Genomic DNA, 49,098 nt, shown 5'->3' with positions numbered 1-49,098 from the left:
GTTTTTCAAAAAAGCAAAAAATATTTTTTTATTTTCTCCTCTCTCCCCGGCCCAAGGTCCCGAAGGACCGCCGTACTCCCTCGCGGAGTGGTGCAAAGGTAGAGATTCCGGGCATAAAACGCAAGCCCAAACACCCTTTTTTCGCCCCGAAGGACCCAAAACCCTGGAAAACTGCACGATAGTTTTTGAAAATCCCCCTCCCAGGACCGCACAGGGACGGAACGAAGGCAGCCCGGCGCGCATCAGCTATGCTTAACATTCGGCAAAAACCAAGTCACTATACCGATCAGCGGAAGATAAGCGCAAATCCGAAATACATATTCAATACTAGTATGATCCGCCAACCAGCCCAGAAAAGCAGACCCCAGTCCCGCAATCCCGAAAGCAAATCCGAAAAATAACCCCGCAATCATACCCACTTTGCCAGGAACCAAATCCGTAGCATACACTAGAATGGCAGAAAAAGCAGAAGAGATTATCACCCCAATAGTGATTGCTAATATAACGGTAAGCGTCAAATCAACATGTGGCAACACCAAGGTGAAAGGAGCCGCGCCCAAAATGGAAATCCATATAATCAATTTACGTCCAAACCGATCACCCAGCGGACCACCTAATATAGTACCCACCGCTACTGCCGCAAGAAATGCGAATAAATAAAACTGTGAATCCTGAACACTTAAACCAAATTTACCTATCAAATAAAAGGTAAAGTAGCTAGTCATGGAGGTCATATAAATATACTTAGAGAAGATCAGCACAAGTAAAATGATGATAGAGCACACAACCTTTCCATGACTCAATACATACCTTCGACTGTCAGGCTTACGTCCACTTACATTCGGACCACTCGTTCGCATTTCCTGTTGCTCTATACTCCCTTTATACCATTTCCCCACTACGGACAACAGTAAAATCCCAACAAAAGCAATCAAACAAAACCATCGAATATGATCCTGTCCATGAGGTATAATAATTAATGCTGCCATAAGCGGGCCAACGGCACTACCTGCATTCCCACCTACTTGAAAAATAGATTGTGCAAGTCCCTTTTTGCCTCCCGATGCAAGTTGCGCGACACGAGAGGCTTCCGGATGGAAAATGGACGAACCTATTCCCACTAAACAAACGGAAAGGAGAACCAACAAATAGTTCGAAGCTAGTGATAATGACATCAACCCGATTAATGTAATCCCCATACCAATAGCAAGTGATCTTGGATTTGGTCTTTTATCTGTATAACGCCCTACAAAAGGCTGTAATATTGAAGCAGACAATTGGAAAGCCAACGTGATAAGACCAATCTGCGTAAAATTTAAATTAAAATCTTTCTTTAGCATTGGATAGATCGACGGTATAACCGCCTGCAATAAGTCATTGATAAAGTGACCAAAGCTAATTGCGAATAAGATGCTGTATATCGTTCCTTTTACCACCGGATTTGTGGATGATCTTATTACTGCTTTCATAATCGTTTCCTACTAACGGATTTTTATTTATTTAAAATGAATGCGGTGTACAAAAATTAAAGACACGCATCTGCTTATTTGTAAATTTAAACTACACCTCTGCTTAAAAACATAAATTTTTGGCACAGAATTTGCACTACTTTTGACTCATAATTTAGGTTAATAATTGGTTTGGAAACCCTGAAGTCGCCCGACTTCGGGGTTTCTTTTTTACTTTCCCAAGATCCGATCGACCCGTTCTTGCAGTTCGGGAACAACTTCTTCTTTAAACCATGGATTTTTTGACATCCAGATAAAATTCCTTGGCGAAGGATGTGGTAATGGAAAATGCCTAGGCAAATAATGTTGAAAATTTTTCACAGTCTCCGTCAACGTCTTTTGCTTTCCCTCCAAAAGGTAGTAGGATTGTGCATACCTACCAATTAGTAAGGTTAGTTCCACGTTTTGCAATTGCGCCAGCACACGTTCATGCCATAAAGGAGCGCATTCTGCGCGAGGGGGTAAATCTCCACTTTTCCCTTTTCCCGGATAACAAAATCCCATGGGGACAATAGCGAAATGTTTGGAATCATAAAATATTTCTTCAGTAACCCCCAACCAACCCCTAAGTTCTCTTCCACTTTGATCATCCCAGGGGATGCCCGATAAATGTACTTTCATGCCTGGAGCCTGCCCTATAATCAAAATTCTTGCTTGGTCATTAACTGTCAACACTGGGTTGGCCCCCGATGGCAGCTTCGGCTCACAGACCGTACAACATTTTATATCTAAATATAACGCCCTAGCTTCCTCATTCATACCCACGCGTTTTATTCATTATCAACCCAACACGACATCTAGAGACATCATTAAAATAAATCCACCAATAAAACCTAACGTTGCCCAATCCGAATTCTTGTTCTGCTGTGCTTCGGGAATCACCTCTTCCACCACGACAAACATCATAGCACCAGCAGCAAATGCCAGCGCGTATGGCAATATTGGGGTAAAGAATGCCACCGCAAACGCACCCAATACCGCGGCTACCGGCTCTACAACAGCGGATAGCTGCCCATAATAAAAGCTCTTACGTCGCGAGATCCCCATGCGACGCAACGGCATAGCAACAGCGATACCTTCAGGAAAATTCTGCAGCCCTATTCCGACGGCTAACGCAACAGCGCCCCCGATACTTGCCTCAGGAACGCCCGCGGCAACCGCCCCAAAGAGTACGCCGACAGCAAGTCCTTCAGGAATATTATGCAATGTTATGGCTAACACCAATAATGTTGTTTTCTGCCATGGTGATTTCACACCTTCGACCTGCTTAAAATTAACATGGAAATGCGGCAATAATTTATCTAGTAAAAAAAGAAATCCGGTCCCCATCAAAAAACCTATCACTGCCGGCAACACTTGCATAAACCCTTCGCCGTCGCTCATGTCTATAGCGGGGATTAATAGACTCCATATACTTGCCGCGACCATCACGCCACCTGTGAAGCCTAACATCGCATCGAGAAAATTCCGATTCATGGTCTTAAAGAAAAAGACAAATGCCGCTCCTAAAGCGGTAACCAGCCAGGTAAAAGTCGATGCATACAACGCCGCTAATACGGGGTTAATTCCCGAAAAATAGTTAATAACTTGATCCATTATTTTATGCTCTGGGCTATATCCTGTACAAAGTTAACACAAAAAATCCTGAAGCGGGGAACTTCAGGATTTTTCTACTAACCAATTATTAATTAACCTAAATTATGAAAAAAATTACTCTATTGTTATCTTTAAAACGCAGGAGCTCACACTTTATTTTTTCCAAGCACCCCATTTAACATCTTTTAACGATTGACCTCGTCTACTATCGAATCTTTATTGTCCAATTGATCAAAGACCGAATTTTGAGATATAAACTCAGGAACCACAGCTTTCAATTGACGAACAATCTCTAAATCAGCATACTGTATTGATCCATCACTATGTTCGACAAGGCGACATAGTATATCAATCTGTTTTCGTTTTGCTGGCAAATCCGCTGTACAGACTTTCGCTATCATAATTTTTGGATGGTGAGTCTTAAGGGTATCCTCATTGTTGGCCAAAAGCTCCTCGTAGATTTTTTCACCGGGCCGCAATCCGACAATCTTAATGTCGATATCTTGCGGATAACGATAGCCTTTTAACTTAATCATACGTTTAGCTAAGTCTATAATTTTGACCGATTTACCCATATCAAAAACAAATATCTCTCCTCCCCTACCCATGGTTCCAGCTTCTAGAACCAGCTGGCAAGCTTCCGGAATGGTCATAAAAAAACGTGTGATATCTGGATGCGTCAGCGTTAACGGTCCACCTTTCGCAAGTTGCTTTTCGAAAAGCGGAATAACCGAACCATTAGATCCTAGTACGTTTCCAAAACGCGTAATAATAAAATTGGTATCGCCCTTTCCATTGCAAGAATTGACATAAATCTCCGCAGCTCGTTTGGAAGCACCCATAACATTTGTTGGATTGACGGCTTTATCCGTAGAAATCATCACAAACTTATAGACGCCATATTCCATCGACAAATCGGCCATAATGCGACTGCCATATACATTCGTCCAAACAGCTTCGTAAGGGTTTGCCTCCATTAACGGCACGTGTTTATACGCTGCTGCGTGAAAGACCACATCGGGGTTATGAATTTCGAATATACGTCGCATAAACGTTTTGTCGCGCACATCTCCGACGATAAAACAGGCCTCATTTGGCTTAGAAGTATGGATCGTTTGCTGCACGTCATATAGTGCCGACTCCGCTTGGTCCAATAGAATGATTCTCCTGTAGGGTAGAATAGCTATCTGTCGCGCAAGCTCACTTCCGATAGAGCCCGCAGCACCTGTTATCAATATTGTCCGTCCTTTTAGTTCCCTTTCTACAACAGGGTTATCCAATTTAATGGGCTTTCTTCCCAAAAGGTCCTCAATTCGCAATTGACGAATTTGCCGTTTCCCTCCTCCACTGAGTAGAGAACGACCGGGTTGCATAATCTTTAATTCGATATTCAAATTATGGAAATGGTCAGTCACGCGTGAGAGACGCTCTGGGTTATCGTTCTCCACAGCGATAATAACCTCGTCTATATCATTTTTTCGAACAAAATTTTCATCAATTTCGGTGATATGTAAAATCCGTATGCCCCGTGAGTTTTTCCCCACCCTATTGGGTTTATCTTCCACAAACGCGATGACCTTATTTTTTGATCGAATATCGTCCTGCAGCATAGCATATGCTACCAGACCGGGCCTGGAGGCACCAAAAATAAGCACGTGTCTACTTTTCCGTTTTGTAAAAAAAAGCAGTTCATAAATCTGTCTATAAGCTACTCTCGCCGCGACCAACATGACCATAGTAAAAAAGCCATGGGAAAAGACTACAGCATAGGATAAACGGAAGTATTCTGCCCATACTGAATCCTTCTCCGCAGTGGACCGAACTAATAAAGTAATGAGGAAAAGCCCCATACAGGCCAACCAGACTGTCTTGAAAATACGTATGGCTTCACTAAGACCAGTATGCCGCACAATTTCGCGATAGGTCTTCATGAACAGAAAAGACATCAGATAAACCGATAAGACTAATATGCTTTTCTTCAACATTAAGTCTATATCAAATTCACCCAAAAAACTATTTAAAATAAAATTGAACGCCACGTAGCACCCAAATACGATAATAATGTCAATCAATAAAATAACCCACCGCGGGTTATCTTTCCGCAACTTTTTCTTCAGTACATTTAAATCCATCCTTGGATAGTCTAGTTCTATTATCTTGTTACAATAAATTTTCCCGGTACAATTTTTCTTAAATATAACTTACCTCTTGATGAAATGTTTCCGGAAGGAGAACCGGTATTCAGTTTGTGTCGACAACTAAACTAATCGTCGCATTTTATCTACACTCCGTCCTAAAACTCGTTCGCTCTGTATTCCGTTTCAGTTATCCGAGCCTATGCAATGTCAAAAGCTCGACTATTAAAACAAACACAAATAAAACAAAAACCCAAAACGTTCGTGCCGCGAACGGCACACGATCATACTTATCTCTTAACTTGTTCATATTTTTTCATCACTATATTAACGCCGGCGGATGAATTCTCCGAAACATCGCGGTAGTTGCACTTTTCTTTCAAGAAGTATGCCGAATCGTCAGCAGATCGTATAATTACCCTCTTTTTGTAAAATAAATGTTATACAACGGAACTGATTTTGAAAAAGAAAGAAAACGCCGTATCTTTGTAGTATCATAATTTAGGTTTATAATTGGTTAGCTAAAGGTTTTCATTCTCCCCGTTTGAAAACCTTTTTTTTTGAATTCGACAAAAATTCGCAACAGATTAATGCCGAAGTTACGATTCTGGAAAAACGATAGTTCCCTGACAAGATAATTGGCGTACAAAAATCTCTTTCGTACTTTTCGAAGAAAAAAACTGACTATCAAATAACTCCGTCTCCTGACAACGCGTCGCGATGGACAATCTAATATCCTTACAGTATAGCGAAAAAGCTTGTTGCACAAGCTCCACCGTGTTATTCTGTCCCGAAAGATGTCCCAATATCAAATGTTGGAGACGGGATGTCCGATATTCCAAAAATGTTTCCAATGCCATGCGATTAGAAAGGTGCCCCAAGCCATTCCGTATTCTATTCTTCAAAAAGAAAGGATAGCTTCCCCTATCCAACAATTCTTCATCGTAATTTGTCTCCAATAAAAGAACGTCCACCTTTTGGATCACCTGTTTTATATTATCACAAATACGTCCGATGTCGGTCAGCACACCAATATTAATATCACCATTTGAAACCAAAAAGCTACAGGGCTCTTGTGCGTCATGGTATTTAGGTATACCGCGAATCGTCAAGCCACCGACTACTATTTCGTCATCCCGACGAATTATACGTATTAAGTTTTCGGGGAGCTTTAATCGCGAACCGCGGTATGAACCAGCAGTCATATACACAGGAATTTGATAACGCTTAGAAAAGACCGACACCCCTCGGATGTGATCCGTATGCTCATGCGTAATAAAAATGGCTTTGACAGAAGCCGGGTCTATGCCGACATTCGCCATACGCTGCTCCACATGTTTAGTATTGATACCGATATCTACCAAGACCGCATTGTTCCCTTCCGCTATATAGTAGCAGTTTCCATTACTTCCAGATGCTAATGCACAATATCTCATACTTTATACCCTAACATTCGGGCAAACTCAATGGCACTTTAATCGCCAGTCCCCCGTCCGCCGTTTCTTTATATTTTACATTCATGTCCTGTGCCGTTTCCCACATCGTGCTGACCACTGCATCAAGACTAACTTTCGCTTTATCAGGGTTCGAATTTAAAGCTAATTGTGCGGCGGTAATAGCTTTCACAGCACCCATTGTATTCCTCTCTATACAAGGTATTTGCACTAACCCTCCGATAGGATCGCACGTCAATCCCAAATGGTGTTCCATGGCGATTTCGGCAGCCATCAGTACCTGACGCTGGGAGCCCCCCAAACATTCCGTCAATGCACTCGCCGCCATAGCGGACGACACGCCAATTTCCGCTTGGCAACCACCCATTGCCGCAGAAATAGTAGCGCCTTTTTTAAAGATAGATCCAATTTCAGACGCCGTAGCAATGAATTGCATAATCTTATTCTCGTTATTGCTATCATGGAACGTTATATAATACTGCAGTACAGCTGGAATTACCCCAGACGCCCCATTAGTAGGAGCAGTAACTACGCGTCCAAACGAAGCATTTTCTTCGTTGACCGCTAGTGCAAAGCAGCTGACCCAATCCAGTATATAATCAAAATCCTTTCCTCCTTCTCGTATAGCATTTACCCATGATTCATAATCATGGTACGTCCTTTCTTTCAATAGGCGCCTATTCATCTTGGCGGCGCGGCGTTCCACATGCAATCCGCCCGGAAGTACGCCTGTCGTATGACATCCTTTATATATACAATCTCGAATGGCATAGAATATTTGCATGATACCATTTCTAGTTTCCTCTTCGGATCGCCACGCCAACTCGTTCTCCATTACTAACTCCGAAATTTTCAAACCCGTCCGCATACACCACATCATGAGTTCCTGAGCCGTATCCACAGGGAAGGCCAGATCAACTTCCTGTAAAACCCCGACTGTGTCTTGTTCTTGTACAACGAATCCCCCTCCAATGGAATAATAGGTTTCAGAAACAGCAGTGCCATCCTTTAAAAAAGCCTGAAAGGTTAAAGCATTAGGATGAAAAGGTAAACTATCCGCATAGAGAAATAACAGATCCGTCTCATAAGAAAAATTAACAACATATTCCCCGCCCAGCCCCAACTTTCCCGATGATTTGATGTCCTGCACTTTTGGTATCACTTGATGGACGTCGAATGTTACCGGATCATCGCCACTAAGCCCCAGTAACACTGCAATATCCGTACCGTGCCCCACACCGGTTTTCGCTAAAGATCCATACAATAAGATGTGGATGCCCGCTACCCGATGTAGCATTTCTCTAGTTTTCAGAACCTCTATAAAGCGTTGCGCGGCGCGCCAAGGACCTAAGGTATGCGAGCTCGACGGCCCGATACCAACTTTAAACATATCAAAAATGGAGATTCTTTCGTTAACCATGGCCAAAATTTTAGCTTCACAAAGCTATCCTTTAAATGGCAATATCCCAAATGAATCTTGCAGCACTATATCCCCTCACCATAAGCAAATCGCTTATTGACAGTCACTGGCAGCTTACCTTCGGCTTTGGTCTGTCCTAGGAGAACTTTCAAGGCTGCCTTTTGCATAAAATGATCGTTCTGATAGGCAAGAATTATGGTGCCGCTCCGCTCAACGGGCAAATCTTCCATTGCATAGGGATTTGTAAATAGCACGGTTATGGTTCTTCTTCCCCCTAACCGATCGATGAATTCCCGTTCCTGCTCATTTATCTTAATCTCACTTGCCGGACGAGCACGATTATCGTGTATCGCTAAAATGATCTGTGGATACCGACGGACTTCTTTCATCAGCTCTTTCATCTCGTCGGGGGTTTCCTTTCCGGAAATGAAAAACTCTTTTCTATCAGAAAGCTGTACTGCCAATCCTTTTTCAAAGTCCTGTGGTTGATTTACTCCTATAGATACGACCGCTGTTTCAATCTTCCTATCAAAAGACCGGATCCGTTTATCAGACTTCAGTACAGTGATAGCAGCGTCCGCTAGCCGCTGCACCAATGATTTCGATGCGGGCATATTTAAATCATGTACCAAGTTAACTGTATTAACAGGCCGGTATTGATTTAATCCCAACCAATATTTCGCAGCAAGCACACGTTTCACGCGTAGATCTAAGTCTGTCTGTTTTATACGCCCACTCACCACAGCCTTCTCGACTAAACCGATGGCACGCGCACTATTTTCGGAGATTTCCAACAGATCATGTCCAGCTTCAATCGCCATCACATCAGCCTCTCCAGCGGGGAAAAATTTCGTTACGCCCTTCATGTCCATCGCGTCGGTCACCGTTAGTCCACGAAATCCTAATTCTTTACGCAGAACGTCTATCACCACTTTGCGGGAGATAGAAGACGGAATATTCGGTTTCGGATCGAGCGCCGGAATATTCATGTGAGCTACCATGACAGCAGGTGCACCTTGTTGAATCAATTCGCGAAACGGAAAAATTTCTAGACTGTCCAACCGCGCCTTTGAGAACTTCAATTGTGGAAGATCATAATGAGAATCTACATCCGTGTCACCATGGCCGGGAAAATGTTTTAAGGAAGCGATGATTCCGCCATCAAGCATGCCGTCCATGTACGCTTTAGCTTTGCGTGCTACGTTGTATTTATTGTCCCCAAAGGAGCGGAAGTTGATAACAGGGTTCTTGGGATTATTGTTAATATCAACGACCGGAGCAAAATTGAAATGCATACCGATACGCTGGAAATCTCTTGCTACCTGCCGTCCCATTTCATAAATAAGTTTCTCGTTTTGTACAGCACCAAGAGTCATCTGATATGGAAAGGAAATAGTGGAGTCAGGAAGCCGCATACCAAGACCCCACTCACCATCAAATGTGACGAGCAGCGGAACTTTCGATAGCTTCTGGTATTGATTAAACATATGAGCATGTCGTACTGGCCCACCCTGAAACACCACCAAGCCGCCTAGCTGCTCCTTCTGAATCACTTGAGCAACAGAATCTATATAACGTTGTCCTAGGTTTGAATGTGCACGGACAAGAAAAAGCTGGGCGATACGTTCTTTACGCGTAAGCTTCTCAAAAACGGAATCGACCCATGCGTGCTGACTATTGACAAATTGGACGAAATCAGGTTTTTTTTGGCTAAATACGCTTTCCATAAAAAGCGTACAAAAAAACACAAGTATGCAATGAATTCTTTTCATATTCTGTTAATTATCAGAACCGAATTACGCGAAAAAAAAGTTGTTTTCAAAATTTTTGCACCTTCTAACACAGAACACGCACAAAAACGCTCTACAGTAAACGGTATTTATTCTCCAATAATTGTGCAAGCTCCTCTCCGTTGTCCACATCACCATTGGCTTCTTTTTTCCAAAGCATATCAATGATAAGCAATAGACATTGGGTTTCCAACTCGGGGTTTTCGTATCCTAATTCTGAAAAGGCTTTGACCAACACAGGCTGCACAGGCTTCATAAACTGTTCATGTTGCTGCCTGGAGAAGCTATTGTGCGATAACCGCTCTTGCAACTTCCAGAAAAGGGGTTCATCAGAAACCAACTTGTTCGGGAGAAAGATCATGTTTTTCAAAAACTCTTTCGGGTTTTTATAAGTCATCATTCCACGGTGATGGGCGAGTACTCGCCTATAACCCGATTTAATAATGTGTGCCAACAAGGAATCCTTATTGCCAAAATGTTTAAAAATAAGTGCTTCCGATACCCCTGCTCCTAGTGCAATCTCTTTTGTCGACGTATCCACATAGCCCTTCGTCGCAAATAAGGAAAGGGCTACTTTCATTATCTTCTCCTTCCGGCTTAATGTCGTCTCTTTCATGTAGTATTATTTTTAACAAAGATACTATTTTTAAACACGAAGCCCTTTGCAAAATTTTTGAAACAATCGACCGACGTGAATTCGAAAACGTTAACACGGTATTTCACGTTATCATTAAATTACAACCTACGAAATTATGGCCGCAGCAAACAATAAGAAGAAGCTTATTACTTCTATAACCTTATGAATACCATAATAAATTAGTAGTTTTGCAGGGCAAAAGCTAAAAGGGACTAGTTTTAACAAAATATAACACTGATGAACAGTCCCATTTAATTACTTTTGCTAGTCAAATAATAAATATGAATCCATTTTTAAAGAGAAGTATTCACTTTTTTACCATATCATTTTTTACATTCATCATTGTCGCCGCCTGCGACAAAGACATGAGCGTGATGCTAGATAACTCGGCAACGAGCAACGTGGGTGTTACCTTAGTGGACTCTTTCACTGTTAACTCTTCCACTGTTCAGCTTACAGATTTGCCTGCTGCCGGTACAGGCGTCCTCCTTGTCGGAAAAGCCACGGCTCCCGAAACTGGAACTATAAGATCTACATCTTATTTCAGGATTGGATTTTCGACCTTGACGAACGATATTCCCGAGGCAGCCAGTTTTGATTCATTGAGTTTAATAATAAGACCGACTCATAACCCTTATTATTTTGGTGATACAACAGCAACCCAAAAAATCCAAGTCCATCAATTGACAGAACCCCTGGTTACGAAAACGGCTAAACCACGTTTCCCAAACCAATCCTTACCTATATATATAACCGGAGCCACACTTTTTTCTGATCAGACATTCGCTTACGACGCAACTCCTCTTGGAGCAGTTTCCTTTCGTCCACACCTTCATTCGTTAGACAGCTTGAGTATTCGACTGGCCGACCACATCGGACAAGATTTCTTTAACCGGATAAAAGCAGGTGACCTGCAGATGTCTTCAAACGATAACTTTAAAGAGTATTTCAAAGGACTGGCACTTATTCCAGATGAGAGCAATACGGCCGTGGTTGCGTTCCATGACACGTTAGAAGTCAGGGTAAATTATAGCTATGCTGGAACAGACGGGCATTTACGGACCAGCTATAAAACATTCAGCATCGTTGAGCCCGGTTTTCAATATAACAATATTACTACCGATAGAACAGGAACCCCTTTTGAAGAGTTGTCGGAAATCAGAGAGCTTCCAACATCGGCTACAGGAGGACTTACATTTGTCCAAGCGGGTAGTGGCACTGTCGCGAAAATCGCTTTTCCCTCGTTAAAAGAGTTCTTACAAAATGAAAATATTGCGGTCAATAAAGCAGAATTGGTAATCGAAACATCTTCAAGAAGAAATACTATGTATCCTATACCGAATACCCTGATGATGTTTATAGCAGATCGAGATGGGATTCCCACTTCATTCCTGCAAAACCCTTACGGCCAGCAAGGACAATTACAACAGGTTCCATTTGTATCCGGTGGAGAGATGGGGCAAAACGGCACATACAGGTTCAACCTATTATTGTTCTTGCAACAACTTAAATCGTCCGACATATACGACAATACGTCACTCTATTTAAGTGCTACGAGTCCAAGTTTATTCGACTCATTCAACACCGCAATTATAGCGTCGGAGAACGCAAAACCAAAAATAAAATTAAATATATTGTACACAAAATTTAGATAATTTATGAATAAGAAAAATTGGCTATTGTTATTCTTTGCCTGCGCTATTGCTTTCACCTCATTTAATTCCTGTAAAAAAGATAATGATGAGGATACCGGCGGAGATACTGGCCCTACCGAATGGAGAAGATCAGTTGTGTTCGACGGACAGCGCCGTAGTGGCGCCGCGTCTTTTGCAACAAGTGGATCAGGAGCAGCAGCCTATGTTGTCGGTGGATACACTTCCGCAGGATTTGTTAGCGATGCCTTCAAATTCGATGGTTCTACATGGGCACCGATTGCATCATTTCCTGGTCAATCTCGTACCGAAGCCGTAGGGTTTTCTATTGGCGGAAAAGGGTATGTGGGCACAGGGCAAAGCCTTGTTAACGGCGTAAGCGAAGATTTCAACGACTTCTGGTGTTATAATCCAGCTACCGACGAATGGGAAGAAGTAGCGCCTTTCCCGGGTGACGCACGTTATGGTGCCGTAGCGTTTACACTTGGTAACTACGCGTATGTTGGTTTGGGCCGTGCAAAACAAGGTTCGACCGACTATAGCAATTTCTATAGATACAATCCATCCAACAACACGTGGACACCTATTTCATCTCCTTTCAAATATAAGAAAGCGTACGCGTTTGCTTTTGTCATTGGTGATAAGGCTTATGTAGGTGGCGGTCAAGATGGTGGCACGAATGCTTTACCGGAGGACTTCTATTCTTTTGACGGTACGGAGTGGAAAGCATTGAATGATTTAAATCGTGATGATGACAGCTATACGTACGACGCCAGAAAATACGCCGCCAGTGCGTTTACTATCGGAAATTATGGGTACGTAGTAAGTGGTAGAAATGCTAATACGGTTACCAGCACGGTATGGAAATACGATCCTTCCACGGATTCCTGGACAGACAAACATCAAGCGCTTTCAACGGACCCACGTGAAAAGGCCGTGGGATTTTCCTTAGATGGTAAAGGCTATGTAACTACCGGTTTAAATGGAAGCAGATACTTTGACAGCACGTTTGAGTTTACACCTGTCCGATAACTGATAACTGCGGATAAAACAAAAAAAGGGAGCTGACCGCTCCCTTTTTTGTTTTATTCAATTTTACCGTCATTCAAAATACGGCAAAGCCCTCGCTATACGCTTAACAACCTCATCTTTACCTAAAATATCGGCAATCTGGAACACATCCGGCCCAAACTTCCCGCCCACCAACATGATTCGAAAAGGCATCATCAGCTCACCTATCTTCATACCCGACTCCGCAATTTTACCTTTGAAAAACGGTTCTAGAGCACCTGCCGTCCATTCCTGCATCGTTGCAAATTCAGCTGCGATATTTTGAAAGAACACTGTTTTATTATCGTTCCACTTAGGCTTTACTGCATCCACATTGTAATGCTCCGGTCTCGCAAAGAAAAAGGAAGCTTGTTCCCAAAAATCCTCAACGAAGATCAAGCGTTCTTTAACCAAAGTCAGTACATTGGATACGTAATCTAATGCATACAAAGTAATGCCATGTTGCTTTAATAACTCCTCGATTTGCGGTAAAATCTCTGCATTGTCTGTTTTCTTAATCCATTCATGGTTAAACCACTTCGCTTTCTCAAAATCGAATTTCGCACCGGCCTTGCTAATCCGGTCGACGGAGAACTTCGCGATGAGCTCTTCAAAGCTAAAGATCTCTTGTTCCGTCCCATCGTTCCACCCTAAAACGGCTAGTATATTGATAAAAGCAGCCGGCAAAAATCCCATCTCACGAAATCCCTTTGTAACATCACCCGATTTCGCATCAGTCCAATTCATTGCATATACCGGAAATCCCAACCTGTCACCATCGCGTTTACTGAGTTTACCGTTTCCATCGGGTTTCAATATAAGTGGCAGATGTGCCCAAGAGGGCATTTTATCCTTCCATCCCAAGTATTCCCACAACAAAACATGTACAGGCGCAGAAGGAAGCCACTCCTCGCCTCGAAAGACATGCGAAATTTCCATTGCCTTGTCATCTACCACAACGGCCAAATGATAAGTCGGCATGCCGTCTGCTTTTAACAAGACCTTGTCATCGATCAGGCTTGTTTCGAATACAACACGTCCGCGAATCATATCGTCAAAAGAAACCGTCTCCGCTACGGGCATTTTAATACGAACAGTGTACGGATGTCCCTCCGATAACAGCTCGTTGGTTTCCTCTTCGGATAAACTCAATGAGTTGCGCAAGTGCATACGATTCTCATGTGAATATCGAAAATTAGGCTCCTCCTTACGTCGAGCATCTAATTCTTCTGGTGTATCAAACGCATAATAGGCGAATCCATCGCTCACCAGCTGTTCTGCATATTGCCGATAAGAGGCTTTTCTTTCACTCTGTCGATAAGGACCGTACGGTCCTACTTTATCAGGGCTTTCGTCCGGAGCGATCCCACACCAATCCAAACATTCGTTGATGTATTCTTCAGCGCCAGGCACAAATCGAGTTTGATCGGTATCTTCAATTCTCAAAATAAAATCACCTCCGTGATGACGAGCATATAAATAATTAAATAATGCTGTACGTACACCACCGAGGTGTAAACCGCCTGTTGGGCTTGGTGCAAAGCGCACTCTTATTTTTCGTTGCGAACTCATAGTTACAAAATTACACATTTTAAGAATGGCAAAAAATCCCTATTTTGCACACTTTAGATATGAATCAGGACAAGCTATATCAACATAACAATAAACAACGCTGGAAATTCTTTCTTTTTCTGTTTGCGGCCCTTATCGCGGCGGCTTCGTTGCTCTACACCAATTATTTAGTCAAGAGTCTCTCTAAGTCCGAACGTACCAAAGCCGAAGTCTGGGCGATGAGTACACGTAGTATTATGACCATGCCCGATCTCGATGATCAATTTATCAGTTATGTATACGCCGTCCGAGATAGCCTATCTATTCCCGCTATTATCACGGATAGCAAAGGTAATATCATCTTCTGGCGTGATCTTGATCCCACCAAGACCAATATCAAAGACCAAATCGATTCTGCGAATAATAGTTTAGAATACGATCCTGTCTACTTCGAAAAACAGTTGGCCAAGATGAAACGCAACCACGCTCCAATTGCGCTACCACTGGATACCGGTGAAACATGGTCTGTTTATTATTTAGACTCCCTAGCATTACGTCAACTACGTGTTTTTCCTTACCTACAGCTCTCGCTAATTACGATTTTTCTTATCATCGCCTATACGGTTTTTAATTCTATCAAAAAATCCGAACAAAACTTGGTCTGGGTAGGCATGGCTAAAGAAGCCGCACACCAACTTGGTACGCCGATATCTTCGTTAATGGGCTGGCTAGAGCTTGTGCGAAGCAAGTTTAACGCAGAGGACGATAGCTCGTTAAATGAAATGGAAAGGGATGTAAAACGCCTAGAGGCGGTTGCGGATCGTTTTTCAAAAATAGGTTCTATACCTTCCTTGACCAACCACGTGGTGTACAGGGTCATCTATGATTACGTCCAATATTTCAAAGTACGAACCAGTGAAAAAATTACTTTTGAAATTACCGGCGACAAAACCGTAGAAGCGAAAATTAACATTCCGTTATTCGACTGGATTATCGAAAATTTATTAAAAAATGCGGTGAATGCGATTGAGTCCGAAGGAAAAATAACCATAAACATCATCGACAACATTGCAAAAGAGGAAATTTTTATAGACATTAGCGATACAGGAAAAGGCATTCCGAAGTCAAACTTCGACGCAATTTTCCAGCCTGGTTTTACCACACGTAAACGCGGCTGGGGATTAGGACTTAGCTTGACAAAACGCATGGTTGATTATCATCAAGGCCAAATACTTGTTAGAGAATCTGAACTAGGAAAAGGAACAACATTTAGGATTATACTTAAAAGTAATTTACGCTATGAACCCACTCAAGTCTGATGAATATCCTGCAATATACAGTGACTACATAGAAAATGTAGTTGGCGCTGTTATGGATGAATTACACGAGCAAGTAGAAACCTTCCCTGAATTTATTCAAAGTATTCCCGACGATTTAGGCGACTATACCTATGCCGATGGAAAATGGACGATTAAAGAAGTACTATGTCACATTTTGGACACGGAGCGGGTAATGGCTTATCGTGCCTTACGGTTTGCACGCAATGACATGACGGAATTGGCCCCTTTTGAACAGGATGAATTCGTTCAAAATGGCCGTCACAACGAGCGTTCCATAGACAGCATCGAAGAAGAATTTATTCATCTCCGCAAGGCAAATCTCATGTTTTTCAATACGCTTAACGAAACGGAATTAGAAAGGAAAGGCATGGCGTCAGGCAGGCTCATCACCGTCAAAGCTTTCCTTTATGTAATCGCTGGTCATTTGACACATCACCGTATCATTTTAAAAGAACGCTATCTTAACAATGAAACCAATTCCGACACTGTCGGGGGAGTAATTATAAGCCTTTAAAATAATAGATCAGACTGCATAAATTACCATGAACAAAAGAACATGGATGATTTATGCACGCTTCATTGCCGTTAAAAACAATTTATTCAATGAAAATGTCGAAAATTTGGTTCAAAGATTACACATTGGAGGAGATTAACAGTATCTTCCATAAGTATATGACAGGCTATCTCAGCATCCAAGCAACAGAGGTACATGATGATATGCTCATCGCGCGCATGCCCATATCTGATAAAGTGAAACAGCCCTTTGGAATCTTGCATGGTGGTGCTTCTGTTGTATTAGCGGAATCGGTAGGGAGCATCGCCTCCAATCTCATAATAGATCCAAAACATTTAGTAGGTGTTGGTATGGAAGTAAATGCAAATCATTTAAAATCCGTTTCAGAGGGCACGCTATATGCTTATTGCTCCCCACTTCATATCGGAAAAAAAAGCCATGTATGGGATATTAAAATCAAAAATGAAAAGGATGTCCTTATCTGTATTTCCAGGCTTACAGTGGCGATTATAGAAAAGCCTTCTTGAGGAAAAACGCCATCATCTAACTTTTTTAAAAAAAACAAAAATTTTTAAAACTATATTGTCACCCCGTTTGTACTATATACAAATACCATTCGATATGGTTTTATGATACGGTTTAGGTTTTAGAGAGACTTCATCCCCAAATGAAGTCTCTCTATCTTTTTTACTACATGCAACCGTTTGTGTATATTTTTGTGTTCCTATTATCAATATATTTTATTAGTCTTGTAATTCGATTTTTGATAATCACATATTAAATCTAATATTCCACAAATGGATTCGAAAACCTCAACACAACAAGCGGGTCAATCTTCACTAGGACCAATGATTATTATTGCCTCACTATTTTTTATTTTCGGTTTTGCTACATGGCTGAACTCGTTATTAATACCGTACCTCAGGATTGCATGTGAACTCACAGAAGTGCAGTCTTATTTTGTGACTTTTGCTTTTTATATCGCCTATCTAGTTATGGCACCGGTTTCTACCTGGGTATTGAATAAATACGGATTTAAGAAAGGGATGGCAATTTCTCTGGGAGTGATGGCTGTGGGCGCTTTATTATTTATTCCCGCCGCTTATACACGAACATATCTCATCTTTTTGGTAGGTTTATTTACAATGGGAGGGGGTTTAGCCATTTTGCAAACCGCTTCCAATCCATACATTACCATTATCGGTCCAGTTGAAACCGCGGCAAAGCGTATCAGTATTATGGGGATCTGTAACAAGGTGGCCGGAGCTATTGCACCAGTTCTATTAGGATTATTCCTAAACCTTGGCGAAGCAGATAAGATCGCTAAACAAGTAGAGTCTATGCCGGCAGACCAATATTCAGCAGCCTTAGACCAAGTCGCGCTGCAGGTTGTAAACCCTTATATCGGTATCGTCGTTGTATTGGTGCTTCTCGCTATTTGGATTTCCCGCGCAAATCTTCCAGAAGTGAAAGGAAATGAAGAGGAAACGACGGATCACCATATCATATCAGAAGACAAGAAAAGTATCTGGGATTTCCCGCACGTTATATTGGGATTCGTTGCATTGTTCATGTACGTGGGAGTTGAGGTTCTTGCCGGTGATACCATAATTGCTTATGGCGTATCGCAGGGCGTAACTTTAGATAAAGCGACCGTTTTCACCGGATACACCATGGGGGCGATGGTATTAGGTTATATTATCGGAATCATTGCCATACCAAAATATTTTACACAAGAAACAGCTATGAAAGCATGTGCTATCCTAGGCATCCTCTTCACATTAGGGATTGTTTCCACTGACGGTATGCTATCCCTGTCTTTTGTTGCTTTATTGGGTTTAGCGAATTCACTGGTCTGGCCAGCGATCTGGCCGCTAGCATTAAAGGGAGTCGGAAGGTTTACGAATGCCGCTTCGGGGTTATTGGTCATGGGTATCGCAGGCGGAGCTGTTATACCTTTGATTTACGGACAAGTTGCGCACATGGTCGGTTCCCACGCAGCTTATTGGATAGCTCTACCCTGTTATTTGTTTATTCTTTATTATGGTATTGCCGGTCATAAAGTGGGGAAAAGATAAAAAATAAACAATATCTTTACCAAAAAACAAGCTATATGAAAACAACATTTTTCTCATTAGTCTTCGCGGGCGTGCTTTTGTTTGCTGCACAAGAAACAACAGCACAGGCTAAATTTCCACCTGCCAGCAGCACCGCAAAAATCGAACAAGGCATTGGTATCAAAAAGGTCACTCTTGTATACCAGCGTCCAAATGTAAACAGCCGTACGATTTTCGGAGGATTAGTGCCATACGACCAGGTTTGGCGGACAGGAGCCAATGGCATACCTGCTATTACTTTTGAAGAGGAAGTCACGATCGCGGGGAATAAAATCCCGGCAGGGACGTACGGTATCTTTACGATACCCACTAAGGGAGATTGGACGATTATCTTGAGCAAAAAATCGGAGCAATGGGGAGCCTATCAATACAACCAGAGCGACGATTTCCTGCGTTTTCAGGCAAAATCGAAATCCCTTTCGGATAACGTCGAAACCTTTACCATGGCGTTCGAAAACGTTAGGCCTACAGGTGCAGATTTGACGTTATCATGGGAAAATACAAAAGTTTCATTTCCCATTGTTGTGGATCAGTCCAAAGAGATTATGGCAGGTATCGAGGAAGCGATGAAAGGAGAAAAGAAACCTTATTTTGCAGCCGCTCAATATTATTATAATAACAATTTAGATATTAACAAAGCAGTTGAATGGGCGAACGAGGCAGATAAAGACAATACGAAAGCCCCTCATATCAAATATTGGAAAGCACGAATTTTATTGAAAGCGGGTGACAAAGCCGGAGCTATCAAGACCGCAACCGAAGGTGTTGCGATGGCTAAATCCGCTAATAATGAAGAGTATGTAAAGTTGAACTCGCGAGTGCTTGAAGAAGCTAAATAAAGAAGTAAGAGGCGTAGCAGACGTCTACGTCTCTTTACTTTTTCTATTCTACGACCAGTTGTCGGATTCCGCTTCTTAACCCTTTGGCATGCGCCATCACGGCAATCTTGTCGTCCCCTTTATTGCCCTTGACAACGACCAGTAATTTACCGTTATATGCTTTTCGCTTCAAGGACTGAAAGGATGTTCCGTCCGTAGGATTTCCGTTATCGGTAGCGACGACAGTACCGCCAACTTTCGTCTCCACTTCCACCCAATCATTGAAACATGGCACTTCATTGCCTTCCAGATCCACAGCTACAACTTCGAGGAATGCCAGCTCGTGATTACCGACATCTAAGGTGTCTTCCCTATTTTTTATGACAAGGCGTACAGCTTCGCCCGCTGTTTGGCGAGTTGCCCGTCGCATTTCAATTCCGTCTTGATAAGCCACCGCAGTAAGCGATCCCGCTTGGTAAGGCACCCTCCATCGGACGTGTAATTTGTTCTTTTCTTTTGTCTTCCGTCCTTTCGAAATTCCATTTACGAACAGCTCTACTTCATCTGCGTTGTTGTAATACGCCACCACATCCACAGTATCTCCCTGGTGCCAGTTCCAGTGGGGCAGGAGATGCAGCACATCCTTATCGGTCCAGACACTCTGATATAAGTAATATACATCTTTTGGAAATCCGGCCAAATCCACTATTCCGAAATACGAACTTCTCGCCGGCCAGGTATAGGGGGTAGGTTCACCTAGATAATCGAATCCGGTCCAAACATACATACCCGAAATATGAGGGTACGCTTCAAACAACCTTAGACTCTCTTCATGCGTAGACCCCCACGGCGTATGTACGTGGTCGTAAGCCGAGATACTCTTATCCGAATTCCCCCCATCAAAGGGAATATCCCAACGTGTCGGCCATATTCGCATAGTGTCTATCGGAACCAAATCATATTGTCCACGGCTCGCCAAGGCCGACGTACTTTCAGTTACAATAAACTTTCTGCCGGGGTGATCTTCCGGAAACGTGGGCCATTTTCCATGGTTGTAATTGTAGCCGATCAAATCAACTGCAGTCGACATCAGCACAGGATTATCCAAAGACATTTCGTTACTGGCAATGGTTGTTGGCCGCGTACCATCTAAGCTATCGACGATAGCCGCCAACCGGCGAGGGATGGATTCCCCTAATCCGGGATCGTGCCACTGCTCCTGCGCCTCATTGCCCAGGCACCACACAAATAGCGATGGATGATTGCGATCGCGTTTGATATGATCCGCAAAATCACGCTCATGCCACGCGTCCCAATAGAGGTGATAATCAAAAGGGTTCTTATGGTGCTTCCAGACATCAAACGTCTCGTTCATGACAATAAATCCCATTTCATCGCATAAATCAAGAAATTCTGACGCCGCAGGATTATGCGAAGTTCGAATACCATTAACGCCCATGTCCTTCATAATCTGCAATTGCCTAATGGCTGCCGATCGGTTGAATGCCATTCCCAGCGCTCCCAAGTCGCTGTGCAAGCACACGCCCCGTATTTTCATCGGCTGACCATTAATGGAAAAACCATTTTTCACGTCAAAGACAAACGATCGTATGCCGAACACCGTTTCATAGCGGTCCAGCTCTCGTTTACCTTTCCTTAATACAGTAACCGCACGATAAAGCACAGGTCGATCAGTAGACCAAAGTTGGGGGGATGGCACCTCAATCTCTTGTTCAACAACGGTTACTTTTTGCTTTTTGGTAAAGATTTCCGGCGTAACCTTTCTAGCCACAATACAGCCTTCTGGATCGTGAATCCGGGTTTCGACGGTTATATTTCCCTGTTCACGCAGTGCGTAGTTGGTAATCTCAAAGCTCGCATGGACTGTCGCTTCATCTTCGTTAATCAACGGCGTTGTAATGAAGCTACCGTTGTAAGCAATGGCAACGTCCTCAGTGAAGACCAATTTCACATCCCGGTATATACCGGAACCTGTATAGAACCGCGAATTAGGCTGTTGGCTATTATTTACCTTTACCGTGATAACATTTGAAACACCATTTTTATAAACATGATCCGTCAGATCGTACACAATGGGCACATAGCCGTTTGGTCTATGACCTAGATAGACATCGTTAATCCAGATCTCGCTGTTTTCGTAGATGCCTCCAAATACAATATATAGACGCTTTTGCCGATCGGCATCAGAAAGTGCGAATGCCTTCTTGTACCAGCCTACTCCCCCGGGCAGATATGCGGTACCGCTCCTTCCCGGGCTTAAACTGTCGAAAGGCATTTCTATGCTCCAATCGTGTGGCAGGTCCAGATTCCGCCAATCCGAATAATCGGCTGTACTGTTTTTGTAGTCCGTCTCAGCGTCTAGGCGAAATGACCAGCCCGCATTAAAATTTAAAACTCTTCGGCTTTGTCCCTCGACGCCCGCTATTGCTGCGTTACAAATGAGGACGACCGTCGTTACCAGAAGGATAAGTCGATTTCCAAAAATTGGCATATAATGCTTTCTTTTTTCCATAAAAATATTTTGATGTCCCATCATAGCCCCGCCATAATGGCCCCCACACCATCCGGATGGGCAACCGTATTATTGTTTCGATTAAACAGCCCAAAACCATTATTTCCCACGACCCCATTATCCCAATAGAAGGGGATCAATCCGTTGGCTTTGGCAATTTTGGTCACGTAAGTCAGGTAGGCATTTCGTGCATTTTTATGCTGTTGCAAAGCCGTAGCGTCGGCAAGACCCGAGCGCAATATGGCGCCGTACTCCCCTAATATCACGGGAATGCCTTTATCCACAAAATGCGCTTTCATGCGTGCAAAACGTTCATCTACCCAAGATTTCTGTCCCCACGTGGAAACGTTGGAGGAACCTGCAAATGCGCTCCCCCATAAATACTTGCTGCTACCTTCATCTCCGGCAAAATCCCAAGGATCATAATAGTGTACTTCCGCCATCAGCCTGTTGGGAGTCGCATCATCAGGCATTTTCAGGTAATCTATTGCAAACTGTATGTTGGTGTTGTAGGACTGCACGATAAGATTGCGGTACGCATTGCGCCCACCGGTGGAGCGTACGGCGTCGACAAACGTCTGATTATAGGATTGTTGCACCTCGATATGTTCTGCCGTTGGTGTACTGTAATCGGCACGAACCTCGTTGGTTCCCGCAAACAGGAGGTGTTCGTCGTAATCCCGGAAATAAGCGGCAATCTGCTCCCACAGTGCTTTTTGTTTCGCCTTTACCACAACCTGATGCGAATACAACGGGTGTTCTTCCAGCCATCCGCCGTCCCAGTGTATGTTGATAATAGCGTACATGTCATTTTCGACACAATAATCGACCACCTCCTTTACCCGCGCTAACCAAGATACGTTTAGCCTATGCGTCGGACGGTCTTCAATATATCCGCTCCAGGCGCATGGTATCCGAATGGCGTTGAAGCCGGCAGCCTTAACCGCATCAATCAATGTCTTGGTCGTTTTAGGATTGCCCCAGGAAGTTTCGCTGGCTTCCTCCGGACTGGACGCCGCCTCCAGCGCATTACCCAAGTTCCAACCTACACGAAGTTTAGCGGCCAACGCCACAGCATCCGAAGTGACACCCTCCGATATAGGCGGTACGGCCAGCAGATCTTCTCCGTCCTCATGACCGATTGCGGCTTGTATCACATCGACACGCATCGTCATGTTACCCGCGTTAACCATAATGACTGCTTCTCGTTCGGTCGTCCCGTCGTTCGTTGATGCCACGGCATCTATCTTGTGTGTACCACTTTCTCCCCCCGATGAGCTCAAGGTTAACCAGGCTGCCGAACTCGTCACTGACCAGCTTACGTTGCTTTTCACATGAAATGTTCTAACATCACCGATAGCAGAAAAAGAGATCTTTTCGGTAGATACCACTAGTTCTGGTGTACGCTGTGTCGCACTCTTGGAGCAAGAAAACAGCAGCAACACGAGTACCTTCCATAAAATCGTGACATATTTCATTCGCTGTATTTATTTAACATTTAATTCACAGGTGTTGATTCAAACCTATACACCTGATATTCTGGCTTATCCGAATCTCTTTTACCCAGCCAAAGACCGGTGACATGACCAGTAGGATCACGATCGACATCTATTATCCGCAGCATACCTTCGTCGGTTGTAGAAAGTGCTAACCAACCGGATAGCGTGAAAGAAATAACCTGATCAAATACGATATTGTTATGTTCATCGGTAGTATAAACCCCGGTAATATTTCCACCCGAACCATCGGTAAAAATGTAGCGTCCCGAGTTCGTTCCCGTCTTATCCAAGGTCAACGAAATATGCTGAATCAGGTTGGCGTCATATGGCGCCCAGCCGGACGACAGATAACTAGAAGGATCGGACCAGTCATTCAGAAGTTCGCCGGCAAGATTTGTCCAGTTGTAAGGTGTATTAAGTGACAACACCCATTTTTTCATCGTGCTCGTCGATGTCGTCAAATCTTCATTGGCATTTCCCTCATAAGGAGGTTCAGGATCGGGTTGGTTTCCTGGCTCCCAATTATCTTTATAGTCCTTGGAAATAAAATTATAGACGAGCAAACAAGGTTCTTCTCCTGACAACGCTTTATCCCGGATAACAGCCAACTGCATATAGTCTTCGGTTAACGACAAAATGCGAATATTGCCCCAGTCCACCACATGACCGTCTCGTTCCGCGTTATGTAATGGACTCGCATCATTCATGCGCATGGTATAGTTGTCCGTATCAATCATATATGTACCCTGTTCTATGCCACGATTCGACAACATTCTGTGATTAACACGTACACTCGCACCATCTTTCAAAGAAAATGTCATCGTACCATAATCACCAGCAGCCATCAACCAACTATTGCCTTTATAATCGGGTTTCCAATTCCAGGAATCACCGTCTACAGTTTTCCCCTCGGTTACCGTTTCCCAACTATCGTCCATGCCATAAAAAAAGAGCGGTCCTACGAAGTAACGACTCAAACCTTCTTCATCAAGATCGAGATACCATATTTTTTCTTGTCCTACTCCTCCCGACAAGAGTTCCCACAGTTCATGATCAACGAAACCTGCATAGAAATCGTCGATTGTAAATGTCGCTGGTTCTCCAAATACGATACCCCCTCTGGTCTGCACGCCAAATTTCACTTCATACGTGCCTTCGAACGGTATTTTCAAAGTGACCCGGCGTTCCTGGCTCCTCCCCTGCGGATGATCCCATAATGGTGTATAGCGATCATCCATCAGACTCGTCAAGTATACTATATTGGGATTCTCCGCATCATGCTCAATTTTAAACGCTATACCTTCTACCAGATCCTGTGGATTGACATCGATATCGCCCAGTTCGAATTCTTCTGGCGTACACCCGCCCATCCATACACTACCCCAAGCGATGAGCATCGTGCATAATTTTATTACTCGGTTCATAATTTTATCGTTTATAAGTTTAGTTCCAACCATCATTTTGTTGCAAAACACCATTGGACAGGGTAATCTGATTATTCGGAATCTGCATGAGTCCACGCGTGTTGATAATATGCTCTGCATTGATGACAACCTGATCCGGTGCCGAACCACTCGTTACATTTTGAGTCTGCGCAATCCTTGCAGCCGCACTTTCTACACCTTGTCGCAACAGATCCCAATACCGTAACCCCTCAAAAGCGAACTCCAGCCTTCTTTCTTCAAGTATTGCTTCCTTGCTCACCGACAATGCGGGGTAACTTGCACCATAAGCTCGCTGTCTAACCTGGTTAAAGTAATTTTGTGCCTGAGGCGAACCTAGTTCAGCCGCCATCAACAATACATCAGCATAGCGGATAACGAAGTAATCTTGATCTTGCGAGAGCTGAAAGTCATTCTGACCACCTGTATTCGAAGTACCATCGGGCAATGCCGTGGGCGTATATTTCTTGTTCGCAAACCCGGTGTACTCACGCTGATCGTTCTGATCAAATCCACTGACCCCTTCTCCCGCAATATCGATGATAGAGGCTACCCTACGTGTATCGGTATCCGCATAGGCATTAACCAAGCGGGGGTTAACCGTCGCTGCGCCCCAGCCCTGTCCGTAAGGAGAAAAATTGGTGTTTCGCAAACCTAGCATAACTAACCAACGGTTTCCGTCGACAAGACCGTCATAGTTCTGTGTGTTATTAAACTTTTTAGCGAAGACGACCTCGCTATTTCCTTTACCTGCATAAGCCGACCGATCTAAGGCATTACTTGCCGGAACGGGCAAATAGCTTGCAGCAGGCCATAGTCCCTTAAATTCGCTTACTAAACTAAATTCATTGCTATTGATGATGTCTTCCAAACCCGCCAACACATCAGTCCTCTTTACATCGAGATCATCTAGTCCGTAATACCCCGTATAAAATAAGTACACCCGAGCCAACAACGCCTTGGCTGCGTGAGGTGTCACTCGCCCATCATTTGTCGCTGCGTTCGCTTTCGGATATGCATCTGCGGGGATATTCGCTGCAGCGAACATCAGGTCTTCGACAATAAGCCGATAGGTTTCCTTGTAATCTGCTTGGGGTATGTTCTCTCTGGTAGCACTTGTCAGTAGCGGGATACGTTCAAACAAACGCACCATATCAAAGTACATCAGCGCGCGTAGGAAACGTGCCTCCCCTTCTATACGTAACTTGGTTATCTGCGCGTCCCCGAAGTCCGTTTCTTCCATCTTATTCAACAGGGTATTACACCGAAAGATGCCGGCATAATAGTCTGTCCATGTTCCGTCAAATAGATTGTTGTCGGATGGCGACTGAGCGATATCAAAGCGATCCAACACCTGATAAGCTCTTCCATCGGTATGTCCCGTACCGCCGAAGCAGTTGTCTGACAAGATTTCCGACGCCACGACAAAAGAAAGATTCCCGTTGGACGAGGTACGCTGATAACCGTCATAGCAACCTACCAATGCCATTTCGGCATCTTCTATCGTTTTATAGAAATTACTTTCCACAACTTCCGTTATCGGTTCGACGTCTAGAAAGCTAGAAGAACATGCTCCAAAAAATAAACTCGACGCCAATAGTGATGTGTATAATATTCTTGATGTTTTCATTTTTGTCTATTTTTAAAACTTAACATTCAGACCGAACAACACGACCTTAGGCCGAGGGTAATATCCCAAATCAATACCGGATACCCAACCTGATGTGCCGTAACCTATTTCCGGATCCATGCCGTCATACTTTGTGAACGTGAACAGATTCTGTCCCTGGACATATAATCGAATTTGGTTCGCGTACTTCCAGCTCGTCAATTTCGAGAAGTCGTACCCCAACGTGACATTGGCTATCCTTAAAAAGTCGCCATCTTGTAAATATAGATCTGAAAACTGCCAGTTAATATTGGTCTCCGTGACGCGCGGGATTCTATTAGACGTTCCCTCACCAGTCCATCTCTCCAAAATTTGTGTCGTATAATTTGCTTGCTTATTCGCGTGGTTACGTAGGGACTGGACAATCTTGTTTCCGGTTACTCCATAAGCATCTAGAGAGAGATCAAAATTCTTATAATTCACCCCCACATTGAAACCAAAGGTGAAGTTTGGCAAACCGACACCGAGATCAATCTTATCCAACACGTTGATCACGCCATCCCCATTCTGATCAACATATTTTACATCGCCCGGTTTTACGTTCGGTTGCAGAATACCGCGTCCTTGTTCACGCCATGAAGCGATGTCCGCTTCACTTTGGAATAGGCCGTCCGTTTGGTAGCCCCAAAAATAACCAATGGCGTGCCCATTTTGCGCACGATAGAATTCTTCCGAGTTATCGAACAACATATTAATTTCACCATGGATAATGCCGTCTTCCGTCGGGATTGAGCCTACACGATTCTTGTTGTATGCTCCGTTGACCCCTGCTCGATACGCTAATTCCCCTACCTGGCTATTCCAGGCCAGCCCCAGTTCGACGCCCGTATTTCGGACACTCCCGCCATTAATAAAAGGCGCATCCGCGCCCGCAGTAGCTAATATAGGAGGCTGTACTAGCCAATTTTTCGTATTCTTTATGTAGAAGTCAGCGACGACATCCAGGCGGTTGTTCAAAAATTTAGCATCCAATCCCACATTGGTCTGTTCAGAAGTCTCCCAAGTTAATAATGGGTTGGATAAACGCCTAGGGTACGCACCAGGTACATTTACATTGCCCGTACCAAACACGTAATGCGCAGCTGGATTATCCGCAGTCCAGCCTGTGGAGGTATTGATTGGCGAGGCAAACTGAAAGTCTGCAATATCCTGATTGCCCACTTGTCCCCAGGAAGCACGGAATTTCAGGAAATTAACGGAACTGCTCCAGGGCGCGAAAAAGTCTTCAGAGGAAAGTATCCATCCCGCAGACAACGATGGAAAATATCCCCACCTATTGCCCCGGGCAAATTTAGAAGATCCATCGGCCCGCAAGGTCGCATTCAGTAAATACTTTTCTTTGAAGTTATAGCCAAAACGACCGAAATAAGACACTCTTCTATACATATTTTCCGGACGGCCATTGACGAATCGCGTTTCTACGATATTGCCTTCGTCATCCAGATGCGCCTGGCCGGTGGTATTATCGAGATAGGCGTGTGCAAAATCATTGAATTGCGACAATAGATTCCAGTTGGAACCCGATAAGTACGTTCCTTGATAACGCTGCGACTCCATCCCCACCATGGCGGTAAATTGATGATCCGTAGCGACATTAAAGTCATATGTAGCCGTATTCGTCCAGGTCAGGGTATGCCCTTTTCCCATATTTTGATTTACCGTCGTGTGGTCCAGATTATAGCTGAATGCGGAAAACTGAAACAATGGGGTAAAGCTTCGATATTCAGAAGCGGAGTAATTGAATCCGCCTATCGTCTTAATTTTCAAACCGGGTATGAGCTCGATCTCCGCGTAGATATCAGCCAACACGCGTTGTGCGTCGTTTTGGTTATTCGAATTGGTCATCATTGCCCCGTAAGGGTTGCCATCTCCATTGTACCACGGCGAGTTCGAGGTATCGTTGTATGGGCTTCCGAATCGGCCATTGTTAGAATAAACAGGCGATAATGGTGATGTGGCAAACGCTCCACGTAGCGTGTTGTTGTATTGGTTGCCAACGTTGATTCCATTATTGCGGATATAATTGAAGTTCAGATGTTGACCGATAGTTAGGAACTGGTCCAACAATTTGTGTTCTGAGTTGATACGGAAACCGTAACGTTCGTAATTGGAGACATTCCTTCCACCTGCAATTCCTTCCTGCCCGATATAGTTAAGCGACATGGCATATACCGAGTTCTCGGAACCTCCCGTCAGGCCAAGATTATAATTTTGCATTTTCGCATCGTCGGTGAACATATAATCCAGCCAATCCGTATCGGCCAGTCCTTCCATCCCATCGAAATCAATGAGAGCCGATCCGGTGTTCAACGCCTGTTCATTCATAATCGTCTTATATTGTTCCCGATTTAGCAAGGGCACTCTACGTCCGACGTTTTGTACGCCCCCAAAGGCATCGAATGACAGCTGTGTCTTCCCCGATCTACCCATTTTCGTGGTGACAAGCACGACTCCGTTAGCCGCCTGCGAACCATAGATGGCTGCCGATGCAGCATCCTTGAGCACATCGATGGAGACAATGTCCGCAGGATTCAGTATGCTAATATCCCCTCCCGGAATACCATCGATGACATACAACGGCCCAGAGTTACCGATGGTCCCAAGCCCACGGACAACGACTTTCATATCCGCACCAGGCTGACCGGAATTGGCCGTAATCGATACACCCGGCGCCTGCCCCTGTAAGGCCTGCAAAGGATTTAGCTGATTTCGTTTTTCCAAATCAGCGCCTTCCACCCTGAGGTTCGCCCCAGTGTTGAGTTTTTTCTTTTGCGCTCCGTAACCGATGACGACTACCTGCTCTAAGTCAGCTGCTTCTGCCACCAAACGAATCAATAAAGTTCCCCCCTCAGACACTTGGATTTCCTGCGTTTGATACCCCACATACGATACCACCAGCGTCGCTCCGGCAGGTGCATCCAACATAAAATTCCCCTGCGAGTCTGTCGCGGTAGACTCTTGTTGCCCCTTTACCTGAATACTGGCTCCGGTCAGCGGTTCGTCTGTGTCTGCGGACACAACGCTACCGCGAATAGTCTGTGCCCAGACCTGCGCGCTGATAAACAGCATGACAAGCAGGAGCGCATGACGATACAATTGTTGCTTCTTCATTTTATTTTGTTTAAAACTGGTTTTTACCTGATTGTTATACTTGTCGATTTTCCCTGGTAGAAGATGGTCTGCTTTTTTGTGTGTTCCGAATCTATGCCAATTGGTGTTTGCGAAGAAACAAATATCACATGGAAAGTTCTTTTCTGCAGCATCCCATCAAAGCTTCCCTTCCGTTCTCCAATCGTCAGTTTCCCGTCTTGGTTATTATACAGGATACGGATTATACTAGACTTACCTTTCTCGTAATTATAATTATCTCCTTCATCCTCGTACAGATCAAATACACCGTCCGCTCCATCATAAACAAATAAGGTCAGTTCATCTTGCGGGTTTTCATCGGTATACTGCAGTTCCTTTCCGACGGGCAATATCGACCCAGACCGGACGAATACCGGTATACGCACATATGGTGCATCTGCCTGTATCACATGCCCGCCTTCATAATGTTTCCCCGCATACAGGTCGTACCATGCGGCTCCTCGGGGCAGGTAAACCGTTCGCTTCGTCGCTCCTTTTTCGGTAACGGGATTAACCAAAAGCGCTGGTCCCCAGAGGTATTGATCATTGACGGCATAAGTCTGCTGATCCTGTGGAAAATCCATCGCCAGTCCACGAATCATCGTATAATTGTCGAAGAAGGTTTTCGCTGCCAGACTATAATTGTATGTCAAGAGTTTATAACGTAAGTGAATGTAGTATAGCATGCTCGCATAGGCAGGGTGGCCTTCATCCGCGATGTTGAAGGGCTCCCTAAATGGAAATTGGCCGTGCGCACGGAACATGGGCAGGAAAGCACCATACTGGTACCAGCGTGCATTCATCTCCCGCCATTCTTCTAAGTCGTCCTGTGTAGGCTTATGAAAACGCTTCTCTACCAGAAATCCACCCGCGTCCATTGTCCAGTAAGGTGTGCCGGACATCGAAAAATTAACACCTGCTGCGATCTGGTCTTTCATATCATGCCAACGGGAGGCAATATCGCCGCTCCAGGCCGCAGCGCTATAACGTTGTTGCCCTGCAAAATAAGATCGTGTTAAGATAAACACCCGGTTGTTAGGATCTGTCTGGCGTTGCCCTTCGTAAATTCCCTTGGCATTCATCAAAGGAAAAGTATTGTAATAACGTACGGAAGAACCGGTAGCGGGTTGAAACACGGCTTTGCGTTCGTCCAGATTGATATTTGAATGAATATCTGGTTCGCTGGCGTCCATCCACCAAGCATCAATCCCCTTTTTATAAAGCTTATCGTTCATCAAATCCCAAAACCCCTGACGTGCTCCCTCCTGGAAGGGATCATAAAACGTCGATGTATAGCCTTTTCCGATCCAATCTTTCCTTCCGTCATAAATGTTTCTCGAATAAAGCCATCCTTTATCGCTAAACTGGCCATATACAGACGACGCTTCATTGATTTTTGGCCAAACCGAAATCATAACCCGCATATTCATATTGTGCAGGCGCTTAATCATCCCATCGGGATCTGGAAACCGAGCCCTGTCGAACTCGTGGCTCCCCCAATCATGTTCTGCCCAGTAAGACCAGTCTTGCACCATATTATCGATCGGAATACGGCGCTTCCGAAATTCCTGGGCAACCTGTTCAATCTCCTGTTGTGTTTTATAGCGCTCACGGCTTTGCCAGTAACCAAAACTCCAACGTGGCATAATCGGCGCTTTGCCTGATAGGTCGCGATAACCTGATATGACTTCATCCATGTCTTTGCCATAGATAAAATAATAGTCTATCGCGTCGCCGGCCTCCGAAGCGAAAGAAAACGTATTTTTCAAGTCCGTTGGCAATGGGCTCTGCCAGTTCAATGTAAAGTATGATTCACCACCATCTGGAAGCCATTCAATACGGATATCATACGGTTTACCCATCTGCATCTCCTTTGCGATTTCAAACGTCCCCGCATTCCATGATTCCCGCCAGCGGTCTTCCAACAGCGCCCCGTCTATCCATATCCTCGTATATCCAGCATATTTAAAATGCAGCCGGTGCAAGCCAGAATAGGGAGATGTTATCCGCCCTTCATAAAGTACTTTCGCTTCTGCTAGTGCGATGTCCTTGGGCAATTTATGTTGATCAGTTAAATAAGAATAATCGATGATAGACTCTGGTCTGCTCAACCACACGCTATCAGGATGGTCGCGATGCGAATAAGTTGCCGTCAACCAGCCCGCTAATCCTTCCTTGGAGGTAAGCTTAAAGGCGTTCAAGGGTAACAGCGGACGCACATCGCCCGCTGTTGTGATCGAATAATTATGCCACAACAGCCCATAGTTTTTTGTCGACAACAAAAACGGAACACCAATCTCTGTGTTATATTGAAGCAAAGTGACCTGTTTTCCGTCGTTGTAATTCATCACCGCGTTTTGGTGTTGTCCCAATCCATACAATCCTTCGTTTTTATCTACATTAAAGCCTTGATTTAAGGCGTAAAAAGAATCTCCATCGTACGCATCCGGTCTAAAACTTCCATCTACACGTTTTCGCTCTCCCAGGATAATTCTTTCATTTTTGTCCTTAAAAAGGATGCGTCCTGTTCGTAAAGACGTCGCCAACACCAAGTCTTGTGTGCGTAGATAGAGTGTATCCTGGAGCACGTTTATGGATAAGGCATTTAATGAACGTCGCAGAGAATCCACGATTACCAGACTTTCCATAGTGGGAAACGCAGCATCAGGAGGCAAGGCAGTTACGCGAACGATATCATCACGCACTGCGTCGAGATAAATATCCTGATCGACCGAAGTAGCTAATCCAGTGAAGCTGATTTTTACACCAGAGTCTGTTCTTTGATAGGTTGCCATGTCAGGAGATTGTCCGATTGCATGTATGCTGTGAACGAACAAGTAACATAACACCGTAAGACGAAGTTTACACATTATCATATAAGGTTTACGAAATCTGGAGAGCCATTATGGGACGTCTCCTGTTTATAATAGTTATTATTTCCAAAGCAAACATAGGGAGTGTTTTGCTTGCCCGAGGGGCTGTTTTGTTAACTTTTATGGGCTAAAATGTTAACAAAAACACGAGTATGGCGTCCTAAGTCACTTACGGTAAGTGGAGGGTATCTCACCGTAAAAGCTCTTAAAGTATTTGCTAAACTGTTTCGGTGTACCGAATCCCACTTCGTAAGAAATTTCGCTCACCGTCTTCTGTGTATTTTTAAGTAAATCCAATGCTTTATTTAACCGGATATTACGAATAAATTCAATCGGTGTAAATCCGGTAATCGATAATATTTTTTTATAAAGACCTACGCGAGTCATATTCATCTGGGACGCTAGTACTTCCACCGAAAAGTTTTCGTTTTGCAAATGGTCTTCGATAATTGCTGTGATTTCCCACACAAATCGCTCATCCGCGTCTACGAAGTCTTTTTTTCCAACATTCACGTCAATCTGTCTCTTGTAGCGTTTTTCCATCGCACCCTGTTGTTCCACGAAGGCTTTGATTTTAGATAAGAAAACATCGAAGTTGAAGGGTTTACAGATAAAATCCGATGCGCCGTTTTTTAAGGCTTCTATTTCTTTTTCTGCTGACCCAACAGCGGTAATCAATATGAAAGGGATGTGCTTTGTCCGTTCATTGGCACGTAATTCCTTACAAAATTCGATACCAGACCGCCCGGGCAGATGAAGATCCGAAACAATGATATCCGGATTATACTGGTACAGCTGCTTCAGGGCTTCTTCTGTAGTTTTGCACATACTAACCTGGAAATATTGCCCCAAGTTATCCTGCAGATAAAACGCAAAATCGGCATGGTCTTCGATTACCATCACCCTTAATAAATGTTCTCTTTTAATTCCTCTTTCGGGATCGTTTCTCAGTTTCATCGACCCCTTTCCGTTGTTTTCTAGCTGATCGTTCAAACCACCATACACGGGTGGGGAAGATCGTTCCAGCGGTAATCTTACCCCTACGGTGGTTCCAACACCTTCTTCGCTTGCAAACTGTATGGTTCCAGCCATCAGCTGTACGAACTCCTTCACGATGGATAACCCAAGTCCACTACCTTTCTCGCCGACATTCCACCGGCCTTGTACTTGGAAATAGCGGTCAAATACGCGAGATTGCATCTCTTTTGGAACGCCTACTCCCGTATCAGAAATCTCCAATCGAATTTCATTTTCATACGGTTCTACACAAGTAAGATAGATCTGACCACCCATCGGCGTAAATTTGAATGCATTAGAAAGTAGGTTCAACACGACACGTTCGAGTTTCTCGAAATCCATATAAGCTTCGACGCCAATGGCCGGAACCTCCACGACATAATGAATTCTTTTCGCCAGTGCAATGCTCTCAAACTGCTCTCCTACGCGCCTAATAAGTGCAAAAACGTCACCGTATGTTTTTTTCAGCGTATATGCATTGCTCTCTATACTATTAAAGTCTAGCAATTGGTTGACTAAGTTTAATAACGACGAGGCGTTACGTTCGATAATATCCAAATATTTCTTTTTCCCCAAATCCCTTTCCGTCGTCTGAAGCTTCTGCACCGGCGAAATAATCAAACTGATCGGTGTCCTAAATTCATGGCTTACATTGGTAAAAAAGCGTGTTCGCAGCTCCTCCATCTCTTTTGCATGTCTCGCTTTCTCTTCCGCTTGAATCAAATTGAATCGGGTTCGCGCCCGCATTTTTTCGACCTTCCTAAAGAATAGCAATAATCCTCCGATTGCCAATATGTAAATAAAATATGCCCAATTAGTACCCCACCATGGTGCTAGCTTCGTTATTTCCATCAGCGAAACCGGCGAAGAATAGGTGCCGTTATGATCCATTCTGCGGATCAATAATGTATAATTACCTGCGCCAAGGTTTGCGACTGTAATATCCATTTGCTCCACATCTATCCAATTGTCTGATAGTCCTTGCAACTTGTACTCCAGTTTCGGTCTATGCTGTTGTACAAAATCGAAATCCGACAGCAGTATATGGAACGTTTGAATATGATAGGGTATCTCTATACGCCTCGTGTCGTGCCATGCCGTTAGCCACCGATGGGCATAACTATCCAAGTCCTCGTTAACCATATTCGGCACTTGGATTTTAAAGTCTACGACCGCCGCATTACCCAGGTCGGTGGATGCCGGAACTTTAGGAGAAGGGGCATAAATATTAAAACCCTCTGAACCACCGAACAGCAAACGTCCATCGCGTAACTTGTAGATGGCCCGTTCGTTAAAATTCGACGATTGGAGTCCATCGGATTTATCGTAGTTCCGTATCCTGTACCGCTTTTTAGGTAAATTGAATGTTATACGTGAAATACCTTTCGGTGTGGTCGCCCAGATATCTCCGAGGTCATCCATCACCAATCCGACGACAACATTATCGATTAGTCCTTGACGGGTAGACAGATACAACATGGTATCGGCTGATAAGATATTGATTCCTGTCTGCGTAGCGACCCAGATATTACCTCTTTTATCTTCGAGCATATCCGATACCACGTTATTGGTCAGTGGGTATCGGTCATTATGTTCGTCAAATACCTTTACGCTATCATCAACCGACAATTGTACCAAGCCGTTTGATGTTCCAAACCAGATGTTCCCGCGACTATCCTCCACGATTTTCGCATTATAGGACGAACTGAATGTACTGGGGTAGATGGATTTGAAACGGTTAAAACGAGAAGAAAACTGATCAAATAGATCGATGCCTCCTGACAGCATACCAATCCAGAAGCGCTGTTGGCTGTCCTGTAGCAAACTCCAGATGCTGTTGTCGTTAATAGACTCTGCATTACTTGAAGTATGCAAAAACCGCTTAAAACGACCATTTTCGAATTTATTCAGACCGCCATGATAAGTTCCTATCCAAAGCTGTTCATCGCTGTCTATAAACAGACTAACGACCACATTGCCACCCAAAGAAAATTCATCAGTTGGACTATTCCTATAGGATTCGAATACATGCCGCCGTGGATCAAACCGGACGAGACCACCTCCGTTCGTACCTATCCAGACATTACCATCCCTATCCTCCACAAAACAGTTTATGTCATTAAATGGCAAACTATTTCTGTCTCCATGCTGGTGTTGGTAAAGGCTGAAAAAATTTAAATCTGGATGGTAGTAACTGACTCCTCCTTTATAGGTACCTACCCACACTACGCCGTCGGTGTCTTTGTAAAGCGCGGTCGTGCTATTATAGGGTAACGAAGCCCTGTTGTATGGCTCATGGACGACATAATCGACATGCGGATTGGTGAGATCAAAAACATTAATCCCTCCATGGTCTGTCGCCATCCAAATCGTACTACCGACCTGCTGGATATTACTAATATTATCATTATTGACGGCGTACTGACCACCTTTACATCTGAACAACAGGGCATCACTATCAAGCGATTCGTAATACAGTGCCCCAAGGGGAAAATTCTTCGCATACACCCACATACCGGATTGATCGTCGACAAAAAGACGGAAAACTGCGTGTTCTACAAGCCGCTCGAAAGAAAATATTGTCCGTTGCCGCTCATGTAATCGGTCACCATCTAACGCGACCAACTCCCCTTTGTCAGAAACCAACAGAAGTACATTGCGTTCCGGATCGTAGCTTATGTCGGTCGGCTTTCCTTGCAATGCATAATCACAAACTTTTGCGGAATTGTTTTTTTCGTGCGCTGACAAATAGGCTAGTTCACCATTTTCGTATAAAACATACGCCATTTGATTTGCCATAATGATTTTATGCACGTCCCCATGTGGAAATTTGTGGGCATACAAAATACTGTCTACATTCCGGTGGAAAATATCGCGCTCACTATCGTAGACACAGTTTCCTTTAACTGTCCTCACCCAGAGATGTTGATCAAACCCAATAAATAAATCCTGTACATTATTATCTAAAAGTCCATGGGCATCGTGTGGTCGATGAGAGTAGCTTTTGAATCTATAGCCGTCAAAACGGCTAAGCCCCGTACTCGTACCACACCACAGAAATCCTTGTTCGTCTTTTATAATCGCGTTGATATGGTTACTCACCAAACCTTCGTCTACGGTTAGATGTTTAAAGTTAATCGTTTGTTGCCCGTAACCGTACAAAGCCACGAGCATAAGAACAAAAAAGAATGGAAACCTGTTTATCATTGGCATTTATCGATAACTTTGCAAGTTAAAGATAAGCAATAATTTGGCGTAAGAGGCGAAGAATCTATGAAAATCCCTTATATTCGAACGTAACTGAAAGGCATTACATTATTCCATGATAGCCTTGAACGACATCGCAAGAAAATCGGATTGGCATTTAATATAGAAGGTAAATGAATTATAGAATTTTTAAAGGTGACCAGATTGCAGCAGTAGGATTAGGAACATGGCAGTTGGGAAGCACGGATTGGGGACAAATAGACGAAGTCAATGCATTGGACATTCTGAACACTTATGTAGAAGCAGGCGGGAATTTTATCGATACAGCCGACGTTTATGGTAAGGGGACCAGCGAACGTCTGATTGGAAAATTTCTGAAACAGACCAATAAGAACGTTTATGTCGCAACGAAGTTAGGCAGGCGGGATGACGCGCCAAACGGGTGGCCGCAAAACTTCACATACGATACTATACGGCGACATGTAGAAGATTCATTGACACGTCTGGGACTAGATCAGTTGTATCTGGAGCAGCTACACTGCATCCCTACCGAAGTTCTTCGTAAGGGAGAAGTTTTTGACCATCTACGCCGTATACAACAAGAAGGTCTTATCCAGCATTTTGGTGTCAGTGTCGAGACGGTTGAGGAAGCGCTTATTTGTCTTGAGCATCAAGACGTTGCTGCTCTACAAATTATATTCAATCTGTTCCGCCAGCATCTAGCAGATGAATTTTTTGACAGAGCCTGGGCACAGGGTACAGCGCTAATCGCCAGGGTACCCTTGGCTAGCGGGATCCTTAGTGGAAAATTTAACCGATCGACAACCTTTGACGATAACGATCACCGCCATTATAACGCCAATGGCGATATTTTTAACGTAGGTGAAACATTCAGTGGAATCGCCTTTGAAAAAGGTATCGAATTATTGGAGGAAATCCGGAGTATCCTTCCCGAGGGAAACTTGGCACAACAAAGTATCAAGTGGATATTGCAGCATCCAGCGATCACGACCGTCATTCCCGGAGCAAGCAAAGTGGAGCAAGTGCAGTCCAACATCGCAGCCGCACAACAACCAGACCTGGATGACGATACTCTCCAAAAGCTTAAAAAACGCTATACCGAGCGTATTCGCCCGGAAATCAGGGGGAAATATTAACACGCAATACGTTGGTTCCGAGCCGGACCTTATTTCAGTCAAAAAGCCACAAGAAGTGGCTTTTTTATGCTATTATTACGAGCATTCCTATTAGCTGATTACCGCCGCCGAAGTCTGTGCCGAGCGATCTACTTTTTTAACCAACCCTTGTAATACATTTCCCGGGCCAACTTCTACAAATGCTTCTATCCCATGCGCCAACATTTGTTGTACCGTTTGTGTCCAACGGACAGCTCCAGTTAATTGAGCAATTAGATTTGCTTTGATCTGTGCCGGATCAGTATAAGGTTTTGCATCCACATTTTGTACAATAGGACAAATAGGTGCTTTAATCTCGGTTTCTTCGATTGCAGTTTGCAATTCTACTTTAGCAGGCTCCATCAGCGGTGAATGAAACGCTCCTCCAACGTTCAACTTTAATGCCCGTTTGGCACCCGCCTCAGTCAACAAAACACACGCTTTATCTACACCTTCTATGGTACCTGATATAACTAATTGTCCCGGGCAATTATAGTTTGCTGCAACCACAATATCTTCAACTTGCGCACATACTTTCTCTACTATTTCATCGTCTAACCCCAAAATAGCGGCCATTGTGGACGGTTGCGCTTCACACGCCTTCTGCATCGCATTAGCGCGCTTTGCTACCAATCTTAGCCCATCTTCGAACGATAATGCTCCTGCCGCTACCAATGCGGAAAACTCACCCAACGAGTGACCCGCCACCATCGCCGGCTGAAAGCTGTTGCCTAAGGCTTTTGCCAATATAACCGAGTGAAGAAAAATAGCTGGCTGTGTCACGTTGGTCTGTTTCAAATCCTCGTCTGTTCCGGAAAACATCATATCGGTAATACCGAAACCGAGAATATCATTCGCTTCTTCAAAAAGAGATTTTGTTTCGTCATTTAAATTGTATAAGTCCTGACCCATTCCTACGAACTGAGCACCTTGACCTGGAAAAAGGTATGCTATTTTCATGTATTTATTTATTTAATTTTTACTGGCTGATGAGCGCTTTTCCCATCAAAATTAAAAAATTCTGTTGTCTTTTTACTTAATCTATTCGGGAACAAACGTCAAGGAAGTCAATTTCTTCTCGTCAAAAATATCTTGTGCAATGGCCAACAAATCACTAGTAGACACCATATCTATCTTTTCAAAAACTTCATTTAGTGATATGACCCGATCGTAGTCCATTACATTTTTTGCTTCCGCTATGATCATGCTCATTCGATTCTCCTCCGCCAGCGCAATTTGTCCTTTAAATTTATTTTTTGCCTTTTTAAGTTGGTTTTCGGAGACACCTTTTGCTTTTAGTTTATCCAGTTCCCGAAAAACCAGCTTTTTTGCACGCTTGATTTTTTCTTCATCCGTCCCAAGATAAATCGTGAACAGTCCAGTATCAATAAAAAGTGTATAGTTTGATTCGATGGTATACGCAATTCCATACTTTTCCCGGATAGCGAGATTCAGGATAGACGTCATACCGAAACCACCTAACATATTATTGAGTAACAGTAAACCAGTTTTACGATCGTCATGAATACTGTATGCTGGCGCCCCCAACATGAAATGCACCTGATTGATGGGCTTCTGTATTTCAACATGCTGCGATACATTCACAGATGCCTCTCGAATAGGACGTACAGGATTATTCTTCTTTACCGGTTCAAAGTAACGTTTTAACATCTTTTCAACCGTCTTTAACGTATAATCCCCCGATATTCCGATAACAATATCATCGGTATGGTAGTTTTGCGCTATGAATCCTTCAGCATCCTCTTTCGTAAAAGTCAGCAAATCTTCTTCCCATCCTAGGATATTATGTCCCAAACCCGAATGTTGAAAAATCAAATCTTCATAATCATCCATAATCGACTCTTCGGGGTTATCCCGATAGGATGCCATTTCATCTACGATAACACCTTTTTCTTTTTCTATTTCATCTGCAGGAAATGTGGAATGGAAGATGATATCCTCAAATAAATCCAGCGCCTTCTGCAGGTGTGGTTTTAGAACAGAGGCATGCACACAAGTATATTCTTTGGTAGTATAAGCATTCAAATCTCCTCCTACAGCTTCTAAATGATTGAGGATCTGTGGCGTGGAGCGACGCTCTGTTTGTTTGAACAGTAAGTGTTCGATAAAGTGTGCCACACCGTATTTGCCCGGCTGTTCATCTCTAGAACCGGCATTTACAACCAAACAGGTATGGGTAATAGGAGAAATCTGACGGTGAAATACCGCACGGATACCGTTATCCAAGCGGATAATTTCATATTCCATATCTATCAAAGTCAAGCCGCAAAAATAGAAATAAAAAAGGACATTTACATCCGCGGGCGTCTCATTCCTCCTGGGCCTCTTTCTTCTTGAAAAGGATTCATCCCCGAAAACTTCTGAAATCTATAGGTGAAAGTCAACATAAAGTATCTTCCTAAGCGATTGGTACGAGAGTCTGTTAACATATCGCCGACCGTTCGGTTGATATTGATCTGCTCATCCAATAGGTCAAATGCTTGCAGACGAATTGTTCCCCGTTGCCCTTTTAACATACGTTGTTCAATATACGTATTTATAATAAATGGGTTCTCGGTGGCGCGGTAGCCTTTATTAAAAGTCTTCGAAATATCAGCACCAAAAATGGTCGTCGGTGTGATATTTACCGAACCTATCAGCGTTGGTGAAAACGACGAAACATTTCCTTGCGAATATTGTGGCAAAGATGATTTGGTAATATTATAGGAATATCGTGCTCCAGGATTAATTTCAAGGTTCTCCGAGGGCGTATAACGAAAGAACAATCCTTGCATCAAGACGGTGTTGTTCGTTATGTTCTTATCGCCTTCAAGTGCGTCCGGATCTTCTGCTATATAAGCGATGTTCTTATTATAATTAACGCTACCCATATACATAATGTTGTAGGTCTTATCTTCCAATGAGCGGCCCAGATGGTAAAACGAATTAACAGAATATACAGGTTCCGACTCGTTTAAGTAGCGTACTTCTTGGTAAATACCGTCTCCTTCGACAGGATAACGCTTATTAAAAGAGACGATTTTATCATTCGTCAAATTCGCACTGATCGTAGCAAAAAGTGTCTTCCCTTTCTGAAAATCGCCACTACGGAAACGGATGCGTCCACTGTGTTGGAATTCAGGGTCTAGATTCGGATTCCCGATCATCGTACTTGTACGGTTCGTACTCACTTCAAAAGGTAATATCTGAGATACGCCTGGTTCAGAGGCGCGGGCTGAATAGTTAAATGTAATATTTGATTGTCTTGAAAATCGGTACTCAAAGCGGGCAATCGGAATGACATTAAAATTTCTCCGATCAATCAAGGCGGATTCCGATACGCTATAGGCGTTTCCACTTAAAATAGTAGGCTGTACTGCTGCGCCTACGCTATATTTAATTTTATCCTTATCATAAGAATAATTGGCCCCCACACGATGGGAAGCAAAAGCATAATCATAATCATACGAATAATTAAGTACAGCCTCTGAGTTCCCTACAGCATTATCGATGGGATTGCCATCCCTATCAAATCCATTTTGTCTGTCAGAATTATCATAGTCGTTAACATTAAAATCGTATGTCAGTTCCATCCGACTGTGCTCTCCAAGCGGTTCGGTGTAAGAAATGGATGTTCCAGCATTCCAACTTTTGTTTCGCGCTTCCCGTATGGTCTGTTCATAAATATCCCCTATTTCTTGATCCTGATTGTTGGGATCATATATAAGCCGATCTAAAATCTGGTTATAGTCGTTTTCGCTAACCGCATTATCGTAATTGAAATTGATAAAGAAATTTCTTCCATTTTCGTTCAATCTTCTGTTGTACAATCCGCTGATTCCATAACGTGGAGCATTGCTACCGTTCAATTGGGTTTGTACTTGTGTATAGTCAAGGGTGTTATCCAAATAGAATTTAGCGCTGTCTAGATTATCCAAATCATTTTTGTTGAAGCCGAACTGCGGAGTCAATTTCAAATAGTCTTTTTCTGAAATATTCCATTCTACGTTGGCTTCCAAGCGATGATTGGTACGGATACTATTGTTATCTTGGTCACTATCCACACCCATATTTTGCCCTATATATTCGGTGAACGATTGGGTTTGCGTATTGTTATCGTCCCTTCCAAACGAGTATGAGCCATACACTTTTAGTTTGTCACTAAAGTCGTGGCGCACGTTCAAGCCGATAGACCCTACTTTTGTGATACCATCGGAACCTCCCGACATACTACTGCCTCCACGGCCACCCCCTCCGCCCATACGGCGACGCGCACCACCACCCATTGTATTAAAGTCAAACAAGTTTGCATTCATGTTGTTTAAATTCCCTAATACCGAAACCTGCGTCTTATCTGTTAATCCCATCCACATACCAGTCGTCTGGAACCTTTCCTCCGTTCCATAGCCCACACGTAGCGTTGACATTTGCCCCTTATTGTATTCAGGATCAATCTGGATATTTAAAATCTTTTCAGAATCTCCGGTTCTGTTCCCGGTTAGATTTGCCATATCTCCGTAATCATCGATTACTTGCATCTTTTCAATGATATTCGCCGGTAAGTTCTGCGTGGCTGTTTTCACATCCCCACCAAAAAAATCTTTCCCATTGATGCGTACTCGTGTAATTTGTTCTCCTTGTGCTGTCACATTTCCATCTTTATCGACCTCAACACCTTGTAACCTTTTTAAGGCGTCCTCAGCTAGTGCACCTTCTCTTAATTTCAAATCTTTCGTGGCATATTCGACTGTGTCCCCTTTCACCTGTACGGTAATGACACCATCTACAATTACTTCTTCCAGCATATTCGCTATTCCTTGTAGTTGAAACGATGGGATTGTCATTTTATCCTGCCCCGGCGTAAAACTGAATTGTCGAGCAAAGGGTTCAAAACCTAAACTGGATACTTTGATCGTAAACTTGTCCGATTTTACATTATTGAATGTGAATATGCCAGCTGGCGAAGCACTCGTTCCTAATGTATCCTTATCGCCTTCCAATTGTACAGAAGCTCCTGCCACTACCCTCGATTCATTATCCCGCAACATGCCCTGCACCGTCTTGCCTGTCTGTGCAACAGCATTGGGAGCGGATATCCATATTGCCAAACCTAAAATTGCTATCAAAAAATCTTTCATATTTTTCTAAAATCGTATGCTAATCGAATGTGGTTTCTAAAAGTACCGTTAGGGTCGGTTTATCTTTAGACCGAGGGGCAGGTCGTCCACGATAGGTGCCATACATTCCACCCGAACGCACTGCGGGCTTTTTCTTCGATGAAACCAGTGGCGTCAAGCCATCGTGAATACCAAGTTTTAAGGTCGCAACGGGCGTAATATAATCTAATAGCGATTTTGGGACAAGCGCTTCGTAATACAATTTTCCGTTATCCATACGAGCGCTCGCCTGTATGCCGTAACCGTTGTTTAAAGACAATAGACCGTTTGGCACTGTCGGGAAACCATACACAAAATATCCACGCGACCGGTCGATTAAGGCAGCTTTATAAACTGCATCCGAATCATGGTCTTCGCGCATCATTGCACGCTTCACCTCACTATCTGGATAAGGAAATAGAAATTGAATATCATCTCTGTTTTTTGTATTAGATTGCACGGTCAGCAAAATTCCATTCCTGGCAGCTACATGTTGCAGCATAGGGTCTTCTACGCGAACAGCAACATAGAGATTGGACGCATCCTGCGCCAGTTGATAAAACCATGAGCTTTCATCTGCGACATTGGTCAACGTATCCCACTCGCCCAGATCAGCGTCAATCTCTATAGCTGATAACGACGGAACGGTGATCTTCTGCTTTTTTTGAGCAAGAGACTGGCCCAGTCCAGCAATCAATAGTAGTATGCCAAGTAAAATTCCTCTCATCTTTAGTTATTGTATTACTTCACTAAATGGTTTATGTATAGACCTATCAAGCACGGCAAAGTAAAAAAGAAGAAATGCTTTTTTATTGAATATCACATAGATGTTACATAAAGCCCCAGGGACGGTGTGTTAACATCCTCTACAATGAAGGTTTTCTTTAATCAATTTTTCGTGTTCTTTTTCTCCGCGAAAAAGAACCAAAAAGCTCGTCACTTCAAATGTTTTACATATGGGATAGTGCAGAAATAAGTTTGTACAGTTGTAAAACATTTGGATGTGACAATTAAAGTTAAGGAGGGTTCATGCAATTGTATTATCCCCCTTAACACTCAAATGCCGCCTAACAAAATTTTGATAACTGCAGGAATATCATTTCTGTACTATCCTATCCTATCAAAACATATTCTCGATGCGGGAAAAGTGCGGGGTAGTGGGACGCATCAAATTTTTCAGCGGCGACTTTTTTTGTGTACTTTTTTTGAGAGAAAAAAAGTACAAGCCCCGTCGCGGCTTGAGCGACATGAAAAACGTATAAAGAAAAAGATCTATTAATTTCTTTTTTATGGCCGATGAGAGCTCGAGCTAATAATCATTTCTTTGTGTGTTGATACTTATTTACATCTCGGTTTCGTATTTTAGCAGGATGTTATTATCAACCTTTCAGCAGGATGTGATGGAAGCGGGCTGTGACGAAGCGGGAAGAGGATGCTTAGCAGGTCCAGTATTTGCCGCTGCCGTTATCTTTCCTCCGGACTATTGCAACGTATTGCTTAATGATTCTAAACAACTTTCGGAAAAGAAAAGAATGGCTTTACGCCCCATTATTGAGAAAGAAGCGCTGGATTTCGCCGTTGCCAGTGTTTCCGCAGCGGAAATTGATCATATCAACATTTTAAATGCTTCTTATTTGGCCATGCACCGCGCATTAGACCAACTAAAGACAAAGGCGGCTCATATCATTGTAGACGGCAACAGATTCAGGGCCTATCAAAATATACCCCATCAGTGCATTATAAAAGGCGACGGAAAATATTTATCTATTGCCGCTGCTTCTATTTTAGCTAAAACCTACAGGGATGAGTATATGCACGATCTTGCAAACAAGTTTCCACACTATGATTGGTTGTCTAATAAAGGTTATCCAACAATCAAGCACCGTAATGCCATTTTACAGTATGGTATTAGCCCGCATCATAGAAAATCCTTTCGGGTTACAGATCCACAGTTGAAATTGTTTTAACAATATAAACCAAATAGAGACGCGATAAACCGAGCCTTGGCGGGACTCATCGAACATAATCACGTCCCTACAAGTCAATTATGTTTATTCTTCACCAACTGAGTTTGTTCGAGCCGAATATAATCTGCTATCACATTTAAACTTTCGTCGAGTACAAAATCAAAATCTGTTTTAGGCTGCGGCTCCCCTTCTTTCCACAAAGGCAGCCCCCGCAATTCTAGTCCTTTGTTAATACGCGCTCTATTTTTAGCTCTCGTCTTCTCCCGTTCCTCCTTCAACTTTTCTTGGTTTAAGCTAATTTCTTGGATAGAATCTAATTTTTGGAATTCCTCAATATCCTCCAAAAGATACGCGTACTCTGGCGATTTCTCCATACGGGATTCGTGAATCGCCTTCAACTGATCTTTCAAATTGGCTAGATCTGCAACAGCGGCAAAATTAGATGGTTTAATCTGATCCCATGGCAATGCCGAAGGCTCCGAACTTTCTCCAAATCGCTCCGCCGAATATTGTGTTGGGAAGGAAATATCCGGTATTACACCTTTATGTTGTGTACTACTCCCTGTTACACGGTAAAACTTACCCATCGTAATGTTAATTTGACCGAATTCAGGGGCTCCGGTAGGCGTATCTGGATCTTTGTCTAATCCTTTAGCTTTTAACAACAATTTATTCGTCGCACTGATAAATCGCGACATATCAATTGCGGATTGAACTGTTCCTTTTCCATAAGACTGCGTCCCTAACACGATGCCTCGACCGTAGTCTTGAATTGCACCGGCAAAAATTTCTGATGCCGACGCGGAAAAACGGTTAATCAAAACGCCAAATGGACCATCCCAAGCGACGCCAGGATCGTTATCATTATCCACTTCTACGCGATCACGCACATCACGCACTTGCACAATCGGACCTTTGTCAATAAACAAACCTGTCAATTCAATGGCTTCCTGTAAGGATCCACCACCGTTGTTTCGTAGATCTAGAACCACAGCATCAACATTTTCCTGACGGAGACTATCCAAAATCAGACGAACATCTTTTGTTGTACTTTTATAATTTGGATCACGTCGACGATAAGCTTCAAAATCGATATAGAATTTTGGTAGCTTGATGAGTCCTACCTTATAGGTTCTCCCATCTTCTCCCTTAACTTGTTTTATTTCCTTTTTAGCAGATTCTTCTTCAATAACAATTTTATCTCTTTTAAGCGCTACCACCTTTGGTTGCGCGGTGAGTTCCTGTCCTGCCGGAATAACTTTCAATTGGACAATAGTATTCTTTGGCCCTTTAATTTTCGCTACCGCTGCATCCAAACGCCAGCCGATGATATCGTCAAACTCTCCGTCTCCCTGTGCTACGCCAATAATTCTATCATCTACATTCAAGCTCTTATCTTTAAAAGCTGGGCCACCAGCAATAATTTCTTTAATGGTGACCATTTCATTTTCCATCATCAAGCGCGCACCGATACCTTCAAATGTATTGGACATGCTCTCGTTAAACGCTTGCGCAAACGACGGATTATAATACGTAGTATGTGGATCAACAGCATCTGTCAAGGCCGACATGATGAGTTGAAATGCGTCATTTGAGTTCGTTTGCTTTGCCTGACTAACAAGATTCTTATAGCGTTTTCGCAACGTTTCTTTGTGTTTTTCTACGTCTACAGAATCTTTATCGGTACTGGTCAATCGCAAATTCAACAAATCGTACTTTACGCGTTTACGCCATTGATCTTTCAGCTCCGTATCGTCTGTAAAATAAGGGAGCTTTTCCCGGTAAGCCACATATTTCTCCTCCATATCAAAATCATGTGGAGCATCTACTTGGGTCAATGCATACTCCATGGCCTCCAAATAGCGCTGCGAATATACATTGAAAATATAGAATGGGGCGGATAGATCACCCTTCCTAAAATCCTGACTAATCGTATTTTCAAATTGCTTAAAATCATCGATATCAGATTGCAACAGGTAATTTCGTCCTTGATCCATCGACTTCAACAGATTTGTGAAAACGATCTGTGAAAGTGAATCCGTCATTGGAACTTTCTTATAGCTATAGTTTTCTAATAGATTAGCTACCTCCGCAGCGATAACTTCATGCTGGGCCGACGGCTTTAATTGTAACGCCTCTTCATCCAAACTCACCCGGGGTTTTGATCCACATGCTATAAATGAAATTAAAGCCAGACCAAATACAATATTTTTAAACATATATGCTATCTTTTTAAAATACATTTGCGATAATCCTTTTCAGCACCAAAAATTTATAACAAAATTTTGATTGCCATAAAAATACTGAAAACAATGCACAAAAATAATAGTACAATCAAAATTAACGACAAGAAGTTACGAAGTTAAACATTAATTTACTTTTAAATAACTTAATAAATGTTAAGAATCAGCATGTGGAAGAAGGAGAACTAGATCGATTTGTGAATGTGCAAATTAGGCTATACCTTTGTAAAACAGAAAGGAACGCATATGATACTCGATAAAAAGAGTCATTTTTATACTATCGTAGGTATGTTTGCGCTAGGGGTTAGCACTACCTCTGCCCAGATGCAACAGACCGACAGCCCATTAGATCCAGCGGGATATGTTAATAAATACGATTCAGATTTTGAAGGTGTAGGCCCTCGGGTATATGTACTTCCCGCCCCCCGGACGCGAGAAGAGCTGCTGACGGATTCCTACAAGCAGAAGCTATCTTTTCAGGACAGCATTAACGAGGCGCTTGATTTTCAGCAACTGGTCTCGGAATTCAAAACGACGCGTGCAGAAAGGGATGTGCAATATCTCCTATCACCTATGCCCAATACGGCTTTGGCATGGAACGAACTCGTGGAGCACGAAGTCAAACGCGGCAATTATAACACGGCCTATGGCTTATTACACGCTTATGCTTCATTATCTTTAAAGGAAGGTACCGTTTCCCAAACGCTAGGCTTGTTGCAAAGTGCGCTCCAGCACGCGCAGAAAACACCAAACGTTTCAGATATCGCTGTTATCCAATTTAATCTCGCGAACATCTATCTCTATGATAAAAACATACAACAAGCGGGGTATTTCCAAGAGGCGTTTTATAACACAGCCGTTCAGCAGAAGGATATTCTCGACCAAGCCAATTCACTTCTGAAAATAGCCCTCATCCAAGCATATGATCAAGATTACCGTTCGGCCGAGAACAACATCATTCGTAAGGCTATCCCGTTACTAAACCGAGCGAAAGCTTATGAACAAAAAGTTATTGCTTGGCAGACGTTGGCCCGGATTTATCAATTGCAAAACAAACATACAGAGGCCCAGTGGTTTCTGATCCAAGCGCGTGACCTTGCGAATAATAAAAACTTCGGTAGAGAACTTGCTGAAATTGAATATATGCTTGCATCTTCTAAGTTTGTTCAAAAAAACTATAATGTAGCTAAAAAGGAGTTTCTTCAGGCCGATAAGCTTGCCAAATCAGAAGACAACAAATTGCTCCAACTGGCTATTATTGACAAACTGGGACAGATATACATAACACAGAGTGACTTCAACAACGCCGAAACGGCGTTGCACGACTATCAGAGTTTGCGGGCGGAAATATTTGGGAATAGGCTTTATTAAAGAAGAAAAGCAATCCCTCGACTGCTCCTCTTACTAAACAAAACAAAAATTAGAAATTATTCTTTAAAAGCATCGATTCCGCTCTGTAGGTATGCTGCGTAGCTATTTACGTTGTAGTCAGCTCCTGTAGGGGGCACCAGCACATTTCCGCCGGTGTCCACGATGACATAAAGTGGCTGGGAGTTGCTGTTGAACACGGACGCCTGAAAATCGCTGTTCTTCTTTCCGATGGTAT

Annotated in this window: 32 protein-coding genes; 11 read left to right on the top strand and 21 right to left on the bottom strand. The window is 43.3% G+C overall.

What is annotated here, in order from left to right:
* Positions 1–256 (top strand): hypothetical protein (locus C5745_RS20525; RefSeq protein WP_207795849.1); only part of this gene is annotated, 256 nt, incomplete at its 5' end.
* Here C5745_RS20525 and C5745_RS18650 read toward each other — a convergent pair.
* The 8 genes from C5745_RS18650 to C5745_RS18615 all read right to left on the bottom strand — a co-directional run bounded on the left by C5745_RS18650 (position 243) and on the right by C5745_RS18615 (position 10,519).
* Positions 243–1,469, bottom strand: coding sequence for an MFS transporter (locus C5745_RS18650; protein WP_105718531.1), 1,227 nt, complete (start codon positions 1,467–1,469; stop codon positions 243–245). The two genes, C5745_RS20525 and C5745_RS18650, sit on opposite strands and share 14 nt — an antisense overlap.
* A 210-nt stretch (positions 1,470–1,679) precedes the next feature.
* Positions 1,680–2,267: a uracil-DNA glycosylase family protein gene (locus C5745_RS18645; RefSeq protein ID WP_105718530.1), complete on the bottom strand. Its 588-nt coding sequence runs from the start codon at positions 2,265–2,267 to the stop codon at positions 1,680–1,682.
* A 21-nt stretch (positions 2,268–2,288) separates the two neighbouring features.
* The gene (locus tag C5745_RS18640) at positions 2,289–3,104 is read right to left on the bottom strand and encodes a ZIP family metal transporter (protein WP_207795848.1); all 816 of its coding nucleotides are present in this window, start codon (positions 3,102–3,104) and stop codon (positions 2,289–2,291) included.
* A 185-nt stretch (positions 3,105–3,289) separates the two neighbouring features.
* On the bottom strand, positions 3,290–5,236 hold the full coding sequence (locus C5745_RS18635; protein ID WP_105718528.1) for a polysaccharide biosynthesis protein: 1,947 nt from the start codon (positions 5,234–5,236) through the stop codon (positions 3,290–3,292).
* A 602-nt stretch (positions 5,237–5,838) separates the two neighbouring features.
* Positions 5,839–6,675 carry an MBL fold metallo-hydrolase gene (locus C5745_RS18630; RefSeq protein WP_105718527.1) on the bottom strand — a complete coding sequence of 279 codons (837 nt, stop codon included), beginning with the start codon at positions 6,673–6,675 and terminating at the stop codon, positions 5,839–5,841.
* A 10-nt stretch (positions 6,676–6,685) separates the two neighbouring features.
* Positions 6,686–8,113: an L-serine ammonia-lyase gene (locus tag C5745_RS18625; RefSeq protein ID WP_105718526.1), complete on the bottom strand. Its 1,428-nt coding sequence runs from the start codon at positions 8,111–8,113 to the stop codon at positions 6,686–6,688.
* Between the two features lie 65 nt (positions 8,114–8,178).
* Positions 8,179–9,840, bottom strand: coding sequence for a glycoside hydrolase family 3 protein (locus C5745_RS18620; protein WP_243403394.1), 1,662 nt, complete (start codon positions 9,838–9,840; stop codon positions 8,179–8,181).
* A 136-nt stretch (positions 9,841–9,976) separates the two neighbouring features.
* Positions 9,977–10,519: a TetR/AcrR family transcriptional regulator gene (locus tag C5745_RS18615; protein WP_105718524.1), complete on the bottom strand. Its 543-nt coding sequence runs from the start codon at positions 10,517–10,519 to the stop codon at positions 9,977–9,979.
* A 302-nt stretch (positions 10,520–10,821) separates the two neighbouring features.
* Here C5745_RS18615 and C5745_RS18610 point away from each other — a divergent pair, with 302 nt between their 5' ends.
* Both C5745_RS18610 and C5745_RS18605 read left to right on the top strand, forming a co-directional pair.
* Entirely contained in the window at positions 10,822–12,195 is a 1,374-nt protein-coding gene (locus C5745_RS18610) for a DUF4270 family protein (protein ID WP_105718523.1), read from the top strand.
* 3 nt (positions 12,196–12,198) lie between these two features.
* Positions 12,199–13,224 carry a Kelch repeat-containing protein gene (locus tag C5745_RS18605; protein ID WP_105718522.1) on the top strand — a complete coding sequence of 342 codons (1,026 nt, stop codon included), beginning with the start codon at positions 12,199–12,201 and terminating at the stop codon, positions 13,222–13,224.
* 69 nt (positions 13,225–13,293) lie between these two features.
* Here the strand turns inward: C5745_RS18605 and gltX are convergent, their stop codons facing one another.
* Positions 13,294–14,814: a glutamate--tRNA ligase gene (gene gltX, locus C5745_RS18600; protein WP_105718521.1), complete on the bottom strand. Its 1,521-nt coding sequence runs from the start codon at positions 14,812–14,814 to the stop codon at positions 13,294–13,296.
* 59 nt (positions 14,815–14,873) lie between these two features.
* Between gltX and C5745_RS18595 the strand changes: the two genes are divergently transcribed.
* The 5 genes from C5745_RS18595 to C5745_RS18575 all read left to right on the top strand — a co-directional run bounded on the left by C5745_RS18595 (position 14,874) and on the right by C5745_RS18575 (position 19,603).
* The gene (locus C5745_RS18595) at positions 14,874–16,112 is read left to right on the top strand and encodes a sensor histidine kinase (protein WP_105718520.1); all 1,239 of its coding nucleotides are present in this window, start codon (positions 14,874–14,876) and stop codon (positions 16,110–16,112) included.
* Positions 16,093–16,647, top strand: coding sequence for a DinB family protein (locus C5745_RS18590; protein WP_105718519.1), 555 nt, complete (start codon positions 16,093–16,095; stop codon positions 16,645–16,647). The genes C5745_RS18595 and C5745_RS18590 overlap by 20 nt, the downstream gene beginning before the upstream one ends.
* Before the next feature lie 89 nt (positions 16,648–16,736).
* Positions 16,737–17,174, top strand: a complete 438-nt coding sequence (locus tag C5745_RS18585) for a hotdog fold thioesterase (protein ID WP_243403393.1) — start codon at positions 16,737–16,739, stop codon at positions 17,172–17,174.
* Positions 17,175–17,444: 270 nt separating this feature from the next.
* Entirely contained in the window at positions 17,445–18,725 is a 1,281-nt protein-coding gene (locus C5745_RS18580) for a sugar MFS transporter (protein ID WP_105718518.1), read from the top strand.
* Between the two features lie 35 nt (positions 18,726–18,760).
* Positions 18,761–19,603, top strand: coding sequence for a DUF2911 domain-containing protein (locus C5745_RS18575; protein ID WP_105718517.1), 843 nt, complete (start codon positions 18,761–18,763; stop codon positions 19,601–19,603).
* A 43-nt stretch (positions 19,604–19,646) separates the two neighbouring features.
* Here the strand turns inward: C5745_RS18575 and C5745_RS18570 are convergent, their stop codons facing one another.
* From C5745_RS18570 to C5745_RS18540, 7 genes are all read right to left on the bottom strand, one after another.
* Entirely contained in the window at positions 19,647–22,115 is a 2,469-nt protein-coding gene (locus C5745_RS18570) for a glycoside hydrolase family 2 TIM barrel-domain containing protein (RefSeq protein ID WP_165793144.1), read from the bottom strand.
* Positions 22,116–22,135: 20 nt separating this feature from the next.
* Positions 22,136–23,593 carry a cellulase family glycosylhydrolase gene (locus C5745_RS18565; protein ID WP_105718515.1) on the bottom strand — a complete coding sequence of 486 codons (1,458 nt, stop codon included), beginning with the start codon at positions 23,591–23,593 and terminating at the stop codon, positions 22,136–22,138.
* 20 nt (positions 23,594–23,613) lie between these two features.
* The gene (locus C5745_RS18560; RefSeq protein WP_133166391.1) at positions 23,614–25,038 is read right to left on the bottom strand and encodes a hypothetical protein; all 1,425 of its coding nucleotides are present in this window, start codon (positions 25,036–25,038) and stop codon (positions 23,614–23,616) included.
* Positions 25,039–25,057: 19 nt separating this feature from the next.
* Positions 25,058–26,686 carry a RagB/SusD family nutrient uptake outer membrane protein gene (locus tag C5745_RS18555; RefSeq protein WP_105718513.1) on the bottom strand — a complete coding sequence of 543 codons (1,629 nt, stop codon included), beginning with the start codon at positions 26,684–26,686 and terminating at the stop codon, positions 25,058–25,060.
* Between the two features lie 12 nt (positions 26,687–26,698).
* Positions 26,699–29,836: a SusC/RagA family TonB-linked outer membrane protein gene (locus C5745_RS18550; protein ID WP_105718512.1), complete on the bottom strand. Its 3,138-nt coding sequence runs from the start codon at positions 29,834–29,836 to the stop codon at positions 26,699–26,701.
* A 23-nt stretch (positions 29,837–29,859) separates the two neighbouring features.
* Positions 29,860–32,649 (bottom strand): glycoside hydrolase family 31 protein, encoded by a 2,790-nt coding sequence (locus C5745_RS18545; RefSeq protein WP_105718511.1) that lies wholly within the window; start codon positions 32,647–32,649, stop codon positions 29,860–29,862.
* Positions 32,650–32,892: 243 nt separating this feature from the next.
* Positions 32,893–36,951 (bottom strand): hybrid sensor histidine kinase/response regulator transcription factor, encoded by a 4,059-nt coding sequence (locus C5745_RS18540; RefSeq protein ID WP_165793143.1) that lies wholly within the window; start codon positions 36,949–36,951, stop codon positions 32,893–32,895.
* Positions 36,952–37,124: 173 nt separating this feature from the next.
* Here C5745_RS18540 and C5745_RS18535 point away from each other — a divergent pair, with 173 nt between their 5' ends.
* Positions 37,125–38,108, top strand: coding sequence for an aldo/keto reductase (locus tag C5745_RS18535; protein WP_105718509.1), 984 nt, complete (start codon positions 37,125–37,127; stop codon positions 38,106–38,108).
* 90 nt (positions 38,109–38,198) lie between these two features.
* Here the strand turns inward: C5745_RS18535 and fabD are convergent, their stop codons facing one another.
* From fabD to C5745_RS18515, 4 genes are all read right to left on the bottom strand, one after another.
* Positions 38,199–39,086 (bottom strand): ACP S-malonyltransferase, encoded by an 888-nt coding sequence (gene fabD, locus C5745_RS18530; RefSeq protein WP_105718508.1) that lies wholly within the window; start codon positions 39,084–39,086, stop codon positions 38,199–38,201.
* Between the two features lie 81 nt (positions 39,087–39,167).
* Positions 39,168–40,394: a M16 family metallopeptidase gene (locus tag C5745_RS18525; protein WP_207795847.1), complete on the bottom strand. Its 1,227-nt coding sequence runs from the start codon at positions 40,392–40,394 to the stop codon at positions 39,168–39,170.
* Between the two features lie 44 nt (positions 40,395–40,438).
* A complete protein-coding gene (locus C5745_RS18520; RefSeq protein ID WP_105718506.1) occupies positions 40,439–43,264 on the bottom strand; it encodes an outer membrane beta-barrel protein in 2,826 nt (941 codons plus the stop codon).
* A gap of 19 nt (positions 43,265–43,283) precedes the next feature.
* A complete protein-coding gene (locus tag C5745_RS18515; protein ID WP_105718505.1) occupies positions 43,284–44,009 on the bottom strand; it encodes a DOMON domain-containing protein in 726 nt (241 codons plus the stop codon).
* A 643-nt stretch (positions 44,010–44,652) separates the two neighbouring features.
* Between C5745_RS18515 and C5745_RS18505 the strand changes: the two genes are divergently transcribed.
* Positions 44,653–45,249: a ribonuclease HII gene (locus C5745_RS18505; RefSeq protein ID WP_105718503.1), complete on the top strand. Its 597-nt coding sequence runs from the start codon at positions 44,653–44,655 to the stop codon at positions 45,247–45,249.
* Positions 45,250–45,323: 74 nt separating this feature from the next.
* On the opposite strand, the gene C5745_RS18500 is transcribed toward C5745_RS18505, so the two are convergent.
* Positions 45,324–47,468, bottom strand: coding sequence for a carboxy terminal-processing peptidase (locus C5745_RS18500; RefSeq protein ID WP_105718532.1), 2,145 nt, complete (start codon positions 47,466–47,468; stop codon positions 45,324–45,326).
* A gap of 270 nt (positions 47,469–47,738) precedes the next feature.
* On the opposite strand from C5745_RS18500, the gene C5745_RS18495 reads away from it, so the two are divergent.
* Positions 47,739–48,863 (top strand): tetratricopeptide repeat protein, encoded by a 1,125-nt coding sequence (locus C5745_RS18495; protein ID WP_133166390.1) that lies wholly within the window; start codon positions 47,739–47,741, stop codon positions 48,861–48,863.
* The last annotated feature ends 235 nt before the right edge of the window (positions 48,864–49,098 follow it).

Source organism: Sphingobacterium haloxyli, assembly GCF_002980525.1.
Lineage (GTDB): Bacteria > Bacteroidota > Bacteroidia > Sphingobacteriales > Sphingobacteriaceae > Sphingobacterium > Sphingobacterium haloxyli.
Note: the sequence above shows the minus strand (reverse complement) of the source record. Positions and strands in the feature narration are given on the sequence as shown.

What these genes read in the sequence shown, in the direction of transcription:
- C5745_RS18650 (WP_105718531.1), bottom strand. Translation starts at nt 1,469, where the DNA reads ATGAAAGCAGTAATAAGATCATCCACAAATCCGGTGGTAAAAGGAACG.
- C5745_RS18645 (WP_105718530.1), bottom strand. Translation starts at nt 2,267, where the DNA reads ATGAATGAGGAAGCTAGGGCGTTATATTTAGATATAAAATGTTGTACG.
- C5745_RS18640 (WP_207795848.1), bottom strand. Translation starts at nt 3,104, where the DNA reads ATGGATCAAGTTATTAACTATTTTTCGGGAATTAACCCCGTATTAGCG.
- C5745_RS18635 (WP_105718528.1), bottom strand. Translation starts at nt 5,236, where the DNA reads ATGGATTTAAATGTACTGAAGAAAAAGTTGCGGAAAGATAACCCGCGG.
- C5745_RS18630 (WP_105718527.1), bottom strand. Translation starts at nt 6,675, where the DNA reads ATGAGATATTGTGCATTAGCATCTGGAAGTAATGGAAACTGCTACTAT.
- C5745_RS18625 (WP_105718526.1), bottom strand. Translation starts at nt 8,113, where the DNA reads ATGGTTAACGAAAGAATCTCCATTTTTGATATGTTTAAAGTTGGTATC.
- C5745_RS18620 (WP_243403394.1), bottom strand. Translation starts at nt 9,840, where the DNA reads ATGGAAAGCGTATTTAGCCAAAAAAAACCTGATTTCGTCCAATTTGTC.
- C5745_RS18615 (WP_105718524.1), bottom strand. Translation starts at nt 10,519, where the DNA reads ATGAAAGAGACGACATTAAGCCGGAAGGAGAAGATAATGAAAGTAGCC.
- C5745_RS18610 (WP_105718523.1), top strand. Translation starts at nt 10,822, where the DNA reads ATGAATCCATTTTTAAAGAGAAGTATTCACTTTTTTACCATATCATTT.
- C5745_RS18605 (WP_105718522.1), top strand. Translation starts at nt 12,199, where the DNA reads ATGAATAAGAAAAATTGGCTATTGTTATTCTTTGCCTGCGCTATTGCT.
- gltX (WP_105718521.1), bottom strand. Translation starts at nt 14,814, where the DNA reads ATGAGTTCGCAACGAAAAATAAGAGTGCGCTTTGCACCAAGCCCAACA.
- C5745_RS18595 (WP_105718520.1), top strand. Translation starts at nt 14,874, where the DNA reads ATGAATCAGGACAAGCTATATCAACATAACAATAAACAACGCTGGAAA.
- C5745_RS18590 (WP_105718519.1), top strand. Translation starts at nt 16,093, where the DNA reads ATGAACCCACTCAAGTCTGATGAATATCCTGCAATATACAGTGACTAC.
- C5745_RS18585 (WP_243403393.1), top strand. Translation starts at nt 16,737, where the DNA reads ATGAAAATGTCGAAAATTTGGTTCAAAGATTACACATTGGAGGAGATT.
- C5745_RS18580 (WP_105718518.1), top strand. Translation starts at nt 17,445, where the DNA reads ATGGATTCGAAAACCTCAACACAACAAGCGGGTCAATCTTCACTAGGA.
- C5745_RS18575 (WP_105718517.1), top strand. Translation starts at nt 18,761, where the DNA reads ATGAAAACAACATTTTTCTCATTAGTCTTCGCGGGCGTGCTTTTGTTT.
- C5745_RS18570 (WP_165793144.1), bottom strand. Translation starts at nt 22,115, where the DNA reads ATGGAAAAAAGAAAGCATTATATGCCAATTTTTGGAAATCGACTTATC.
- C5745_RS18565 (WP_105718515.1), bottom strand. Translation starts at nt 23,593, where the DNA reads ATGAAATATGTCACGATTTTATGGAAGGTACTCGTGTTGCTGCTGTTT.
- C5745_RS18560 (WP_133166391.1), bottom strand. Translation starts at nt 25,038, where the DNA reads ATGAACCGAGTAATAAAATTATGCACGATGCTCATCGCTTGGGGTAGT.
- C5745_RS18555 (WP_105718513.1), bottom strand. Translation starts at nt 26,686, where the DNA reads ATGAAAACATCAAGAATATTATACACATCACTATTGGCGTCGAGTTTA.
- C5745_RS18550 (WP_105718512.1), bottom strand. Translation starts at nt 29,836, where the DNA reads ATGAAGAAGCAACAATTGTATCGTCATGCGCTCCTGCTTGTCATGCTG.
- C5745_RS18545 (WP_105718511.1), bottom strand. Translation starts at nt 32,649, where the DNA reads ATGGCAACCTATCAAAGAACAGACTCTGGTGTAAAAATCAGCTTCACT.
- C5745_RS18540 (WP_165793143.1), bottom strand. Translation starts at nt 36,951, where the DNA reads ATGATAAACAGGTTTCCATTCTTTTTTGTTCTTATGCTCGTGGCTTTG.
- C5745_RS18535 (WP_105718509.1), top strand. Translation starts at nt 37,125, where the DNA reads ATGAATTATAGAATTTTTAAAGGTGACCAGATTGCAGCAGTAGGATTA.
- fabD (WP_105718508.1), bottom strand. Translation starts at nt 39,086, where the DNA reads ATGAAAATAGCATACCTTTTTCCAGGTCAAGGTGCTCAGTTCGTAGGA.
- C5745_RS18525 (WP_207795847.1), bottom strand. Translation starts at nt 40,394, where the DNA reads ATGGAATATGAAATTATCCGCTTGGATAACGGTATCCGTGCGGTATTT.
- C5745_RS18520 (WP_105718506.1), bottom strand. Translation starts at nt 43,264, where the DNA reads ATGAAAGATTTTTTGATAGCAATTTTAGGTTTGGCAATATGGATATCC.
- C5745_RS18515 (WP_105718505.1), bottom strand. Translation starts at nt 44,009, where the DNA reads ATGAGAGGAATTTTACTTGGCATACTACTATTGATTGCTGGACTGGGC.
- C5745_RS18505 (WP_105718503.1), top strand. Translation starts at nt 44,653, where the DNA reads ATGTTATTATCAACCTTTCAGCAGGATGTGATGGAAGCGGGCTGTGAC.
- C5745_RS18500 (WP_105718532.1), bottom strand. Translation starts at nt 47,468, where the DNA reads ATGTTTAAAAATATTGTATTTGGTCTGGCTTTAATTTCATTTATAGCA.
- C5745_RS18495 (WP_133166390.1), top strand. Translation starts at nt 47,739, where the DNA reads ATGATACTCGATAAAAAGAGTCATTTTTATACTATCGTAGGTATGTTT.